48 protein-coding genes and 3 pseudogenes (1 of these 51 running past the window's edge) are annotated in these 57671 nt (G+C 62.2%); 28 read left to right on the forward strand and 23 right to left on the reverse strand.

The annotated features are described in order from the left end of the window. Nucleotides 1-90: 90 nt before the first annotated feature. Nucleotides 91-453, forward strand: a pseudogene (locus tag OC184_RS08010) (IS91 family transposase); the annotation flags it as partial. 62 nt (nucleotides 454-515) lie between these two features. Here OC184_RS08010 and OC184_RS08015 read toward each other — a convergent pair. Continuing rightward, a complete protein-coding gene (locus OC184_RS08015) occupies nucleotides 516-980 on the reverse strand; it encodes a YybH family protein (protein WP_265506679.1) in 465 nt (154 codons plus the stop codon). Between the two features lie 164 nt (nucleotides 981-1144). On the opposite strand from OC184_RS08015, the gene OC184_RS08020 reads away from it, so the two are divergent. From OC184_RS08020 to OC184_RS08030, 3 genes are all read left to right on the forward strand, one after another. Continuing rightward, the gene (locus OC184_RS08020; RefSeq protein WP_265506680.1) at nucleotides 1145-2098 is read left to right on the forward strand and encodes a GlxA family transcriptional regulator; all 954 of its coding nucleotides are present in this window, start codon (nucleotides 1145-1147) and stop codon (nucleotides 2096-2098) included. 210 nt (nucleotides 2099-2308) lie between these two features. Then, on the forward strand, nucleotides 2309-3841 hold the full coding sequence (gene istA, locus OC184_RS08025; RefSeq protein ID WP_265506681.1) for an IS21 family transposase: 1533 nt from the start codon (nucleotides 2309-2311) through the stop codon (nucleotides 3839-3841). Nucleotides 3842-3858: 17 nt separating this feature from the next. After that, entirely contained in the window at nucleotides 3859-4200 is a 342-nt protein-coding gene (locus OC184_RS08030; RefSeq protein ID WP_265506682.1) for an ATP-binding protein, read from the forward strand. Here OC184_RS08030 and OC184_RS08035 read toward each other — a convergent pair. Beyond that, on the reverse strand, nucleotides 4172-6292 hold the full coding sequence (locus OC184_RS08035; RefSeq protein WP_265506683.1) for a recombinase family protein: 2121 nt from the start codon (nucleotides 6290-6292) through the stop codon (nucleotides 4172-4174). The genes OC184_RS08030 and OC184_RS08035 overlap by 29 nt on opposite strands. Next, nucleotides 6285-6464, reverse strand: a complete 180-nt coding sequence (locus tag OC184_RS08040) for a hypothetical protein (RefSeq protein WP_265506684.1) — start codon at nucleotides 6462-6464, stop codon at nucleotides 6285-6287. Before OC184_RS08040 ends, OC184_RS08035 begins: the two co-directional genes overlap by 8 nt. Before the next feature lie 314 nt (nucleotides 6465-6778). Here OC184_RS08040 and OC184_RS08045 point away from each other — a divergent pair. Continuing rightward, nucleotides 6779-7207: pseudogene (locus OC184_RS08045) on the forward strand (ATP-binding protein); the annotation flags it as partial. A 740-nt stretch (nucleotides 7208-7947) separates the two neighbouring features. On the opposite strand, the gene OC184_RS08050 reads toward OC184_RS08045, so the two are convergent. The 3 genes from OC184_RS08050 to OC184_RS08060 form a co-directional block, all read right to left on the reverse strand. Continuing rightward, nucleotides 7948-10434, reverse strand: a complete 2487-nt coding sequence (locus tag OC184_RS08050) for a cation:proton antiporter (RefSeq protein ID WP_265506685.1) — start codon at nucleotides 10432-10434, stop codon at nucleotides 7948-7950. Between the two features lie 235 nt (nucleotides 10435-10669). Beyond that, a complete protein-coding gene (locus OC184_RS08055; protein WP_265506686.1) occupies nucleotides 10670-11392 on the reverse strand; it encodes a helix-turn-helix domain-containing protein in 723 nt (240 codons plus the stop codon). Between the two features lie 320 nt (nucleotides 11393-11712). Beyond that, complete coding sequence (locus OC184_RS08060; protein ID WP_378927203.1) at nucleotides 11713-12285, reverse strand: hypothetical protein; 573 nt, start codon at nucleotides 12283-12285, stop codon at nucleotides 11713-11715. Nucleotides 12286-12545: 260 nt separating this feature from the next. Between OC184_RS08060 and OC184_RS08065 the strand changes: the two genes are divergently transcribed. After that, nucleotides 12546-12779 carry a hypothetical protein gene (locus OC184_RS08065; protein ID WP_265506688.1) on the forward strand — a complete coding sequence of 78 codons (234 nt, stop codon included), beginning with the start codon at nucleotides 12546-12548 and terminating at the stop codon, nucleotides 12777-12779. A 282-nt stretch (nucleotides 12780-13061) separates the two neighbouring features. Here OC184_RS08065 and OC184_RS08070 read toward each other — a convergent pair whose 3' ends face one another. Beyond that, a complete protein-coding gene (locus OC184_RS08070; protein WP_265506689.1) occupies nucleotides 13062-13625 on the reverse strand; it encodes a carboxymuconolactone decarboxylase family protein in 564 nt (187 codons plus the stop codon). Continuing rightward, nucleotides 13622-14953 carry an aspartate aminotransferase family protein gene (locus OC184_RS08075; protein ID WP_265506690.1) on the reverse strand — a complete coding sequence of 444 codons (1332 nt, stop codon included), beginning with the start codon at nucleotides 14951-14953 and terminating at the stop codon, nucleotides 13622-13624. The genes OC184_RS08070 and OC184_RS08075 overlap by 4 nt, the downstream gene beginning before the upstream one ends. Before the next feature lie 188 nt (nucleotides 14954-15141). On the opposite strand from OC184_RS08075, the gene OC184_RS08080 reads away from it, so the two are divergent. Then, nucleotides 15142-16023: a MurR/RpiR family transcriptional regulator gene (locus OC184_RS08080; RefSeq protein ID WP_265506691.1), complete on the forward strand. Its 882-nt coding sequence runs from the start codon at nucleotides 15142-15144 to the stop codon at nucleotides 16021-16023. A 99-nt stretch (nucleotides 16024-16122) separates the two neighbouring features. Here the strand turns inward: OC184_RS08080 and OC184_RS08085 are convergent, their stop codons facing one another. Continuing rightward, a complete protein-coding gene (locus tag OC184_RS08085; RefSeq protein WP_265506692.1) occupies nucleotides 16123-16557 on the reverse strand; it encodes a VOC family protein in 435 nt (144 codons plus the stop codon). A gap of 683 nt (nucleotides 16558-17240) precedes the next feature. Here OC184_RS08085 and OC184_RS08090 point away from each other — a divergent pair. Together OC184_RS08090 and OC184_RS08095 are read left to right on the forward strand one after the other, a co-directional pair. Further along, a complete protein-coding gene (locus tag OC184_RS08090; RefSeq protein ID WP_265506693.1) occupies nucleotides 17241-17993 on the forward strand; it encodes an ImuA family protein in 753 nt (250 codons plus the stop codon). A 105-nt stretch (nucleotides 17994-18098) separates the two neighbouring features. Then, entirely contained in the window at nucleotides 18099-21362 is a 3264-nt protein-coding gene (locus OC184_RS08095) for an error-prone DNA polymerase (protein ID WP_265506694.1), read from the forward strand. 161 nt (nucleotides 21363-21523) lie between these two features. Here the strand turns inward: OC184_RS08095 and repC are convergent, their stop codons facing one another. From repC to OC184_RS08115, 4 genes are all read right to left on the reverse strand, one after another. Further along, on the reverse strand, nucleotides 21524-22687 hold the full coding sequence (repC, locus tag OC184_RS08100) for a plasmid replication protein RepC (RefSeq protein WP_322630191.1): 1164 nt from the start codon (nucleotides 22685-22687) through the stop codon (nucleotides 21524-21526). Nucleotides 22688-22863: 176 nt separating this feature from the next. Then, nucleotides 22864-23826, reverse strand: a complete 963-nt coding sequence (gene repB / locus OC184_RS08105) for a plasmid partitioning protein RepB (RefSeq protein WP_265506695.1) — start codon at nucleotides 23824-23826, stop codon at nucleotides 22864-22866. Beyond that, the gene (repA, locus tag OC184_RS08110; protein WP_265506696.1) at nucleotides 23823-25010 is read right to left on the reverse strand and encodes a plasmid partitioning protein RepA; all 1188 of its coding nucleotides are present in this window, start codon (nucleotides 25008-25010) and stop codon (nucleotides 23823-23825) included. The genes repB and repA overlap by 4 nt, the downstream gene beginning before the upstream one ends. 272 nt (nucleotides 25011-25282) lie before the next feature. Next, a complete protein-coding gene (locus OC184_RS08115; protein WP_452448067.1) occupies nucleotides 25283-26380 on the reverse strand; it encodes a tyrosine-type recombinase/integrase in 1098 nt (365 codons plus the stop codon). 128 nt (nucleotides 26381-26508) lie between these two features. Between OC184_RS08115 and OC184_RS08120 the strand changes: the two genes are divergently transcribed. Beyond that, the gene (locus tag OC184_RS08120) at nucleotides 26509-26769 is read left to right on the forward strand and encodes a DUF1403 family protein (protein ID WP_265506697.1); all 261 of its coding nucleotides are present in this window, start codon (nucleotides 26509-26511) and stop codon (nucleotides 26767-26769) included. Here the strand turns inward: OC184_RS08120 and OC184_RS08125 are convergent. After that, a pseudogene (locus OC184_RS08125) lies at nucleotides 26750-26941 on the reverse strand (IS6-like element ISPmar1 family transposase); the annotation flags it as partial. The gene OC184_RS08120 and the pseudogene OC184_RS08125 sit on opposite strands and share 20 nt — an antisense overlap. 215 nt (nucleotides 26942-27156) lie before the next feature. Here OC184_RS08125 and OC184_RS08130 point away from each other — a divergent pair. The 9 genes from OC184_RS08130 to OC184_RS08170 all read left to right on the forward strand — a co-directional run bounded on the left by OC184_RS08130 (nucleotide 27157) and on the right by OC184_RS08170 (nucleotide 36914). Continuing rightward, on the forward strand, nucleotides 27157-28182 hold the full coding sequence (locus tag OC184_RS08130) for a LacI family DNA-binding transcriptional regulator (protein WP_322630192.1): 1026 nt from the start codon (nucleotides 27157-27159) through the stop codon (nucleotides 28180-28182). A 234-nt stretch (nucleotides 28183-28416) separates the two neighbouring features. Then, nucleotides 28417-29733, forward strand: coding sequence for an ABC transporter substrate-binding protein (locus OC184_RS08135; RefSeq protein ID WP_265506699.1), 1317 nt, complete (start codon nucleotides 28417-28419; stop codon nucleotides 29731-29733). A gap of 7 nt (nucleotides 29734-29740) precedes the next feature. After that, a complete protein-coding gene (locus OC184_RS08140; RefSeq protein ID WP_265506700.1) occupies nucleotides 29741-30718 on the forward strand; it encodes a carbohydrate ABC transporter permease in 978 nt (325 codons plus the stop codon). Beyond that, the gene (locus tag OC184_RS08145) at nucleotides 30715-31554 is read left to right on the forward strand and encodes a carbohydrate ABC transporter permease (protein ID WP_265506701.1); all 840 of its coding nucleotides are present in this window, start codon (nucleotides 30715-30717) and stop codon (nucleotides 31552-31554) included. The genes OC184_RS08140 and OC184_RS08145 overlap by 4 nt, the downstream gene beginning before the upstream one ends. Continuing rightward, nucleotides 31551-32417: a sugar phosphate isomerase/epimerase family protein gene (locus tag OC184_RS08150; protein WP_265506702.1), complete on the forward strand. Its 867-nt coding sequence runs from the start codon at nucleotides 31551-31553 to the stop codon at nucleotides 32415-32417. Before OC184_RS08145 ends, OC184_RS08150 begins: the two co-directional genes overlap by 4 nt. After that, entirely contained in the window at nucleotides 32414-33262 is an 849-nt protein-coding gene (locus tag OC184_RS08155) for a PfkB family carbohydrate kinase (RefSeq protein ID WP_265506703.1), read from the forward strand. The genes OC184_RS08150 and OC184_RS08155 overlap by 4 nt, the downstream gene beginning before the upstream one ends. A gap of 1 nt (nucleotide 33263) precedes the next feature. After that, the gene (locus tag OC184_RS08160; protein ID WP_265506704.1) at nucleotides 33264-34673 is read left to right on the forward strand and encodes an NAD(P)/FAD-dependent oxidoreductase; all 1410 of its coding nucleotides are present in this window, start codon (nucleotides 33264-33266) and stop codon (nucleotides 34671-34673) included. A gap of 49 nt (nucleotides 34674-34722) precedes the next feature. Next, entirely contained in the window at nucleotides 34723-35844 is a 1122-nt protein-coding gene (locus OC184_RS08165) for an ABC transporter ATP-binding protein (RefSeq protein WP_265506705.1), read from the forward strand. 56 nt (nucleotides 35845-35900) lie between these two features. After that, nucleotides 35901-36914 (forward strand): SIS domain-containing protein, encoded by a 1014-nt coding sequence (locus OC184_RS08170; protein ID WP_265506706.1) that lies wholly within the window; start codon nucleotides 35901-35903, stop codon nucleotides 36912-36914. A 112-nt stretch (nucleotides 36915-37026) separates the two neighbouring features. Here OC184_RS08170 and OC184_RS08175 read toward each other — a convergent pair whose 3' ends face one another. The 8 genes from OC184_RS08175 to OC184_RS08210 form a co-directional block, all read right to left on the reverse strand. Further along, nucleotides 37027-37887 carry a TIM barrel protein gene (locus tag OC184_RS08175; protein ID WP_265506707.1) on the reverse strand — a complete coding sequence of 287 codons (861 nt, stop codon included), beginning with the start codon at nucleotides 37885-37887 and terminating at the stop codon, nucleotides 37027-37029. Then, nucleotides 37884-38657 (reverse strand): amino acid ABC transporter ATP-binding protein, encoded by a 774-nt coding sequence (locus tag OC184_RS08180; RefSeq protein WP_265506708.1) that lies wholly within the window; start codon nucleotides 38655-38657, stop codon nucleotides 37884-37886. Before OC184_RS08180 ends, OC184_RS08175 begins: the two co-directional genes overlap by 4 nt. Continuing rightward, a complete protein-coding gene (locus OC184_RS08185) occupies nucleotides 38657-39577 on the reverse strand; it encodes an amino acid ABC transporter permease (RefSeq protein ID WP_265506709.1) in 921 nt (306 codons plus the stop codon). The genes OC184_RS08180 and OC184_RS08185 overlap by 1 nt, the downstream gene beginning before the upstream one ends. 57 nt (nucleotides 39578-39634) lie before the next feature. Then, nucleotides 39635-40474 (reverse strand): transporter substrate-binding domain-containing protein, encoded by an 840-nt coding sequence (locus OC184_RS08190; RefSeq protein WP_265506730.1) that lies wholly within the window; start codon nucleotides 40472-40474, stop codon nucleotides 39635-39637. A 128-nt stretch (nucleotides 40475-40602) separates the two neighbouring features. Further along, entirely contained in the window at nucleotides 40603-41694 is a 1092-nt protein-coding gene (locus OC184_RS08195) for a LacI family DNA-binding transcriptional regulator (protein ID WP_265506710.1), read from the reverse strand. A 183-nt stretch (nucleotides 41695-41877) separates the two neighbouring features. Then, entirely contained in the window at nucleotides 41878-42813 is a 936-nt protein-coding gene (locus tag OC184_RS08200; RefSeq protein ID WP_265506711.1) for an ornithine cyclodeaminase family protein, read from the reverse strand. Between the two features lie 15 nt (nucleotides 42814-42828). Continuing rightward, entirely contained in the window at nucleotides 42829-43548 is a 720-nt protein-coding gene (locus OC184_RS08205) for a GntR family transcriptional regulator (protein WP_265506712.1), read from the reverse strand. Between the two features lie 18 nt (nucleotides 43549-43566). After that, nucleotides 43567-44568, reverse strand: a complete 1002-nt coding sequence (locus tag OC184_RS08210) for an SIS domain-containing protein (RefSeq protein ID WP_265506713.1) — start codon at nucleotides 44566-44568, stop codon at nucleotides 43567-43569. Nucleotides 44569-44699: 131 nt separating this feature from the next. On the opposite strand from OC184_RS08210, the gene OC184_RS08215 reads away from it, so the two are divergent. The 5 genes from OC184_RS08215 to OC184_RS08235 all read left to right on the forward strand — a co-directional run bounded on the left by OC184_RS08215 (nucleotide 44700) and on the right by OC184_RS08235 (nucleotide 49883). Then, nucleotides 44700-45578, forward strand: a complete 879-nt coding sequence (locus tag OC184_RS08215; RefSeq protein ID WP_265506714.1) for a PfkB family carbohydrate kinase — start codon at nucleotides 44700-44702, stop codon at nucleotides 45576-45578. Next, nucleotides 45550-46644, forward strand: coding sequence for a TRAP transporter substrate-binding protein DctP (gene dctP / locus OC184_RS08220; RefSeq protein WP_265506715.1), 1095 nt, complete (start codon nucleotides 45550-45552; stop codon nucleotides 46642-46644). Before OC184_RS08215 ends, dctP begins: the two co-directional genes overlap by 29 nt. 62 nt (nucleotides 46645-46706) lie before the next feature. Next, on the forward strand, nucleotides 46707-47180 hold the full coding sequence (locus OC184_RS08225; protein ID WP_265506716.1) for a TRAP transporter small permease: 474 nt from the start codon (nucleotides 46707-46709) through the stop codon (nucleotides 47178-47180). After that, a complete protein-coding gene (locus OC184_RS08230) occupies nucleotides 47177-48451 on the forward strand; it encodes a TRAP transporter large permease (RefSeq protein ID WP_265506717.1) in 1275 nt (424 codons plus the stop codon). Before OC184_RS08225 ends, OC184_RS08230 begins: the two co-directional genes overlap by 4 nt. A gap of 154 nt (nucleotides 48452-48605) precedes the next feature. After that, nucleotides 48606-49883: an NAD(P)/FAD-dependent oxidoreductase gene (locus tag OC184_RS08235; protein ID WP_265506718.1), complete on the forward strand. Its 1278-nt coding sequence runs from the start codon at nucleotides 48606-48608 to the stop codon at nucleotides 49881-49883. Here the strand turns inward: OC184_RS08235 and OC184_RS08240 are convergent. Next, a complete protein-coding gene (locus OC184_RS08240; RefSeq protein WP_265506719.1) occupies nucleotides 49880-50770 on the reverse strand; it encodes a LysR family transcriptional regulator in 891 nt (296 codons plus the stop codon). The genes OC184_RS08235 and OC184_RS08240 overlap by 4 nt on opposite strands. 100 nt (nucleotides 50771-50870) lie before the next feature. Here OC184_RS08240 and hglS point away from each other — a divergent pair, with 100 nt between their 5' ends. From hglS to OC184_RS08260, 4 genes are all read left to right on the forward strand, one after another. Then, entirely contained in the window at nucleotides 50871-52238 is a 1368-nt protein-coding gene (hglS, locus tag OC184_RS08245) for a 2-oxoadipate dioxygenase/decarboxylase HglS (protein WP_265506720.1), read from the forward strand. Between the two features lie 62 nt (nucleotides 52239-52300). Beyond that, a complete protein-coding gene (gene amaB, locus OC184_RS08250) occupies nucleotides 52301-53830 on the forward strand; it encodes an L-piperidine-6-carboxylate dehydrogenase (protein WP_265506721.1) in 1530 nt (509 codons plus the stop codon). A gap of 7 nt (nucleotides 53831-53837) precedes the next feature. Continuing rightward, a complete protein-coding gene (locus OC184_RS08255) occupies nucleotides 53838-55064 on the forward strand; it encodes a pyridoxal phosphate-dependent aminotransferase (protein ID WP_265506722.1) in 1227 nt (408 codons plus the stop codon). Nucleotides 55065-55160: 96 nt separating this feature from the next. Beyond that, nucleotides 55161-57671, forward strand: partial view of an FAD-binding and (Fe-S)-binding domain-containing protein gene (locus OC184_RS08260; protein ID WP_265506723.1) — the 5' portion only. It continues 318 nt past the right edge of the window; 2511 of the gene's 2829 nt are visible here — the first part of the coding sequence; the start codon lies at nucleotides 55161-55163; its stop codon lies beyond the right edge, outside the window.

Below are 57671 nucleotides of genomic sequence, written 5' to 3' on the forward strand. Positions count from 1 at the left end.
GCCAATGCGCCATGGCACGCGCCAGCTCTATGGTAAGCGCGCGCGCCATGGCGCCGGCCATCGTCACCTGGCCTGATTTTACGCCGCCGCGTGGCCGGGTTTTGCACCGCCGTTGACACGTGGCGGCGGGCTAATGCCGGGCATCTCAGCCTCTCCCAGCTCAAGGTGATGTCGGCAATCGAGGCCTGCCGGACCGAGGCGCTCGGCGGTCATGTGGTCGTGTGTGGCAAGTGCAGCCACCATCACGTCGCCTACAACTCCTGCAAGAACCGGCACTGCCCGAAGTGCCAGGGACCGGCGGCGCGCGACTGGATGGCGGCGCGCGCCGAGGACCTGCTGCCCGTGGAATACTTCCACGTCGTCTTCACCCTTCCGGAGGAAATCGCGCGGATTGCCTACTGGAACAAGCGGGCGGTGTATGGGCTGTTGTTCAAGGCATCCGCTGAAACGGTGAGGCTCAGCAGGACCTGCCCGCCGTGGTTCGATGTCCCCTCTTTGCCGGCGTGGCAATATTCCTACCTGGGCGGCTGCGGTATCACCGCGTTGACCAGCGTCCGCTGGACAATCCATTCCCCATCCACCCTCTCCAGGATGGCGAGATGGTAGCCCGCCAGCGGCTTGCCCGACGGGTCAAGGATCGTGTACCGAGCGATGTCCCAGGCCGTGTCGCCAAGCACCTCGATCTCGAGCGTCTCGACCTCCATGTCGCTGAAACCGGCCTCAAAGCTGTTCCGGTAGCGCTGTTCGACGGCGTCGCGGCCCTCGAACACCTGACCGAGCGGGCCGTAATAAACCACCTCTTCGCTGAACAGCCGTGAAACCGCCTCGGCGTCTTGCCGGTTGAAGCGTGCCTCATATTGGCCGAGTCTTTTCTCAATCGCCCTGACCGCTTCGGACTCCGCTCCGGCCGTGCCGGGGAGCATGGCCGACAGCGCAAGTGCGGCGACGGCCATGATTTGAGGTCGCATGTTGAAGAGCATCTTCGATTCCTCCTTTTCCCGAGTTGCGAAGAGTCTGTCGGTTGAGAACCGACCCTGTAAGTGCGAGAGTCGACGGCATCGGTCCATTTCCGTCGCGGAGGACGAGAACGACCTCTGCGCCGCCAATACATGTGAGCCTCGTCGCCGTTCCGGGAAGCTTGGCGATGCCCGTTGCCGGGCTTTACGAAGTGCTGACGGCCTTTCCAGTCGTGGCGAGTTTCCACGAGGGCGTGCCCGCGTCGCCGCCTTTCGAGGTCGAGATTGTCGGAACGGCACCGGGGACGGTGATCGCCGGCAGCGGACTGCCGATCACCATCGAGCGCGCCGTGGCGGAGGTGGAGGATACCGATATCGTCATCGTGTCGACCATGGCGGTAGAAGAGAGCTGGGTGGTGGACCGGCATCCGGAACTTGTGGCTTGGATGCAGCGCATGCACACCAGAGGAGCAGTCCTCTGCTCCGCCTGCACCGGCCTCGGCCTGCTGGCGGAGACTGGTTTGCTCGACGGTCTCCCGGCGACAACCCATTGGGCCTTTGAGCAAACCGTCCGGGCGTCTTTCCCGAAGATTGATCTGCGTCTGGATGAGGTGCTTGTTACGGCAGGCGAGCGAGAGGAGTTCGTCATGTCGGGCGGGGCCGCCTCGTGGCAGGATCTCGTGCTCTACCTTATTGGCCGCTTCGTCAGTCCGATCGCCGCGCAGGCCATCGCAAAGTTTGAGTTGCTGGAACGCCACGCAGAGGGTCAGGCGCCCTACTTACCGTTTCTTCCGGACACTCAGCACGGCGATCGTCTGGTGTCCCAACAACAGGAGTGGTTGAAGGAGAATTTCGCGGTCGCGAGTCCGGTGGCCGAGATGATCCGCAGATCCGGCCTGTCGGACCGCGCATTGGAACGACGGTTCAAGCAAGCCACCGGGCTGACCCCGATCGCCTATGTTCAACAGGTCCGCGTCGACCAGGCGAAGCGAAAGCTCGAACAGAGCGACCTGACGATTGACCAGATTAGTTGGGACGTTGGATACGAAGACTCGGCGGCCTTTCGGCGGCTTTTCAAGCGGATCGCCCGTGTAACGCCCAGCATCTACCGCCGCAAATTCGCACCAACCACGAAACGCTGACAGCCGTAGTGATCAAGTTGGTGTGCGCGCACCACGGTGATCCGACCACACATTCCATGAACATCCGACCGGCCATTCCACGACCATCCGACCACCCGTTCCAGCCGCATCCGACCAGGCTGATCTGAGCGGGTTCCGTCACGCGGGGCGGGTCTGAGGCAGACGCCTGCGCTACCCAGAAGCTGTTTTGACAGCGGAAGAAGGGGTGCGATGAGGAGACTGCCGATGAGGAAGATCGAGGACGTGCTGCGCCTTCATGCGCAGGGAATGTCGACCCGGCGGATCGCACTCGCGACCCGCGTCGGTAAGACAACGGTGATCGAGTATCTGCGCCGCGCCGCGGTGGCTGGCCTGTCCTGGCCGCTGCCCGAGGGCTTAGACGAGGAGGCACTGGAGCGGCGAGTGTTTCCGCCTCCGCCGCCCTCGCAGGACCGGCAATTCGCCGCTGCAGACTGGGCGATGGTTCATCGCGAACTGAAGCGGCCGGGCGTCACGCTGGCGCTGCTTTGGGACGAGTATCGGGGCCAGCACCCCGACGGCTATGGCTACTCGGCCTTTTGCGAGCATTATCGCCGTTGGGCTGGGCGGCTTTCGCCCGTCATGCGCCAACGCCATGTCGCAGGCGAGCGGATGTTCGTCGACTACTCGGGCACCCGGATGACAGTGACCGACCCGGTAACCGGCACGGCCCGTCCGGCGGAGATCTTCATCGCCGTCATGGGCGCCTCGAACATGACCTACGCGGAAGCTACCTGGAGCCAGGCGCTGCCGGATTGGATCGGTGCGCATACCCGTGCCTTCGCCGCGTTTGGTGCGGTGCCGGCGCTGGTGGTCTCCGACAACCTGAAGTCCGGCGTGATCCGGGCCTGCTTCTACGAGCCAGAGATCAACCGCAGCTACGCCGAGATGGCGGCGCATTACGGCACCGCCATCCTTCCGGCACGTCCTTACAAACCGCGCGACAAGGCCAAGGTCGAAGGGGCGGTTCTTCTTGCTCAGCGTTGGATCATCGCGCGACTGCGCAACCGGCAGTTCTTCACCCTCGACGAACTCAACGCTGCCATCCGCGAAGAGCTTGCCCGCCTGAATGCCCGCGTCAGCCGTCACCTTGGCGCCGCACGTCAGGAGCTCTTCGAGACGCTCGACCGCCCCGCGATGCAGCCGCTGCCCCCGGAGCCTTTCGTCCACGCCGACTGGCGCCGCGCCACGGTCGGCGCCGACTATCATGTCCGGTTGGAGGGCCACCATTACTCGGTGCCCCACGACCTGATCCGCCAGCAGCTCTGGGCGCGGCTGACCGCAGGCACAGTCGAGATCTTCCGCGCCGGCAAACGCGTGGCCTGCCACAGGCGCGCCGCCCCGGGCGACACCGGTGCGACGACGCTGAACGACCATCGTCCCGCCAGCCATCGCCGTTATGCCGAGACCACGCCCGAGCAGCTGCGCGACCGGGCCGCCCGCATCGGTCCTGCCACCGGGATCCTGATCGACGTCATCCTCCGCGACAGGCCGCACCCCGAACAGGGCTTTCGCTCCTGCCTCGGCATCCTGCGTCTGGCCCGCAGCTATGGGCCCGAGCGGGTCGAGGCCGCCTGTGACCGTGCGCTCGCCATCAACACCCGCACCATGACCTCGGTGAAGTCGATCCTGCTGAACCGCCTCGACGGCCGTCCCCCGGACCGGCGACCCGAAGCCCCGCCCATCACACACGCCAATATCCGCGGCGCCAAGTTCTTCCACTGACCGAAGGAGACAAACCCTTGCTGACTCACCCCACCCTTGAGGCGCTGAACGCGTTGAAGCTCGACGGCATGGCCGAAGCTTTTGCCGAGCTGATCAGCGAAGATCGCGGTCGCAGCCTCGACCCCGTCGCCTGGATCGGGCTGATGCTGGACCGCGAAGAGGCCCGGCGCGGCACCCGCCGGTTCCAGTCGCGCCTGCGGGCCGCCAACCTGCGCCATGGCGGCGCCTGCATGGAGGATGTGGACTACCGGACCTCCCGCGGCCTCGACCGCGCCTTGTTCCAGAGCCTCGCCAGCCCTGACTGGATCGACCGGCACCGCTCGGTCCTGATCACCGGGCCCTGCAATCCTGCTTCATAATGCCCACCTCACTATGTCCATATAAGAAAAGTGTTTTTTGATACGGATTCTCAGACGGCGGGCGGCCGCCGCGCCTTTTATTCGCTGCTTCAAGCACATCATCCCTGCCAATATCGTCCATGTTGATGATCCAGGGTGCGCCTTTGCAGAATTGTTGCGCCGGCAGTCGTCCTTCCTGGATCAGGCGGCGCACGCTTGATGGACTGATTGCCAAGGCCTTGGCTGCCTCCTCAAGCGTCAGCTCACCGCGCTCCTGGCGTTCGCCCTCACGATAAACATCGATCTGATGGTGATTGCGAAGACTGCACACGCGCGATTGCGTCCATCCGTTGCTCCGTCCGGTCACCTTTCCTGCCCGGTTGAGTGTTGAGGCAATCAGCTTGTCAGGCATGAGACGGGCCAGCGCACGCGCGAGATCGACGATATCCCGCTCGGTACTCCAGCGGTGCTGACCGCTGCGGTTCTTGCGGACAGACAGTGCGGAATGCGCGCCACCTTGCCAGCGGATAACAAGCTCAATGGTCTCTCCGTCCACGCGCGCGATGATCTCCTCGACCAGAGTGCGAATGATCTGTTTCTTGGTGGCAGGTGCTGCACCTGGGCTTGTCCATGCACGCTCAAGATCGGCCCCCAGGCTCAACAGCCTGGCGCGATCGGCGGTGCCCGCCTTTTGCGACAGGGCCGCCGCATCATGCGCCTTGATCTGATCCTCGAGCGCGACCACTGCACCAAGCCGCGCATTCCAGCGCGCTTCCAGTTCTCCTGCCACCAGACGATTATCGGGATCGACCGCATCGTACTGGCGCCGGGCGCGAGAGGCTTCGTAGCGCGCCTGCTCCAGGCTCAGCTCAAGCTGATGGCGTTTTTCCTCATGTGCCTGACCTTGGGCCACCTCTGCCTCGAGTGCCGCCTCTATGCCGAGTGGTTGCAGCCGCGCGATGATCTCGGCGCTGATCGCCCGATCGACCCGCATGCCCCCGAACGAGATGCAGCGCGCACCACCGTGATTGAGCTGACTGCCGCGGCAATGATAGCGGCCGGTGTTGCCGCCCTTGCCCGAATAGGCGACGTGAAGGTTGCGCCCGCAATGGCCGCATCTCAGAAGCCCGGCCAGAAGAGCCTCGCCCCGCCGTATTGCACCGCGCCCCGGACCGAACTTTCCTGTGGCGTTGTCCGCAATCAAGCGCTGGTTCCTCTCGTAGATATCCCAGCTGATATAACCATCATGATGATCGGGGATCAAAACATCCCAGTCGTCCTGTGGCTTGCGCAACCCCTGGATCACACGCTTGCGCCCGTCCTCGATCACCGTGCGCGAGCCGGTGCGGCCAAACACATAGGCTCCGGCATAGATCGGGTTGCTGAGGATGTGCAGAACCGTGTTGTAGACGGGCAGTTTCCACCGGATTTCGCGCCCCGCTGGTCCGTGGACAACCGCCGGGAGCGAGATCTGTTCTTGCCGGAGCCACACATGCACCTGCCGGACGGAGCGCATCTCATCGAATTTGGAAAACACCAATCCGATGGCGTCCTGGACCCGCCGGTCAGGATCCTTGTCAATCCGATCACGGCCGATGCGCACATAGCCGATAGCAACCGTCATGAACAGTTCGCCGCGGCGTGCCTTCTGACGCAGGGCCTCATGGGACCGCTGTCGAAGGACCGACAGCTCCATCTCGCTCATGGTTCCTTTCATCCCGAGCAGCAGGCGGTCATTGGGATGGCGTGGGTCGTAAATCCCATCTTCATCGACAATAAGCGTGGAAACCAAGCCGCAAAACTCCAGCAGCGTGTGCCAATCGCGGCCATTGCGCGCCAGCCGCGAGGCTTCGATCGACATCACCGCACCAACACGACCTTCACAGATCCCGGCGAGAAGCTTCTCGAAACCGGGCCGTGCGACGCCGGAGCCCGAGCGGCCAAGATCATCGTCGATGACCGCTACATCGGCCCAACCAAGCTGGCGCGCGCGCTCCACAAGAGCGTACTGGCGCCGTTTGCTTTCGAGGTTATGCGCGACCTGGTCTGCGGTCGATTGCCGGATATACACGACGGCTTGGCGCGCCAGATGATCAGAGCCCACCTTACTCATCGTGTGTCTCCCGCGCCGCCGACGGGTCCTCCAGGTCCGCCACGTCGCGCGCGGCTTCGCTCAGGAGCGCTCCCGTGAGCCTCAGAAGACGCCGTCGGCGGTCCGGCGGGATCGTTGCGGGATCGGGGGTGGCATCGAACAGATGCAGTTGAAGAGGATGGGTCTCTGTCATTCTCGCCTCCGCTGTCCGGGGATGATTCCCCGCCAGGCAAGCGTAAGGACCGATCCAGGATTGCGCGGGCCTCGAGGAGCGCCGCAACCGAAAGTGCTGGATCGCGAACGACAACCGCATCCCCCGATCTCTCCTCGGTCATCCAGGCCGGGATCTTTGCCAGCGTTCCGTCATGCTGAACAATCGTCAGATGCGCGGCCCCACCACGACACGAGCGCGCGACCACCTGCACCACCTGTCCCGCCTGAGGATGAAACAGATAACAAATCCGAACCTCAGATCCCGGAAAGCGGGCAGTCTCTCGTTGGCTTGCCGGGGTCGGCAAGTCGTGGCTGGCCTGCGCACTCGGCCACGGGGCCAGCCGCGCCGACCGCACCGTTCTTTACCACCGGCTGCCGCGGCTCTTCGCCGACCTTGAGCTGGCGCGCGGCGACGGGCGCTTCGACCGGCTGTTCCGCAAGATCGCCCGCGTGGACCTTCTGATCCTCGACGACTGGGGTCCCGACCGCCTGACCGCCACGCAGCGCCGCGACCTGATGGAGATCGTGGAGGAGCGCTACGGCCGCCGCTCAACCATCGTCACCAGTCAGCTCCCCGTGGAGACCTGGCACGATGTCATCGGTGAGCCCACCTTCGCCGACGCCATCCTCGACAGGCTGGTTCACAATGCCTATCGCATTCCCCTGGATGGTCCGTCACTGCGCAAGACCGGCATCGACAACCGCGCAGGGGCCAGCCAATGAGCATAACGCCGATCCCGGCTTGCCCACCGGTCCCTCCCACGCGCCCGGCGCCGCCAGCCTCTTGGCGGGCGCGGCGCCGGGCGCGTGGGGCCCTCCCGTGGACAACCCTCCGCACCACCGTCACCCTTGACCGGATGCACCCGGATCAACCATGAAGAACTTGCCTCAGACCGCTACCGCCGACCGGTCGGATGCCCATGGAACGGCTGGTCGGATGTTGCTGGAATAAGCGGTCGGATGCCGTGGAATACGCATGGTGCAAGGCCGCTGGCAGAATGAACCTGTCAAAGCCAGTTTCAGATGTCGCATCCTGAAGGGCAGTCAAACTCAGGTCGGGCCAAGCTGCACCCGCAGCGAACGGCAGGAGGATCCGCAAAGCTGACGCTTGGCGGTGCCGTGACGGTTATTGATGAGCGACAAGCACCCTGTCCGCCGTATTGCCTCACTAAGGGAATGTTCCCGAAGGCGGATGCTGTCGCCTCACCTGAAGTGTTGCCGGGGCTCCGCCTGGTTCGGAGCTGCTACCCGGACAACTCGGGGGGTGCGCTTTCGGGCGCGGGGGGCTTCCGGCGGGGTGCGGAGCCCTAGCCAGTGCAGCGCCTCGCCGGAAAGCCCCCTGCTCGCGCTGACGGTATTCATGTCCCCCATGACCAGCGTCCGGGCGCTTTCAGATCAAGGCAGTGCTGACGCAAGGCGAACTGCGGCAGGCGATCCGACAGCATTTCAGGACCCCGATGTCGTTACAGTTCAAGGACCGCTCCTCGCTGCCTGGCCGTTTCCAGCACCGCCTGCCGCAACGGTTCGTTCCGCTTCAGGAGCTTTCGGAAGCCAGGTTCATCCAACAAGAGCATCGTGCAATGCGTTATGGCGGTGATCTGCCCGCGACGCGGCCGGTGCGTCAGCAATCCCAACTCCCCAAAAATCTCGCCGCGCCCTAGAGGATACGCTTGTCCGCCAACGCTGACCTCCACAGCGCCGGATGCGATGAAGTAGACGTTGCGCTCCACATCTCCTCGACGCACCAGAACCTCTCCCGGTTCGGCATAACGGGTCCTGAAGGCGCGCACCAGTTTCTGTCGCTGCCGGTCGTCCATGTCTTGAAATAACGGAAACTGGCGCGTGAACTCGGCTTTCTCCACCGCCAGGTCGAGCCTCGGACGCTGCGCCAGCTGCTTTCGAGCCTTTTCGATGGTCTGAAGCAGCTTCGTGTAGACCTCCCGGCCGATGAGGCCGTCACCGAAGAAAACATGGTATTCGTTCTCTTCAAGCCGAAGAGCTGTGCGCCGGATGAACCTGCGCTCCATCTCCGTGGCATAAGCTGGATACTGAAGTCGAAGCCCGTTCAGCGACTTCCGCGCCTCAGCTTCACGCTGCTTCAGCGCTTCATGCAGGAGGTCGGCAATGTGCTTGCCGTGGATGCGGCGGATCTTGGTGTCAATGTAGCCGTGCAGGTCGCTCAGGATCAGGCGCTGGTTCAGGAGGATCTCGAAACGGGCGGCTGTCAACTGAGTCAGGAGCCCCTGCAGGCCCAGCCTGTTGTGGAGCCGGATTGCCAGCGTGTAGCGGGGTCCGAGGTTCAGGGACCGTCGCCCGGCTTCGCGGTAGCCATTGCGCCCCTCGATCCGCGTGCTTTCGATAAGGCGGTCGACATCCGACAGCATCTGCTCCACGAGGCGGTCGGAAAGAAGCTGCTGCCGGAATGCGTCGAGGATCATGTCCCGCTCGCGTCCACCAAGGGCGACGAGGCCAAGAGTGACACGATCACTTTCCGCCGTGTCGTCCGCCGCCTCTGCGCGCTCAAGGGACCTGCTCAAACGCTCCGCAAACTGCTTAGCTTCGCTTCGGACCACGTCACTGTTCAACTCGTGACGCCGGGTGGTCCTGGACACACCCTCGCGCACGTTCTGAAGGGTCACGGCGATCACTTGGTTTGAAAGAGCCTGATCCAGCGGCGAAAGCCGGTCAAGGCGGAGCCTGCCGATCAGCCACCGGAGGGTTGTGCCCTGCACCAGGAGGGTGACCAGGGCGAAGCCTGTCGCGACGATACCGACTTCGTGCTTGACCGCAGCAGGAACAAGCGCGCTTTCAGCGACCGCCAGGGTCAGCGCAAGGGTTACGGCCCCTCGCAGACCACCCCACAGGATGGCAAGGCGGTAGGGACTCTCGACCGGTGGCGACAGCTTGAAACGGGACAAAAGCGGAAGCATGCCATAAAGCACGAGAGCACGAGCCACGATCGCGGAAACAGTGACAACGAGGATCAGGAACAGATCGTGCAGTTCGGCGTCCGCAATCAGCCGTGGGACCAGCAGAGCAGCAAGCACGAAGATGAACGACGTTGCCCAGTGGGCCAGGCTGTCCCAGACCTCGCGCATATAGGTCCAGTTTCCCGGGCCGATGCGCCCAGGGCCCAACATGTTGATGGTCAGTCCCGCAACCACCGTTGCCACGACGCCCGACACCCCGACCAACTGTTCGCCGATCACGAACGTGAGGTAAGCCAGTCCGACGCTTATCGAAAGCTGTCCGCGGGGAAAAGGATCCAGCCAGGACATGAGGCTCGAGCTTGCCCTGCCCATGATCCAGCCAAAGGCTATGCCTCCGAGAATAGGCACCGGAAATTGAACAAGCGCATCGCTCAGCGTGGGGTTGGGGACACCGGCCATGACGAATGTCAGAAAAAAGCTGTAGAGCGCGATGGCTGCCGCGTCGTTGAGCAGACTTTCTCCCTCGACGATCCGGGACAGCCGCAGCGGTGCAGAGGTGTTGCGGAAGATGGAGACCACAGCCGAGGGATCAGTCGTGGCCACGATGGCTCCCAGCATCAGGCAGGCTACCAACGGCAGGGACGTGAAAGGCGCAAGGGCAAACCCGATGACAAAGGTGGCGACGATCACGGCCACGATGGCCATCAGGATGATCGGGACCCAGTCATCGAGCATGCGCCGGACGTTCAACCTCAAGGCTACTTGAAAAAGCAGCGTCGGCAACAACAGGTACATGAACACGTTTGACCGGATCGGCAGGTTGAGGATTGCCGCGGCAGCAGGCGCGAAGAGTTCTCCGCCAACCCCCGCCGTTACAAGCAGCGCACCAATGCCGATCAGGGTTCCAACGAGGGCAAGAAGCACCGTGTAGGGCAGCCGCAACCGCTCGGCTAGAGGTTCGCACAACGCGATGAGGACCAGCAGAACGGCAATGACAGCAACGAAGAGGATCAGGTTCATGGCTTGATATTGCCTTGTCAGCACAGCAGGCGGAACACGAAAGCCTGCCGGTTAACCTTTATGCTATCTGATCATGATCCTCGTTCCCCGCCAGAGGCATAGCTTCCTGCCAAGGCGCGAGAACCCCAACTGAGCTTCGGCGCGCATGGCGGCTCGCAGAGCGACTGCCAGATCGGAGCAGGGTGCCATTGCTGTACGGTCTCCCCTACCCTCCTACATTAAGAATAAAGATAGATTAGGATTCAGTCCGCTTGACAGACTCGCGTAAGTCTATCGCCCTGCCCATCTCTGCCAGAGCCTGACCAAGCGGCGAGGCACCACACTGGAAACTGGCAAATGCGCCAAGATCCAGCGTTGCCACATACTCGGCCTCCATAGCTGCCGTGTCTGCGCGCGCAGCTCCGTCATCCTCCGGCAATGCAGGACGCCCTGACCAGCGACCGAGAAGCGCCAAGGCACGCCTGGGAGCTGACAGTCGATAGGCGTTGCTGACCTGTCTGACCTGAGGCCCACGGCCCTCACTGCGTATCGGCTCGAACCGGCGCAGCCAGTCCAGAAAACCGTGATCGCGCAGCGCCTTCATCGCGCGCACGACGGCATCTCGCGACCGTTTCAGCTTACCGGTGATCCAGTCGAGCGACGGGTCCAAGCGGCCTGTCTTGAAGCTGACCAGGTTTGCGAAGAGGGTCAGAAGCTCCAATGCAACACCACCCAAGGGACCGTTACGTTTTCCCCGCTCCTTGCCCTCCAGCTCGTAGCGTTGGGCGGCGCGAAGGATCTTCTGGACCTCCTGACGGGACGTGCCGCGCCAGAAAGACGCTTCGCACGATCCTGCGCGGCAAGAGTTACTGCGGATCGGGCGGCGGGTTACTGCGCGCTGGTCGGGGTACGCGCCTGCAATCACGCCGCCGAGGCTATTGAATAGACTGCCGCCTGCCGCGGCTGTTGGGATAGTCATCTGCTGCTCCTCGATTCCAAGAAGCGCGGTGTCCGCAGGCAAGCCTCATCCGTTCGCACAGATGCGCCTTTTGCTCTTGATTTTCGGAGGCGGGAAGATAACTATAGCAGGTGAAACATCGCTAGTTCAGGTCGCCAAACCTGAGTTACCAATCCCAAGCCCCCTCGTGCGGACCCCCGCGCGGGGGTTTTCTTTTGGGCTGGTCCCTTATCTGATGTGGCTCTTCCCTTTCCTTTTTGCGGGTACTTTGTCGGTCACCTGACGCATGCAGGGCGTTGGCGACAGTTCATCGTGTCGGGGTCGCCGGCTTTCTACACGCATCAGTAGCTGACCCACTCGGTAGAATACGTACCGGTGTAGTCCTGCATCCGAAGCAGGATCGCCCGGAAGCTTCCATACTCTGACGTGAAGGTGGTCCCTGTATGCTCAGCAATCGCTGTGCCGACCCAGCCAGGAACATCATTTTGAACCTGCCGGACGAACTGGCCTTCGCTGTTGTAGAAGTTCCGAACGGCGCTGACATACACGTCGCGGCCACCACTGCTGTTCTCGCTACGCTTGCGAAGCTCCCAGACCTCGACGGCATCCCGATACTGCCTCACCTCAGGAGTAAGCCCGTCAGACCCGAGATGAGGGGCAGGCCTTGATCCACCCCCACCCATCGGACAGTTCCAAAGCTGCAACGGCGGCTCGATCGGCCAAGGCGTCACGCGCCGGATGACCTCGATCTGGGCTGCTGTGCATTCGGCCGAAGGAGGAAAACCACCCGCCATGCACAAGAGGATCGCGCAGTCGATGGGGTAGGAACGAGCGGCAACACGCGACGGAGGTACAATTCCCGCCGACACAGCCACCACCAATCCCAACACCGGTGAGCGCAGATAGCGAAGCACAACCATTCTCCCTTAGCCGCCATAGCTATAGTTATGATGTCATCAGTATAATATCGTATAGTGCTTCTTACACTCGTTTGGCAACGGCAGGAGGTGCGATTTGACGATCGCAGGAGATAGCGAGCCTGCGCTCTGCCGAAGGTCTTCCAGGCCAACCTCCGGATCAACGTAAGCGCATACGGATCATCCTCGGCGCCGGACTGATCGGCGTGCAACGCGAGGGTACCAGGCAGCCCGGGACGGGTACGACGCGGTGTGGCATGGCGACGACCGCCCCACTGCCCTTCCCGCCGACCCGTATGACGGTCTGCAAGATCCGTGACTGGCAAATCGCTGCCGCGCGCCAGCAACCCTCCGCGGCCATCGGCCTCCTCCAGATCGTCGGCGACACCTATCGGTCACTCATCGATCAAGTGAACCTGTCCTTCATCACGCGTTTCAACCGGAGGACCCAGCCTAACAGAGCCCAGGATCCCGCGGTCGTATCACCATGATGGCGGAAAGCCGCCTGACGACAGTGCAGCGAGGCATCTGGACCATGGAGCCGAAGCGGACGTTCGCCCAAGATGGAACGTCATCGGGGCAGGGTTGGCGCGGAGGAGCCCATCGCCGCCCCTCGCGAATGCTGCAGCGAATGCAGGCGCAGCAAAAAGGGCTCGACCCTTTTGCAGCCGGTCGAAGAGCCAGGGTGCTGCTATGACATATGCCCGAAGCCTCGGTCGCTAGTCGGTGACCGAGGCGACGGCAGCAAGAGGCAGGAACGCATCCATTTGCGTTCAGTGATCACTGCTACCTGCTTCGTTCTCCTGAATTGGGTTGGTCATCATTTCCTGAGCGATGGCTTCATCCAGTGGGGTATCATAGCTCATGAGAATGAAGCCGAGCAGTGAGTAGAAGCCGACGGTCGCCATCAGGTCGAAGACAGCCGGTCGTCCAATTGCCTGTGCGAGTTCAGCCTCCAGGGACTTGGGCAGGTGATGCAGGTCGAACAGGGCGTCTACGGCGCGGGCAATCAGACCATCCTCGCCTGAAGGCGAGCCACGGAGTGACATGATCCGCGCATCTGGCATACCCAAGCTCCGGGCTCGGCTGACATGGTGCTGCCATTCATAGGTCGAGCCCATGCGGTACGCGGCACGCAGGATGACTACTTCCGACCGGACCGGTCCCAAGGCACTTTCTTTGACAATGTGCTGGCGGAGCGGCGCCCATGCCCGCAGCAGATCCGGATGATGGCCCATGGTCCGGTAGACGTTCAACGCGCCCGCGAAGCCATCGCGCAGGTCGGCAATCTCGGAAGGCCATTCTTCGTCAGTCAGCGGAGAACATGCTGATGTCATTGGACCGCTCTCGTTGCTGCGTCGATCGCGTCGGCCAGACGCTCAACAAGCTGGTCCACTTCCTCCGGGGAAATCACATAGGGCGGAGCAAGCAGCACATGGTCTCCCCGAACGCCGTCGATGGTGCCGCCCATGGGATAGCACAGAAGCCCGCGTTCCATCGCTTCGCGCTTGATGCGCGCATGCAGCCGCAGTTTCGGTTCGAACGGCTCCTTGGAGGCACGGTCTGCCACCATCTCGATGCCTCGGAACAGGCCGCGGCCACGGATGTCGCCGACGAAGGAAGAGTGCGCCAGCGCCGACTCGAGGCTTTCCTGCAACTTATCGCCCATGAGCGCGACGTGCTCCATCACGCCCGGTCGCGACAGGATCTCAACAACCTTGCTGGCCGCTGCCGCCGCAACAGGGTGACCGACATAGGTGTGGCCGTGCTGGAACAGGCCAGAGCCTTCTTCGAAGGCCCGGTACACGGCGTCAGACAGCAGCACCGCGCCGATAGGCTGGTAGCCGCCGCCCAGCCCCTTGGCGATGGTGACCAAGTCGGGTTGCACGCCCTCCGCTGCACAGGCAAAGATCGAGCCGGTCCGGCCCATGCCGCACATGACTTCATCCAGAATGAGCAGTACGCCATGCCGGTCGCACACCTCACGGATGCGGCGGAAATATCCCGGCACAGCCGGCACCGCCCCCATGGTTGCTCCTACGACCGGCTCGGCAACGAAGGCAATGACCTGATCTGCCCCAAGTGCGCGAATTTTGGCATCAAGCTCGTCGGCCAGTCTCTGGCCGTAGGCTGCGGCATCCTCGTCCGGCCGTTGATCGCGGTAGGTATAGCAGGGCGAAACATGATACGTCTCGGGCAGGATCGGCTGGAACTGCGCCCGACGCCAGACATTTCCGCCGGTTGCAAGCGCGCCGATCGTGTTGCCGTGGTAGCTCTGCCGACGCGCAATGATGTGGCGCCGCTGTGGCTGACCGATCTCTACGAAATACTGCCGCGCCATCTTCAGCGCGGCCTCTACCGCTTCCGACCCCCCTGACACCAAGTAAACAAAATCCAGCCCATCAGGTGCTAGACCGACCAGCCTCTCGGCCAGATCCTCGGCAACATCTGTGGTAAAAAACGACGTGTGTGCATAGGCCACGCGATCCATCTGTGCGCGCATGGCGTCCAGCACCTCGCCATTCCCATGCCCCAAGCAGCTGACAGCCGCTCCCCCTGAGCCGTCGAGATAGCTGCGGCCATTAGCATCCTCAATAAAAACGCCTTGTGCCGAGACTACGCGCGGTAGTTCAGCCTTGATCGTGCGATGAAGGATCTTTGTCATTCGGTTGACCTGTAAAAGCCGTGGCAGCAGGGGGAGCCTTCTAGACTGGAACTATGCCATGAACCGGAACATCGTGCAACATTCGTTTCATAAACCACTGTTGCAATACAAATGTATCATTAAGAGCTGACATTGTGCTTCCATGCTGTTCGGAAGATGATGTCCGGCTTCAGGAGGCTTCTATACAAATGTCTCAGCAGAAACTTTTGCGCGAGCGGATTGTCGAGAAATTCAACGACATGCCACGGCAGCTGCAACAGGCTGCGCGCCATGTGTTGGAGCATCCTGATGACGTTGCTCTTCTGTCCATGCGTGAAGTCGCCCGACAGGCCGGGGTCCAACCTGCCACCATGACGCGGCTGGCAAAATTCCTTGGGCTGACGGGCTACGAGGAGATCAAGGCTTCCCACACCGAAGCCATGCGCGTACAGGCTGAGGGCTTTGCTCACCAGCAGCAGCGTGTCACCGAAGACCCTTCTGGCTCGGGTGCTGCAATGCTGCAGGATCTGGCCACGCAGATCGCCCGCCTGGCTGAACCAGCCTCACTGGCTCAAATAGAGGCGGCAGCAGAACGACTTGCAAAAGCATCCCGCATCTTCGTCCTTGGCCTCCGCTCTACCCATTTGGTCGCGTGGCATTTCCGGTATGTGATGTCGCTGCTTGATGAGCGTGTGCATCATCTCGACGGACCCGCAGGCACCATTGGTGATGGATTGATGCGAGCCGGGCCAGGCGACGTACTGCTGGCGGTGTCAATCAACCCCTATGCCCGTCAAACGGCAGAACTGGTGCGCATCGCCCGCAACAAAGGTTTGAAGGTGGTGGCGATCACTGACAGCGAGGTTTCGCCTCTGGCCGGGCTTGCAAACGACCTTGTGGTTTGCCCCGCACAGCAGGGCGCAACCTTCTTTCATACGCTTGTCCCCGCTTTAGCGGTTTCAGAACTTCTCTGCGGTCTTTTGGCCAATCGCGATCCGGCAGCTACCCTTGCCGCGTTGGAGAAAACTGATCGGCACCTCTCGCAGCTCGAGACTTACATCAGGAAACTGCCAAGTAGAGGAAGCATATAGTCGGGATGTGAAGTAGCCAGTATGCAGCTGTAGCGAAGGGCGGCTGGATCCCACATCCCAGCCTCCCTGCGCCAAGATGGTATCGACGCAGAGAGCCCTTCACGCATGGTCAGGTAGGGTGAGGGAGCCGTCCTCGTTCAAAGGCCAGTAGGGATTATGGGCGATCTCCCAGACATGGCCGTCGAGATCGGCATAATAGCCTGAATAGCCCCCCCAGAATACCTCGTGGGGCGCCTTTATCGGGGCAGCCCCCGCATCCAGGCCGCGTTGGTATGCGGTGTCGACCGCCTTTCTGTCAGGCATGTTTAGAGCCAGCGTCATGGCACCGGTACCAAGTTCAGCGGCGGGACGATCTTGATCTTTCGCGAGTTCTTTCAGCCCGAAAAGACCGAGGACAAGACCATTGAGTTGATAGAAGACTATGCTTCCAGCTTCGCTGGGTGCGGGTGTCCAACCAAGCGCGCTGTAGAAGTTCTTCGCACGCTCGAGATTGTTGACGCCGAGGGTGACGAGGGTGATGCGCTGAGGGGTCATTAGATCTCCAGATACATGAGAGCTACATTATGGTAGAATATCATCTCACCCCCGATAAAGCACGATGAGCGACCGCTTCGTCCACACAGCAGCCGCTGCGCGGTAGGTCTCGCGGCACCGAGCGCCAATGCCCAGTTACGGGAAGCCCCAATACAGAACCATTGCCGCGGAGCGGCTTAGTCCTTGGGACGAACTCGCCAGACGGGCGCGTTGAGAATGGTCTCTTCACGTGCGCGTCAGCAAGCGCACGTATGCTTTCAAGTCCGCCTACGGGCTCCTCTATGGCTTGTCGAAGCTTTTGGTCGTGGCTCGGTCGACGTCGACCTCGTTGCGTGCGGCGGGAAAGCTTGGAGGATCAGCTGTACAGAGAGCGCAAAGGCCTCGCCTACACAGGCTCGAATGGCAGGTTCGTCAGTCATCGATGCAGGCCTGTTCATGAAGGCGCTTGCCTGCGGCTGCGGCGCACGTCCAAGGATAGGCAACGATGCAGCGTCCCCAAACACACCTTCTGCTAAGGTGCCAGAAATTACCCACAGCTTATAAGTGCGGGTTTTCCTGATGTTACCCTAAATCCTCCGTCTGGACTGCCGAAAGCCTGCGACTTCGATTGACAGGCAACCTCAGCAGGAACAGAACCAGAACATCTAGTGTTGGTCATTTATCTGCCAGAGGAGCCCGTTGCCATGCCCGCCCGCCGCCCCGATCTTTCCGAACTGCGCGAGCGGGTCGCCCGGCTGGAGGGTGATGGTCAGCGTGTGCAGGGCGTGCTGCCCTTCGGCATCAAGGAACTCGACCGGCGCCTGCCGCAGGGCGGGTTGGCGCTCGGCTGCCTGCACGAGGTGGCGGGGGGCGGCAACGGGGCCGTCGACGGCGCGGCGGCGGCCTGCTTTGTGGCGGGCATCGCCGCGCGGCTGCCGGGGCAGGTGCTGTGGTGCGTGACCGAGGCCGATCTGTTCGCGCCGGGGCTGGAGCAGGCGGGCCTACCACCCGGCAGGGTGATCCATGTCGAGGCCGGAGACGACGGTTCGGTCCTGGTGTCGATGGAGGAAGGGCTGCGGCACGGAGCCCTGGCCGCGGTGGTGGGCGATGTCGCGCATCTCTCCATGACGGCCTCGCGCCGTCTGCATCTGGCGGCCAAGGGCACGGGGACGATGGGGATCGCGCTCCGCCGGTGGCGGCGGCAGGCGGATGCCAACGACTTCGGTCAGCCGACGGCGGCAATGACGCGCTGGCGCGTCTCGGTGGTTCCTTCCGCGCCCTTGCCAGTGCCCGGCATCGGCCGCGCCCGCTGGCTGATCGAGCTGATCCGCGCGCGGGCGGGCGAGTGTCTGGATATCGAACTGGAGGCTTGCGATGGCTCGGGCCGTCTCGGTCTTTCTGCCGATGTGGCCGATCGATCGGCTGCGTGGGCAGGAGGACAGCATGCCGTCGGCTGAGGCGCCACTGATCCTGGCGGGCCGGGTCGGCAACCGCCGCGTGGTGACCGCCGCCTGTCCCTTGGCGACAAGCTCGCCTCGTTGGTTTCTGCGCAGGGCCCTCGGATGAACGGCTACGTCGAGCTGCAGGTGACCTCGCACTTCTCGTTCCTGCGCGGGGCGTCCTCGGCCGAGGAGTTGTTCGCCGCCGCTGCCCTGATGGGGATGAAGGCGCTGGCCGTCACCGATCGTAACTCTCTGGCCGGCATCGTTCGTGCCCATGAGGCGGCCAAGGACACCGGCGTGCGGCTGATCGTCGGCTGCCGGCTGGACCTGCACTGCGGCATGTCGGTGCTGGTCTATCCGACCGACCGGGCTGCCTATTCCCGGCTCTGCCGGCTGCTGTCCATTGGCAAGGGGCGGGCGGGCAAGGGGGCTTGCCACCTGGACTGGGCCGACCTTCAGGTCCATGCCGAAGGGCTGCTGGCGGTGCTGGTCCCGGACATGGCCGACGACACCTGCGCGCTGCACCTGCGCCGGTTGCGCGACACCTTCGGCGACCGCGCCTATCTGGCACTGACCCTGCGCCGGCGCCCGAACGACCAGCTGCGCCTCCACGAGCTCTCGAACCTGGCCATGCGAATGCGGGTGCCGACGGTGGTGACGAACGACGTGCTCTTCCACGAACCTTCGCGCCGGATCCTGCAGGACGTGGTGACGGCGATCCGCGTGGGCACAACCGTCGATGCCCTGGGCTTTCGCCGAGAGCGGCATGCCGACCGCTACCTGAAGCCGCCGGTCGAGATGCAGCGCCTGTTCGCGCGCTATCCAGAGGCCGTCGCGCGGACAGTGGAGATCGCCAGGCGCTGCCGCTTCTCGCTGGACGAGCTCAGCTACCAGTATCCCGAGGAACGCGCCGACCCGGCCCTGACCGCTCAGGAGACGCTGGAGCACCTGACCTGGGACGGCGCGCGGGAGCGCTATCCCGAAGGGCTGCCGGAGAAGGTCGTGGCGTCGCTGAAGCACGAGCTGCGCCTCATCGCCAAGCTGAAGTATGCGCCCTACTTCCTGACCGTCCACAGCATCGTCCGCTTCGCCCGCTCACGCGGCATCCTCTGCCAGGGCCGCGGCTCGGCGGCGAACTCCGCCGTCTGCTTCGTCCTCGGCATCACCTCCATCGACCCGGGTCGCAGCGACCTCCTGTTCGAGCGCTTCGTCAGCGAAGAGCGGCGCGAACCGCCTGATATCGATGTCGATTTCGAGCACGAGCGGCGGGAGGAGGTGATCCAGTGGATCTACGAAACCTATGGCCGCGACCGCGCGGCGCTGACGGCAGTCGTCATCCGCTACCGCACCAAGGGCGCGCTGCGCGACGTCGGCAAGGCGCTCGGCCTGCCCGAGGACCTGATCCGCGCGATCTCCTCCCAGATCTGGGCTTGGTCGGAGGAAGGCGTCAGCGACGACTATCTGCGCGAGTTGAACCTGAACCCGGCCGACCGCCGGCTGCGGCTGACCCTGCAACTGGCCGAGGAGCTGCGCGGCACGCCGCGGCACCTCAGCCAGCACCCGGGCGGGTTCGTTCTCACCCACGACCGGCTGGACGAGCTGGTGCCCATAGAGCCCGCCGCCATGCAGGACCGCCAGATCATCGAATGGGACAAGGACGACATCGAGGCGCTGAAGTTCATGAAGGTTGATGTTCTGGCGCTCGGCATGCTGACCTGCATGGCCAAGGGGCTGGATCTCCTCGCCGAGCACAAGGGCGCGCGTTACGACCTGGCGACCATTCCCCCCGAGGATCCACGCACCTATGCAATGATCCGCAAGGCCGACACGCTCGGCACCTTCCAGATCGAGAGCCGGGCGCAGATGGCCATGCTGCCCCGGATCAAGCCGCGCACCTTCTATGACCTGGTGGTGCAGGTGGCGATTGTGCGGCCGGGGCCCATCCAGGGCGACATGGTCCATCCCTATCTGCGCCGCCGCGAGGGGCTGGAGGCCATCGAATACCCGACGCCCGAGCTGGAGAAGGTGCTGGGCAAGACCCTCGGCGTGCCGCTCTTCCAGGAGCAGGCCATGCGGGTCGCTATCGAATGCGCGGGCTTCACGCCGGGCGAGGCCGACATGCTCAGGAAGTCCATGGCGACCTTCAAGTTCACCGGCGGTGTCTCGGCCTTCCGCGACAAGCTGGTCGAGGGCATGGTGGCGCGCGGCTACGAGCCCGAGTTCGCAGAGCGCACCTTTCGGCAGCTGGAAGGCTTCGGCTCCTACGGCTTTCCCGAGAGCCACGCTGCCAGTTTTGCGCTCGTCGCCTATGCCTCCTCCTGGCTGAAGTGCTGGCACCCGGATGTCTTCTGCGCAGCGCTCCTGAACAGCCAGCCGATGGGCTTCTATGCCCCTGCACAAATCGTCCGCGACGCGCAGCAGCACGGCGTTGAGATCCGTCCGCTCTGCATCAACGCCTCCCACTGGGACTGCACCCTGGAGCCGACGGAGGACGAGAGCCGCTTCGCCGTCCGCCTCGGGCTGCGCATGGTCAAGGGGCTGGCCAACATCCATGCAGCCACCATCGTGCTGCAGCGCGCCGACCAGCCCTTCGGTTCCATCGAGGATCTCTGGCGTCGGGTCCGCGTGCCGATCGCGGCGCTGACCCGCATCGCCGAGGCCGATGGCTTCCGCCCTACCCTGCGGCTTGGCCGGCGCGAGGCGCTCTGGCACCTGAAGGGGCTTGGGGACGAGGAACTGCCGCTCTTCGCGGCTGCGGCAGGCCGCGCGGGTGAGACGCTGGCGCAGGTCAATGAACCCGCCGTGGCCCTGCGGCCGATGACGGCCGGGCGTGAGGTGGTGGAAGACTACGGCCATACCGGACTGTCGCTGCGCCGCCACCCGGTCGCTTTCCTGCGCCAGGACCTCGCCCGACGCGGCGCGGTCACTTGCGCCGAGGCCATGACCTTGCGCAACCGCCGCTGGTGCAAGCTTGCAGGTATCGTCCTGGTCCGCCAGCGTCCGGGCTCGGCCAAAGGCGTCATGTTCATCACGCTCGAGGACGAGACCGGCGTCGCCAACCTGGCCATCTGGCCGAAGGTGTTCGAGGCCAACCGCCGGATCATCCTCGGTGCGGGTATGATCGGTGTGCAAGGACGCATTCAGCGCGAGGGCGATGTGGTTCACCACGTCGTCCACCGCATCGCGGACCTCTCGGCGGAACTGGCCAGCGTCGGCAGCCGGGGCGGCGCCTTCCCCCTGCCCCACGGCCGCGGCGATGAGTTCCGGTCGTCGCCATCCGGGCCCGTTCCGCCAGCTGCGCCTGACGGACCACGGCCGCGAGACATCTACACCCCTGACCTCCACATCGAGAGCGTCAAGGTGAAGGCGAAGAACTTCCGTTGAAGTGACGTGGGTCGCGACGAGGCCCTGGCCAAAGCTCGCCCGACAGGTTGCAGCGGTTCCAATGACGACAGCTGATCGCGTTCTGCGAATGGCGGTGTTAGACGCCTGTTGCATAGAAGCGGGAGTATAGCTTCCTATGGTTCTTGATACCAGGAAGGTGTTCACAGCTGTGAACTTGGGAGTGCTGGGTTTCGCGACAACGCCATCAGCATTGGAGCAGGCGTAAATTGTCCTGCCGCGGCTTTAGCACAAAGCTTGCGAAGATAAGCACCCGGAGAGCGGATGTGCTGGAAGCGCTGCAATATCGCGGCCAAAGTTGTTGCAGCAGCCTCATCACCCATCGTCTGCTTTGCTTCGTGCCAAACCGAGTAGGTGATCCCGAGCATGGGTCGCACGGTGTCAGCAGCTCTTAGCAGGTCGTGCCAGCTACCAATCTGATGTCCGCAATACGTCAGGATCTCAGGACAGACAGAGACGACTTGGCTTAATGGGACCACATCCGACTTGCTTCGGACTTCCTTCATGTCTTTGCCTCTTTCTGGTTCAGATAGTTCTTTATTTGAACTCTGATAGTGCTGCTCATTCTGGGCGTCAGTGCTGCTCAAATTCTCTGCCGCGTGCGGACACATGTATGCACGAAGCTCTTCGATCGCCGTCGCGAAAGCCGCCTTGATGGCTCGAAGCCTGTCCACGTTAGACTTTCTGCGCACTTCACCCGATGAAAGTCTTAGCAAATCGTTGTAACTAGTGAGGCAGGGCAAACTGGCGCTTTCGGAGGCCACCAATTCCAGCAGGCACAGCAAATCCCGGCGCATCAAACTTAAGTCGCCTTTCAGTTGCTTAATTTCCTCCGCCGCTGCACGTGCCGCCTGAGCCGCCTCTCGGATCTCCGCTATCCGACGGGGCAGGGGGGATAGGTCCAGACCGAAACGCTGCTCGCCTCGGCTATTGCGCCGAACATAGCGTTTGCCATTTGGGCTATCTTGCCGATCAACTACACCCGCTTCGACTAGCCGAGCCAGATGTCGGCGCATGGTCGAACAGGGCATACCATGCAGTCGTTCGCAAATTGCGGCGTTTGAAGCATGAACGACAAGCCGTGCGGGATCATCCATTGCTACATCTGGATAGAAGCTGAGCAGAGCGTTAAGGACCGTTAAATCCCTGTCGGTGAGGCCGAACGCCTCTTTTCCCACGCTCAAGTCGCGCAGCGCATCCCATTTGCTGACGCTCTCTGCTGGCATCGGCAGCGCAGGCTGCCGCTCATGTATCGTTCGCGCAGCAGCTAACGGCCGCCGAAACGGCGTCATAGCGTGATAACTCATATGTCATTCACGAAGACAAAGAAATTGTGGGCCGCAAACCATGAGGGGCTTGCAGAAGATGTCCGCTGCGACTACCTTTGAAGTGCTAAGATCAAAGGGTCTCGTGAGGTTTCGTGCTTTGCGGGACCTTTTCTTTGACTAGTTCGTGCCTCCTTATTGCTTAGGGTGCTTTGCCTTCAGCCGCGCTTCTTCCAGCGAGCATGAAGTTCCTCGATCGCAGCGGCAGCCTCGATTTGCAGCCATTCTGCGAATTTGTCGTCGGCGGTCCGGATGTCCAGCCGAACGCCATCCTTCGTCCTGACGGCTTTTCCTGCAGGCTCGCCTCCAAGAGTTATAGCCGCAGAATGCCTGCGTGTAGGACCAGACGTTGTACCTGTTTTCTTCAGGCGGCGGACAACTGCTTCGAACGCTGCAATAGATGGATCGACACTTTCAGGATTTGATTGCTCGCGAGCTCTCGTGGCAACGTTGATCAGCTCGAATTGGCTGACATCTGTATCGGCCATCGCAGCGGTCAGTGCTTCCCATCTCGGCCGGCCCACCCCATGCGCGGGCCCAATGGCATGGGCGAGCTCTGGGCCAACTAGCCTCGCAACCGAAAGCGCCATAGACACGGCCGATTTCGTCACGTTCAGCACATCGGCTACCTGCGCCTGACTTCCGAAGTTACCGTCTAGTAGTTGCTGGGCAAACATGGCTCGTTCGATGAAACTCAGGTCGCGCCGCGCTGTGTTCTCCGAAGCCTGTGCGCGGATAGCTGCGTGATCGTCCATTGACGCGATCATCGCTCGAATCTTTTGGACTTGGTCCGAGCTACGCACCGCCTCCAATCTACGTCGGCCATATACTAGCAGGTAGCGGTTCGAATCCACCGGATGGCGGCGCACGAGGATCGGGACTGTCTGACCTACTGCCTCTATCGAGGTGCGCAGATCGGCCACGTCCTGCGGATCCATGCGGTCGGCACGGCGGTCATCAATGATCTGGTCAGGATCCAAATCCCAGATGCGATGCCCGTCCACGGCATCTCGTGCCGAACGAAGGGCCCGGTTGTTTGTCATCATCGATGGCGGCGAGTCGTTGCCGCTTGGAGCTAAATTGTCCAACATCGACATGCGGCGCTTTTTGCTATCGCTCATTTCCGCCCCCACGTACTTTGGATAAGTTGTGCAATTTCGTCATTTACAGCGTTCAGGCTTTCAATAGCCCGGTCATAGGTGGACCGGGTGAAGGCTGATCGCTCCACTTCGTAAAGAGTTTGCTTAGTTAAGCCAGCGTCAGAAATTGCCGTGGATTTCAGCATCGTAGCATTTAGCACTTTGTCGCCATACATCGTGCGCAGGAATGCCACTATCCGGTTTTGTGGCGCGTCCGTGGGCTCGTAACGGGTCAGAAGGTAGCGCATCCAGTCATGCGACATATCTGCCCCACTCTCAGCGATCACATCCATCAGATCGGCAGTCATCCGCAGGAACTGGCTCATTGACATCACGTCGAGCATCTCCGGATGGATCGTGACCAATACGCCCGTCGCGGCTGACAATGCGGACATCGTCAGAAACCCAAGCTGTGGCGGACAGTCGATGACTACAACATCGTATTGTGCATCGACTTGCGCCAGCGCCTCTTTTACACGAAAGAAAAACAGCCCCGCGTTGCCCTGTGAAAGCGCACGTGGAGTTTCGTGTTCGAATTCCATCAGTTCAAGATTGCCCGGGATCAAATCCAGGTTGGGCAGGTAGGTGGTTCGGATCACCTCCCGGATCGGGACTGGTTCGTCATACCGGATTGCGTCGTAGAGAGTGCCACCTTCATGCAGGTCATACTCGGGCTGGACTCCATAAAGTGCTGTCATCGACGCTTGCGGGTCGAGGTCTATTGCGAGGACGCGATAGCCTTTCAGCGCCAGCCGCTGCGCGAGATGCGCTGAGGTAGTCGTTTTACCCGAACCGCCCTTGAAGTTCATTACCCCAATAATTTGCAGATGGTCGCCGCTGCGCCGGCCGGGCAAATAATCTCCAGGGTGCCTGGCCGTCTTCTCGAGCGTTTCACGCAGTTTCTGAAGATCCTGCACAGAGTAAAGCCGGCGGTTACCGCTGGTGAGTTCGGGTGATGGTCCTTTGCCGTCTAGATGCAGCTTCCGCAGATAGCTGTCGTTGACTCCAAGGAGCGCGGCCGCCTCGCCAGAGGTGAATTTCCTCATTGCCTTACTGGCATCGGGAGGAAATAGATTCTCTCGCTGAGAATGTAGTTGCTTTGCCAGCCACTCTGAGTGCTGACGGATGACGAAGTTGAGATCTTCCTCTGCGGAATTGTCTTTCATCGGCCAGTCCTGATGCGGCGTGTTCACGGAAGATATCGTTAAATCGTCAGCGTCCGTGACTATGTCGGAGAATCGGAGGCGATGGCAAGAGAAATCCCGAAGTTGCCCCTGTGGAGGCGGAGAGGCAGTCCGCTTGAGCAGCATCTTTAACGCAGCGCGTTGTTACCTCTTACACCCTCACTTAAAAGACGTAACCTCGTCCGAACAGCCTGGATACGCCCTGGCTCGCTGCCTGCCGCACGAGGTATTACCGCAGCCATCGCCTTGATTTGTCACAGCCCCGCGGCTTTGGTGAGGTTGACGCGGAACCTGTCGCGGCGGCGCTGGTAGCGGCGGGTCATCTCGGCGGAGGCGTGGCCGAGCTGCGTCTGGACGTAACGCTCCTCGATCTCGGCCGAGGAGGCCAGGCCGGCGCGCAGGGAATGGCCGGAATACAGCCGGAGCCGCTCCGCCTCCGGCAGGTCCGGCCTGAGGCCGGCGTCCCGGACCGTTTGCTTGACGAGGCGGGCGACGTGCTTGTCGCCGAGCCGGCGGGAGGTGGCGGTGCGCCCGTCGCGGGAGACCGCCACGAAGAGCGGCCCGAAGGTGATCCGGGCGTAATGCAGCCACTGCTCCAGGGCCTGGACGGGGCAGGTCCGCTCCGTGGAGCCGCGGGCGATCTCGACCTCGCGCCAGCCGGTCTTGCCGCGCAGGGTGACGAGCAGGCCGCCGGCGAGGATCTCGACCCAGCCCCCGGCGTCGAGCGTGTCATCGCGGCCATGATCAAGGCCCACGATCTCGCTGCGCCGGAGCCCGCCGGCGAAGCCGACCAGCAGGATCGCCCGGTCGCGCAATCCCCGCAGGTCGTGGGGCAGGGTGGCGATCATCGCCAGCAGGTCACCGGGGAGGATCGCCTCCTTTCCCACCGGCGGCCGGGCGTGCTTGCGGCGGATGCCGGCCAGCACGGTGGCGATGTGGCGGTCGCCGCGATCGAGCCGGGCGCCGCGCTGCGCAGTGCCCCAGCAGAGGCCCGAGAGGCGCCGCTCGATGGAGGCCACCGACAGGGCCGGGGCAGGGCCGCCGGGCGCGGCCAGATCGGCGAGGTAGAGCCCGACCAGTTCGGGCGACGGGGGCAGGGGGTCGGCGCCGCGCCGCCGGCACCAGCGGGCGAAACCGGCCCAGTCCCGGGCATAGGCCCTGAGCGTGTTCGGCGCGAGGGCGCCCCGGGCGTAGTCGCGGGCGGTCTCGACCAGCCGGTCCAGGGCGCCGGAGCCGGCCATCCCGGCGGGCAGGGCGGGCGCGCCCTTTGCCGCGTCCCCGGCCGCGCCGCTGCCGTCGATCGTCGCGGGACGGGGGCCGTCGGAGGGCCCGGAAGCGGGTCGTTTGTCCATGAGCCGGGGGCCTCTTGCTGCTGTGTCCGATAATGGAACCTTACCGGACATGACCCGAGATCGCAAGGGGCGGCGGTTCGGATGAGTTTCGCTGGTCTCAAGCGCCGGGATCGGCTAGTCTCCCGGTCATGCGATCCGTCACCGCCACGTCCGCCGACGCCCTCGACCTGTTCCCCGGCCTGCCGGACTGGCTGGCCGCGACCAAGGCCCAGTCCGCTGAAACGGCAGGGTTTCTGGCCGGCGCCGCGCTGGCCGGCCTGCATCCGCTGCAGACCCATGCGGCGGTGCCGCAGGCGCTCTGGCGGGCGCGGCTGGCGCTGATGGCGGCCGAGGCCTCGGCCCGCTTCGAGGCCCGCCGCGAAGGTCCCGCGGCCTTGCGCGACGCTTGATGAAGCCGTGGTCCTGCTCGAGCGGGTTGTTCAAGTACTTGATCCGGACCATCCCGATCGGCACAGAACAGCTAAAGCGCCTCAACATCCGGTTGATGTCCTTGATGCCTTCGGTGTTGGTTGCGCTCTTGTCGATGACGATCTTGCGCGGCAGGCCGTTCACCTCCATCGCAACGCTCTGCCACGCCCGCCACGCCCCGTGACAGTCTTCAGTACGTAGTTCGCCTAAATCTCCAGTTCGCGACCTAGAAGGACGGAACCTCACCCCGAAACCACTCACGGAGGCGTGCTACCGCCAAAGCAGCGAGGTTGAAACTCCGTTCCCTCGTCTGCTACTCGCGAACCTATGGCTGCTGCGCAGCCGTCGTAGATCCGGAAGAGGCTATTTTGACTCCTAGGAAGCCGACTACTGTCAAGGATGTTGCCGCCGCCGCCAATGTGTCGCGTGCAACGGCGGCTCGGGCACTCAATGGATACGGCTATGTCGGCGACGCAGCTGCCGAGCGTGTGCTTGAGGCCGCTGCACGCTTGGGATACCGGGGTAACCGGGTTGCGCAGGCCCTGCGTCAGGGACAGCTTCCTATCATCGGCTTCGTGCCAGGCGACATTCAGAACCCCTTCTTCGCTCGTGTAGCCCATGACATTGATGTTGCAGCTCGGGGCAGCCAGCACAGCTTGTTGATCGCCAGCAGTGAGGAGGACTTGACTCAGGAACGCGCGCTCCTGGATAACCTGCGCGCGCTGAATGTACGGGGCGTGATTGTTGCGCCCGCATCGGTCGACGATAACGCGCATCTTGCTCAACTCGTGCACGAAGGCACGCCAGTTGTACTGATCGACCGCGTCCTGGCGGATATGCCCTGCGACAGCGTCGCCGTCGACAATGAGGGCGGTGCTCGTGAGGCAGTGGAACTCCTGATCACCCATGGCCATCGACGGATCGCGTTGATCCAAGATGACTCGCGTATTGTAACAGCGCGCGATCGTCTGGCAGGGTATATGAATGCACTTCAGGCACATGACCTGCCGATCAATCAGCGTTTGATCGCGGTCTCGAACTCGACAGTCCAGCATGCCATTGACGCCACGATTCGGCTGTTCAGCCAGCCTGATCGACCAACCGCTCTCTTCACGGTCGACAGCTTGATGACAACCGGTGCGCTTCTGGCGCTTCGGTCAATGGGTTTGAACGTTCCGCGGGACGTGTCACTGATCGGGTTTGACGACTTCGATCTGGCGACGTTTACCGATCCGCAGATCACGGTTATCGCACAGCCAGTAGGCAAAATCGGCCCGCTCGCGGTCAGGATGTTGCTAGACCGTATCCACGGTTTCGACGAGGCGCCGCGCCACGTGCGCTTTCCAACTCGATTGATCTTGAGAGGATCGGTGTCGCAAAATATCGCGCGCTGATCGATATTTTTCTTGCCACACATAGATAGCCGTGAATTACTTCGTGTGAGATCGATCTCTCCGAGGGTGCTTAAAGAAAGACGACGGTGAGATACCGTCTTTTGTGAGATCGGTATCATAATCGGGCGGCGACTGCATGAAGGAGCCTCTACTAAACGATTGAGATCAACTGCCGTCATCCATGAACCGGCCAAAGCCGGGAAGAAGAAAAAGCCAACAGTAGGAGAATGCGAAATGATGAAACGGTCTTTTCAGTCCCTGACGGCGATCCTTGCCGCCACCTCGGCTTTGGGTTGGGGCGTAGCTTCAGCAGCTTCCACCGAAGTGGCTGATCCGACGGCAGCAGTTGAGCATCAAGGACATCTTGTCGTGCTCACCAAATTTGGAATGCAGCGCCTTGCGCCCTATTTCGAAGCTTTGGCGCAGCAGTACGAGGAAATGCATCCCGGCGTTACGGTCGAACTCATTCAGGAGGATGACGACAGCATCAAGGGCAAGACCAAGACACTGGTCGCGTCCAATTCGGTGCCTGACATTTACTTCTCATGGACGGGAACATGGGGCGGCAACTTTATCCGCGGGAAGCGCGCCGTTGATCTGACGCCGGTGGTCGGACCTGGCAGCGAATGGGGCAAGACCTTCGCACCCGCTGCCGTTGATGCCTTCGTCTATGACGGGAAGAACTACGGAATTCCGCTTTATCTTGATGCGAAGTTCATGGGCTACAGCAAGACAATCTTCGCGGATTTGGGATTGGAAGAACCGGAAGATCTCGATGCCATGCTGAATGCCTGCGACACGATCAAAGACGCGGGTATTACGCCCATCTCCTTCGGCAACAAAGAAGCTTGGCCGGGCATCCACTACATCGGACAGCTTCTGGCTTATAACGTCCCGCGGGAGGTGCTTGAACAGGATTTCGACCCTGCCACTGCCGAGTACAGCCATCCCGGCTATGTCGCAGCGCTTGAGCAGTTTGGGCAGATCCTGAATCGCTGCACCATCGGGGCAGGGGTAAACGGAGTTTCCTATCAGAACGCCATCCAGGATCTCAGCGATGGCCGGTCGGCAATGTACTATCAAGAGATCATCGAATTCGATAACGCTGCCTCGGCGTCGACAAAGCTGTCACCTCAAGATTTCGGGTTTTTTGCTCTGCCTGCTCCAGCGGACGCGGCCGGCGATCCGGACGCGCTGGAAGGTGCCCCTGAAGGCTACATGATCAGCAGCGCGTCCTCGAACGTGCCGCTGGCCTTGGACTTCATGAAATTCGTGACTTCTCAGGACAATGCCAAGGTGCTGTCGTCTCCGCCCTACGGCCAGCCGAGCGCGGTCGTCGGGGGCAGCGATGCCGCGCAGATGAGCCCCGCTGTGGTGGAAGGGCTGCAAAGCATTGCTGATGCCTCCTACCTGATGCAGTGGCTGGATACGGTGAACCATCCGCGGGTCGCGGCCGCCTGGCTGTCAAACCTGCAGGCATTCATCGGCGGCAACATGTCAGCTGAGGATGTTGTAACGGAGGTCCGAGAGGCCGCGGCTGCCGCGAGCTGACACGACCATGGCCGCAACGTCACAGATCATGCAGAACGGTAGCGTTGCAGGCGCTGCCGTCCATCCCCTCTCGCCGCGCCGGCGCCGGTGGCTTGAGCCGCACAGGCTGCTTGGCCACGTTCTGGCGCTGCGCTGGATCGCGCTCGCACTGATCATTGTCGGCTGGTTCGTCTATTACCCGATCATCGACAATTTTTTCGTCAGCACCACCAACCAGGACATCTTCACCGGGGAAGTGATGCATGTCGGACTGGAAAATTACCGGAGACTGGCCGACGATCGGGTTGTCCTGACGGCCCTGTGGAACAACACGGCCTACGCCCTGCTGTCCATCCTGTTCCAGGTCTTCGGGGCGTTCTGTCTGGCGGCCATCGTCGAGGCCTTGCGCTCGGCACGGTGGCGCAATTTCTGGCGCGCGGTCTACTTCGTTCCTTCCGCCATTTCGACCACGGTTACAGGCCTGCTGTTCTACTTCATCTACCAGCCGAATATCGGCATCCTTGATGGGCTTCTGACTGGACTTGGGCTCGAGCAATGGTCACGGGTCTGGCTGGGTGACCCGAGCACCGCCATCTACGCCATTATCGCGATGAGTCAGTGGCAGGGGTTCGGCTACTCGACACTGCTGTTCACAATCGCGATCCAGAAGATCCCGCAGGAGCTTTATGATGCTGCCCGCATGGATGGTGCCGGACCGCTGCGGCAACTGTGGAACATCACCTTTCCCCTAACGCGCGAGATGACGGGCATGATGATCATCGTCACCATTACTGGCGCCTTCCAGGTCTTCAACGAAGTTATGGTGATGACGGGAGGGGGACCGAACAACTCGAGCCAGGTTCTGGGGACATGGCTGTATCAGCAAGGCTTCATCCAGAACGACATGGGCTACGCCGCAGCGATCGCTTCCGTGGTCTTTGCAGTAACCATGCTGGCGGCATCGGCGCAACTCTGGTTGACGCGCCGTCGGAGGGTCCTGGTATGAACATGATCTCCCCCCGCAGCTTCTGGGGCGGTATGAGCCAGGCGTTCCTATGGGCCCTGCTGCTAGCGGTCGGCGTGGTGGTCATCTATCCGCTGCTGTGGATGGCCTTGGGCGGGTTCAAGTCCAACAGCCAGATATTTGAGCAACCCTTCGCCCTGCCCGAACAGTGGTCCTTCGCCAACTACCTCTCCGCTTGGCGGGGTGTCCAAGGCTACATGTTCTCCAGCCTGCTCATCACAGTTGTATCGACTGTAACGACCGTGTTTATCAGCGCGTGGGCCGCTTTCGGTTTGACCCGCACGCCCATGCCTGCCAAGCCGCTGGTGACGGCTATCGTGCTGGGCGGGATGATGTTGAGCCCGACTGTTGCGCTTGTGCCGCTAGTGCGCATGCTGCAGTCGCTGGATCTCTACGATACCCATTGGGCGCTGATCATCCTCTACACGGCGTTCCGGGTGCCGTTCACGACTTTCCTGATCCGCGCCTACATGCTGGACCTGCCGCGCGACTTGGACGAGGCGGCCATGATGGACGGTGCCAATCCGGGGCAGATCTTCCGCCGGATCATCCTGCCGCTGTGTCGGCCGATCATTATGTCCTGCATCGTCCTGCACATCCTCTTTGCGTGGAACGAATATCTCTTCGCCATGATCTTCACCAACAATCCGGCGGTGCAGACGCTCCCCGTCGGCCTGACCTCGATGATGTCAAAGCAGGGGACAGATTTTGCGCAGGTCTTTGCGGCCATGACGATCTCGGCTCTGCCCATCGTCATCATCTTTTTCCTGACGCAGCGGTATTTCATCCGCGGCCTGACCGAAGGAATCGGAAAATGAACGCACCGTTGCCTCGTTTGTCGGCCGATCAGTTGATCGGCGCAAACTTCAGCTTTCAGCATTACCCCTTGTCCGAAGCGGCCAAGGTCATGCAAGAGTTCGGAATGGCACGGATCGAGTTGTGGGGCATTGCACCGCATCTGGACCTGTTTCATGCTGATGCAGCACGGATTGCCCATGTCGCGGCAGTCTTGGCTGATCATAACCTGCACTTGCACTGCCTGACGCCTGAGCAGGTGATCTACCCGATCAATATCGCCTCAGGCGACGACGCCTATCGGCAGGCCAGCATTGAACGCTTCTGCCGCGCCGCCGAGATTTGCGCGGAACTCGGCGGTAACTATCTCTTCCTGACCCCGGGCCGCGGGTTCGAGGACGAACCAGCAGAGCGCGCATGGGAACGTTCCGCACAGGCCTTGCGCCATGTCGCAGAGCATGCCGCCGGGCTTGGCCTGCACTGTCTTCTTGAGCCGCTGCAGCGGCGTGAAAGCAACATTGCCCACAGCGCCAGAGACCTGCGGCGCCTGCTGGACATGGTCGCGGCGGACAACATGGACGTGGTGTTGGATACAGTCGCCATGGCCTGTGCGGGCGACACGGTGGCCGACTATGTGTCGCTCTTTGGAAACAAGCTGGCCCATGTGCATGTGGCAGACGGAACACCATCAGGGCATCTGGTTCTGGGTGACGGCAACCTCCCGGTTGCCTCCTGGCTGAGTGAACTGGCGCAGGCAGGCTACCGCGGCACGTTGACCTTTGAGCCCTTTGGTGACGGCAGCTATGCCTTGGACCCGGTGGCTGCCTGGACACGAAACATGAACGCGATCTCGCCTCATCTCGAACCCGCGGAGGCGCTGACGTGACGCCTAATCTGATCTCTGTCGGCGATAACTGCCTGGATGTCTATCTGTCCAAGAACCACATGGCCGTCGGCGGCAACGCTCTGAACGTCGCGGTGCAATGGCGCCGGCAAGGGCTCACGGCCCGCTACTTCGGCCTTGTCGGACCGGATGCCGAAGGAGACATCATCCTTGCCGCCCTTGCCGGGGCAGGCCTTGATCCTGCCGATGTCGAGCGGCGCGACGGTAGCACTGCTGTAACGCTGCTGCTGGATCAGGGCGGCGACCGCCGCTTTCTGCTGGAGGACCTGGGTGTCGGGCTAGGTTATCTGCCGGAACAAGGGCGGACAGCTCAGATGCTGGCTGCAGATTGGGTGCACTTGGGCACCAACACGCCCGGCGCATTGATCAAGTTGCTGATCCACTCTGGCCTGCCGTTCAGCGTCGACGTCTCTACCCGGCATGACGCGCTGCCTCTCGACGGGGTGCCGCTGGTGTTTGCATCGGGTCCAGAACAGGACGACGTGCCGGTGGAGCCAATCCTCGAGCTATTTCGGAAACGCGGCGCGAACCGCACAATCATGACCTGCGGCAGCCGGGGTGCTTATCTGGATAACGGCGTGGTCGTTCGGCATGTCCCTGCGCAGGCGGTAGAGCCCGTGGACACCTGTGGTGCGGGCGATAGCTTTATCGCCTCCTTCCTGGCCGCTTCGTTGGCAGGCCAGTCTGACGAAGATGCCCTTGTAGCTGCGACAAATGCCGCCGCCACGACCTGCATGCATGAGGCGGGCTTTCCTCAGGCGCTGAGCCCTATCCCCGAATGGCTTCTTCGTAAGTATGCCGACGTCATCGCGTCGGCGGAGGTTTAGAATGACTGTCTTCAAGCTTTGGCAGCCGACAATTGCGCCTGACCAGGATCACTCGTTCTGGCTGCAGGACATCGCGGCGCAACCGGCCACACCGCCCTTCTCAGGTGCTAAAAGCTGTAACGTCGCCATTGTGGGCGGAGGCTTTACTGGGCTGTGGACCGCGCTTCGGCTGAAAGAGCAGGATCCGGAACTAAAGATCACGATCCTCGAAGCCGACCAATGCGGTGCTGGCGCTTCAGGACGCAATGGTGGGCAAGTCCATACTTGGTTCGCCGAGATGGATCTGTTGACCCACCTGGTAGGCGAAGATGAAGCCTTGGACCTGTGCCGCGCGACGGCCGAAGCGGTTGAGGAGCTCGCCGAGCTTCAAGCATCGGGCAGGATCGACATGGACCTGCGGCTGGATGGCTGGATGTGGACGGCTAGCTCAACGGCGCAGGAAGATGCTTGGAAAGCTGCGCTGGAGCTTTGCGAGAAGAAAGCCGAAAGAAGGTTTCTTCCCCTGTCTGCATCGGAGATCCAAGCTCGTACAGGCTCTGGTGCCTCATATGTAGGCGTGGTTGAGCCGCGGGCCGGCACTGTACATCCTGGAAAGCTTGCTACAGGGCTTCGGGCTTTGGCGCTGTCGCGTGGAGTAGTTATCCACGAGAAGTCGCCTGTGCTCAAAATCATCGCCGGCGAGCGCTGTACCCTGCATTGCGCATTAGGCCAGTTGCACGCAGACAAGGTCGTTCTGGCGACAAACGCATGGGCCTCAGCGATCCCCGAACTGCGTCGCTACATGTACGTCGTGGAGAGCCAAATCGTTGTGACCGAACCAATTGGTTCGACCCTTGAGGAGATCGGCTGGACCGGTGGAGAGGCCATCTGCGATGCTCAGTCGCATGTTCTCTATTACCAGCGGACTCCTGGTGGGCGGGTCGTTTTCGGGCGAGGCAGTGGTCATGTTGCCTATGGTGGCCGCTTCGGAGCCACCTTCAACCGTCGCCCTGACGGGCCCCAAGACAACATCCGCGAGTTGCGCCGCGTCTATCCCGAACTTGCCCACGCACGTATTGAGTATGACTGGACCGGACCTATCGATTGCATGGCGGAGCATCTGCCGGTTTTCGGAACCCTCAGCGGAAGCTCGAATATCTTCTACGGCGTAGGCTTCAACGGCACGGGGATCGCGCAGACGCCTGTTGGAGGGCGGATCCTGGCCAGCCTGATCCTGGGCAAGAACGACCGCTGGAGCCGCAGCGGTCTGGTCGGGCTGCAGAGCCGCACCAAGCTGCCGCCTGAGCCTATCCGCTACTTGGGCGCACGGGCGGTAAGGCAAGCAATCCGTATCCGCAATGACTTGGAGATTCAGAACCGCAAGGCCGGGCCGCTCGTCCGCTGGCTGTCGCAGATGACGCCGGGACGCTGAGATCAAGCGAGCAAGAAGCTTCGCAGGCAGGACAGGAAGGAACAATGGCATGGCCGAGCTGAGACTAAGAGACGTACGCAAGAATTACGGCACGATGGAGGTGCTGCACGGGATAGACCTTGACATCCCGTCGGGCGAATTCGTGGTGTTCGTCGGTCCTTCGGGCTGCGGCAAATCTACCTTGCTCCGGACAATCGCCGGGCTCGAAGACATCAGCTCGGGCGAGTTCCACATCGACGGCATCCTGATGAACCACGTCGCGCCCTCGCAGCGCGGCATTGCGATGGTGTTCCAGTCCTATGCGCTTTACCCGCACATGACCGTGTTCGACAACATGGCCTTCGGACTGAAAATTGCCGGAATCAAGAAGGATCAGATTGCTGTGCGGATCCGTCAGGCAGCCGATATTCTGCAATTGACCCCTTATCTGGACCGCTACCCCAAGGCACTGTCAGGCGGGCAACGCCAGCGTGTGGCAATCGGGCGAGCCATCGTGCGCGATCCAAAGGTGTTCTTGTTCGATGAGCCGCTGTCCAATCTGGATGCTGCACTGCGCGTGGCAACTCGCGTCGAGATCTCGAAGCTGAAGCAGGCCATGCCAAACGCTACGATGATCTATGTTACCCATGATCAGGTCGAGGCCATGACGCTGGCCGACCGCATCGTGGTACTGCGCGACGGGCGGATCGAGCAAATTGGCTCTCCTGTCGAGCTTTACAGACGCCCCGCCAACCTGTTCGTGGCGCAATTCATCGGCTCGCCTTCCATGAACGTGCTGCCGGGAACCCTCATCGACACAGGATCCCGATCAAGGCTCGTCTTAGATGCCGGCTTCGAGGTCACGACAGAGATTGCAACTGATGCCACCTTGCGTGGCCAGATCGTCCATTTCGGCATTCGCCCTGAAGACCTGCGTCTGACCGAGACGGCGCCGCTGTTTCGTGCGACGATTTCGCTGGTCGAGCAGTTGGGTGAAGTTCAGCTCACCTATCTGGAGCGGCCTGGTCTCACCGAGCCGCTGATCGCGAAGCTGCCAGGCCATTTGGATCTGCGACAGGGTTGCGAGATCGGACTGACCGCCGACGCCCCAAATTTTCATCTTTTCGACCAGCACGAGAACGCGATTCGTCCAGTACAGGCTGGGCAGAAGATCGCTGTACCGGCCGAATGATCGGGCCACCGCCCTCTGCTTTCCACCTTTCTACTCGTGAACTTAAGGAACCAAAAATGTTCAACTTTGACGAAGCCCGCTTTCTGCGCATCCAGCAAGGTGCTGTCGATCTGGCCAGCCGTATCGATCAGGAAATTGGCACCGCCATCGCGAATGGAGCTCGCAATCTCTACTTCCTGGGCACAGGCGGTGTCGCCTATCTCATGGAGCCTGCCGTTCAGCTTCTGCATCGGCGCAGCAGCTTCCCGGTGTTCAAGGACTATCCGGCCGAGTTGGTTCTGACAGGGTCATGTAATTTGACCGACAAGTCCATTGTGGTCATGCCTTCACTCTCCGGGACGACCCGGGAAAGTGTCGCCATGCTGAACAAGGTCAAAGAGATCGGCCCCAAGATCATCACGCTGACCGGGCATGCTGATACTCCTCTTGGTCTGGGCGGAAATCCGGCGCTGGTGAACTTCGCTGAAGACGACACCTCCTCCGAGTCCTTTTACATTCAGTCGCTTCTGGTTGCCCTCTCCGTAATGAAGGCCAAGGGCGAATTGCCAAACTACGACGCATTGGTGGGGGAACTGGCAACCCTCCCCGCCGCTCTGGTTAAAGCCAAGGCATCCTTCGAGCCTCGTGCTGAAGAGTTCGCGCAGATCATTGCCGGATCCGATTACCACATGTTTACCGCGGCCGGAAATATGTGGCCCCAGGCGCTGTATTACGCGACATGCATTCTTGAGGAGATGCAGTGGATTCGTACCCGTCCCGTCCACGCGTCAGACTTTTTCCACGGACCGCTAGAGCTGATCGATACAGGAGTGAGCCTGGTCCTGTTCCGCGGTGAGGATGCCTATGATCCACTGGCCGCGCGCGTTGAGGATTTCGCCAAGCGTTACACTGACAAGCTGACGATCATCAACACCGCCGACTACACTCCGCGTGAGCTGTCGCCCGAGTTACGCGCGCTTCTATCGCCAGCCTTCATGGCCACACTGATGGAGCGACTGAGTGCCCATCTCGAGGTGATGCGTGACCACCCGCTGGTCACCCGGCGCTACTACAAGCGCGTCGCTTACTGATAACTAAGGCGATTGGACACTCTATCCGCGCCGCACTTAACGGCGGCGCGAATATGATTGGCAAGGAAGGCCGGCAGCGCCCCGATTCTCCGGGCGCTGCTGAGTAGCAAGCTCAGGCCAGCGCCTGCTGCAGCGCCGCCACGCATTTGCGTAAAGGCGGGGCTGGAGAGAGGTTATAGACCCAGTTCGTCAATTCGATGCTCATCGAGCCCTGGTAGTTTTGGATGCGCAAGAAGGACACCAACGTATTCAAATCCACTATCCCTTCGCCCCAAGCCATATGGCTGCCTTGAGCATCGGAGTCGGTCATGTGAATATGCGCAAGCCGGTCACGCAAATGATGGAAGTAGTCCTGCGCAGTTTCTCCGGTCATGACCGCGCCCGCCACGTCATATACCCCGTGCAGCGAGGGACTGGCGATTTGGTCGAAGAAGGCGCCCATCTGCTGAGCATTGCAGATGATATTCGACCATGCAGGCGGCAAGACCTCCATCCACAGGTCGACACCCAACGTCCCGGCCCGGTCGCACAGCAGCCCCATTGCATCGGTGCAACGGGCCATTGCGAGTTCGGCCGGTTCGTCACGGTCGCCGCCTCCCGCCGTCACTAGAAGAGCAGGCGCATTCAGCTCCACTGCGAATTCCATGCAATTCATGAAATACTGGATCGAGCGGTTGCGCATCCGGCTGTCCGTGGACGAGATGTTGATGGGGTACTGACATTGCTCCGGGGTGAAAGCTATCAACTCCATTCCCATGCCGCGAATGCGCCGGCCAAGCTCCCGAGCTTCTGCCAAGGTTCGGTCCTCAGTAAAGAAATGCGGCGCCGCGCCCCACAGTTCGATCCTGCTCACGCCGCTTTCGCAAGCGTCCGCCAAAAATCGCTCTAGTGAATACCGGACATAGTGGAAGTTCATCGCGGCGATGTTTTGCGGACCTAGCGGCATCTGTTCCCTGGTTGAGTTCTGCTTCATACTGTGTTCAGAACCCGCGATAGGAACGCCTTTGTGCGTTCATGATGGGGATGCGTGAGGAGGTCGGCAGGAGCTCCTTCTTCGATGATCACGCCGCCGTCCATGAACACGAGATGGTCGGCTACGTCGCGGGCAAAGCCCATCTCATGAGTCACCACGACCATCGTCATACCGTCGTCCGCCAGCTGTCGCATGACTGCGAGCACCTCGCCGACAAGTTCCGGGTCAAGTGCCGAGGTCGGCTCATCGAATAGCATCAGGTCGGGTTTCATCGCCAGGGACCGCGCAATTGCCGCACGCTGTTGCTGCCCCCCTGACAGCTGCGGAGGATAATAATTGGCGCGCTCAGCCATCCCGACGCGCTCAAGCAGGTCCATCGCTTCGACTTCCGCCGCCTTGCGTTTTATGCGCCGCACCAGGATCGGAGCCTCAGTCACATTTTCCAGTACCGTCTTGTGTGGGAAGAGGTTGAATGCTTGAAAGACCATGCCCATTCTCTGCCTTTGACGGGCTAACTCATTGAACGACATTTGATAAAGCCGGTTGCCCTTCCAGCGGACACCTACAGGAACGCCGTTCAGAAACACCACGCCTTTGGTTGGAGTCTCAAGGTGGTTTAGACACCGGAGAAGTGTGCTTTTGCCTGAGCCTGACGGCCCGACGATGCAAGTGACATCGCCGCGTTTGACGGCAAGGTCGATGCCGCGCAGAACGTCGTGGGCACCGAAACTCTTGCGAAGCTGTTCGACCTTCAATAGCGGTTCAGTCATCAATATGCCCTCTGCCCGCTTCCGAAAAAGCGGGGGCGGAACCAAGAGCGGGTCTTAGCGAGCGACTTTTGGTGCTCGGCTTTCAAGCGGTGTTCCAGCGCATGCTCCAGCAGGGTCAGGACGGTGGTCAGCACCAGGTACCAGATCGTTGCCACTATCAGCAGTGGCACCGTCTGATAGGTCCGAGCGTAAACCATCTGCGCAGAGTAAAGCAGGTCAGGCAACGCCAGCACCGAGACCAGCGAAGTGAATTTTAGCATTGAGATCGTGTCATTGCCGATAGGCGGTATAACAATGCGCAGCGCCTGCGGCAGGATGACCCGGCGCAGGGTCTGCCCTCGCGTCAGCCCCAGAGTGGCCGCAGCTTCGGTCTGACCAGAACTGACCGCCTGAATGCCAGCGCGAATCATCTCGGCGGCGTAGGCGCTTTCAGTGAATGCAAGTCCCATGATCGCGGCACTAAACGGTGTGATTAACAGATTCGTGTCCCAAGAGGCCAACTTGGGCCCGAACGGAATCCCAATCGAAATCTGTGGCAGTAGTAGCGCGAGGTTATACCAAAAGATCATCTGAACTAGCGGCGGGATGCCACGGAAGAACCAGATCCAGCCCCAGCTTGTCGTCTGAAACACGCGGCTGGACGACAGCCGCATGATCGCCAAAATTATACCGATGGCCAAGCCGAGCACCATTGCCAGAACCGTCAACATCAGCGTCATGCCCAGGCCGGACAGGATCTGTGCGCTAAACAAGTATTTCGCGACCACCCCCCATTGCATGTTGTCGTTCGTCACAAGCACCTGAACGAAGCCCATGGCGAGCAGCGTTAGGATGGCGCCGCCGATCCAGTGCCAGATCTTCGGGACCGGCAACGGTCTGACCTCATGGATCGATGGTTGCAGGAGAGGGGGCTGCTTCATTGGTTTTCCTTAACATCTCGGTTCTGCACCGCCCGGGAGTGCCAGGCCGGCAGCGCGTCAGAAGTCCGGATTGTCTTCAGTGATCAGTGCGGCCTCGGTCAGCATTCCAGAGTCAGCGATGCCCCAGTCAGCCATGATTTGTTGATAGGTGCCGTCGTCGATCATTGACTGGATGGCATCAACCAGAACCTGACCGAGGGGATCGTCTTTGCGCACGCCGATGCAACTGTTCACCGGTGCAAGCACCAGATCCGAAACCTGAAGGTCACCAGTCTGCTGCGCCATGTGGGCCAGTTTCAGCGACCCTGCGACAGTAGCCTGTGCGCGCTTCGACCGCACGGCCAGTTCGGCTTGGGCCTGCGTGGCATGGGACTGGATGTTGATCTTGTTGTCCTCGCACTGGTTTTCGTTCAGTTCTTCGATAAGCTGCATATCCCAGGATCCGTTCTGGATGGCGACGGTCAGGCCGCAGGCCTGCTCGGGCGTCTCGATGTCAAGATCGCTGCTTTCAGGATAAGCGAAAGCAGTGCCTATCTTGCGCTGCGCAACAAAATCCATCGTCATCAGCCGCTCAGGCGTGGTGCCGAAGGAGGCTAAGCCTGCGTCAAAGCGTTTGGACATGATACCCGGAATTACAGCATCAAAGCTCGTGCCTTCGAACGTGAAGGGAACTCCTAGCCGATCTTCCATCGCCTTTGCGAGGTCCACGCTCCAACCCTTCAACTGGCCATCCGCGTCCAGAAATTCATCCGGCGCCCAATCGTTGAAGACTGCGACCTTGATGCCTTCGCTTTGATACTCTTGAGGCAAGGCATCGTGCAGCGAGGGAATGACTTCGGCCGTCGCGGGCTGGACGAACGCCGCAGCAAGCGCGCAGGCCAGTACTGTCCTAAGCATCTTCAAGAACCTCCCTATCTGAATAGCTATGATCAACGCTCGTTGTGAAGGTGCGAACGTTCTCACACACAAGACACATGCGTCTCTTTTTCGTCAAGGGTGGTTTTTCAAGTAAGGCTACTTGGTGGTCAGGTTGAAAGCGCCAAGACAGAACCGCGCTGGATCTGGCGCGGAGACAGCCTCTCGCGACGCGCGGGGGCATCAAGCCCCTCGATCCGCTCCAGCAGCATTCCGGCCGCCGTTTCGCCCATTTTACGGCGCGGCTGCGCAACGGCGTCGATGCCCGGAGGCACGAATGCCATCCAATCCAGATCGTCGAAGGCGACTAGCGAGATGTCCTCCGGGATACGCAAGCGCGCAGTGATCAACGCAGCCATCGTGCCTTGGGTCATCTGCCCGTCGCTGGTGAAGAGCACAGTGGGACGATCGTCGACGGAAAGCAAGCGGTGCACGGCCCGCTCGGTGTCGTCGGTCGAGTAGCTGTTGACGCGTGCGATCAGCGAACTGTCTATCGGAAGCCCCGCCTCGTCATGTGCGCGCACATAGCCAAGAAACCGCTGCCAGCTAGGATACATCAAGTTGAGATTTGGAAATGCGGTGCTGCGCGCCATTTGCACAAAGGCATCGAGGCTGGTCCAGGGCCCGGTATGAAACTCGCCTACCATGCCAATGCGACGGTGGCCGTTCTCGATGAGCCGTGCGATGCAGGTTCGTGCCGCACCCACGCTGTCCACCCCGACGCTATCGACCTGCAGACCGTCGACCATCCGGTCGATCAAGACCAGGGGCATTATTTCTGCAAGGCTGCGCAGGTGATCGGCTCCTTCAATGTCGCAGGGGGACACGATCAGGCCGTCCACCTGCTTTTCGGTCAGCAGACGGATGGCGCAGACCTCCTGCTGGATGGATTCGTCGCTGTTCGTGATCAGAAGGCCGAAGTCTTCGCGCTCTAGCACATCCGACACGCCTCGAAGTATCTTGGCATAGAAAGGGCTTTGGATGTCACCGGCAACGAAGCCAATGGTGCGGGTGCGCCCGGTGATCAGACTGCGCGCCAGTTGGTTTGGCCGGTATCCCAGATCCTTCGCGGCCTGAAGCACCAAGTCGCGCTTTTCGCCGCTGCTATAACCGTAGTCGCCAAGCACCCGCCCGGCCGTGGCTGTGCTGACGCCGGCACGGCGGGCCACATCCGCAATTGTTGCCTTCCGCGGCTTGATCATGCGTGGCCGGTGCCAGGCCAAGCCACCGTCGCTTTGACGACAGGCCCACTGAAGGGGTGAGGAGGGTACAACGATTTCTCCTATTGGCCCGGAACTCGTGTGAATGCTTTCCTTTAACCTGAAGCCCATGCGGACTGCAAACGAGATAGGATCAAGAAATCAGCGGCCATATGCGGCCCGCCGTCAGATGCGTGCCATCAGTGCTTCAGCGGTAAACAGATCAAGGTGGCCGCCGCCGACATTCTTGCAAATCGTTATTTCATCCTCCGAGCGGCGCCCGGGATGGTGGCCTATGACAAGGTCGCGATAGTCGGCTTGCACGGCATCCCACCCGAAAAGTCCGGCGGCGACCGGTTGCGCAAGGTCGCCTGCGCCTTCGATGCCCTCGCGCGTGTCAGCGAAGATTGTGCCGCGGGTCATCGTCTGGTCGTCTGCTTCGCGCATCTCGGGGAGGTAGGCGCCGACCAAGTCGAGATGCGCACCCGGCTTCATCAACTTCCCCTTGATCAGCGGAAGGCGCGACATGGTCACGCACGAGATGATGTCGGCCTGTGCCACTGCGGAGTCCAGATCCGGAATAGCCGCAACTGTCACGTCAGGCAGTGAAATACTGCGGGCTAGCGCTTGTGCCCGCTCCGTCGTGCGGTTCCAGATCAGCACCTGCCGGATTGAGGGGCGGGCCGCACAGTGGGCGGCCAGCACATGCGGCGCCAGCCCCCCCGCGCCGACAACCAGCAGCACGGCCGCATCACGCCTGGCTAGGAGGTCAGAGCCGAGCCCAGAGTCCGCCGCTGTTTTTCGAAAAGTCATGGCTTCGCCATCCGCGACCAACAGCGGTGCGCCCGTATGAGGATCAAAGACTGCCACCAGCCCTTGCACCGATGCCTGTGGTGGATCGAGGCGCAGATTGTCTGGAAAGACTCCGACAAGTTTTGCCGCGATCAACCGGTCCTTCTGCCAGCCTAGCAGACTGACAAAACGATTTCCGTCCCCTTCAGGCTCTTCCGCAATTAGATGATCGCTCGTCGGGTTTGGCCCGAGGTGGGCGACCCTTAGGGCATTGATCAGGTACGGGTAGTCCAGCAGGTCGTGAACCTGCTCAGCAGTGACAAGGCGCATTGCCTCTCCTTGGCGCTAGCAGCGCAGCGAATAGGTGATCAGATGGGTAGGGGTGACGAGACGTGAGAATGCGATCGGCTGGCTGCTGGCATCAAGAACCGTCTTTTCAATATGATATACAGGCTGCGACGGCCCGATCTCCAACCTGTTCCGCTCTTCGGCTGAGGCGAAACCAACATTGATCAGGCGCTCGGCTGTTGCGGGCATAGGGCCGCCGTCGTTGCGCAAGGCTTGGAAAAACGATTCGCCGGCGCCTATTGGCGCAAGAAGCGCAGCGTGCCGTTCCTGGTTCAGGAACAGGGTTTCCAGGGTAAAGGGCCGGCCGTCAACTGATATCAACCGCAGGAAGCGCGCGAGGCGCCCCGTGCGGGTGATGCCAAGCGCAGTCTCGGCGATGCTGTCGGAAAGGTCGCGGTCGGCCGAGAGTACGTCGTGATCGACACGGTATCCATCCTTCTCGAAGGTTTCGGAAAAGCCCGACAGCGACACCAGGGTCTGGCGGAGCTTGGTCCGGGCGACGACTGTGCCGCGGCCTTGCTGCCGGATCAGGATGCCGTCCTCGGACAGCTCCTTGACAGCCCGCCGCAGCGTGATGCGGCTGACGCCCATCTCGGCACAAAGATCGTGCTCCGGGGGAAGAAAGTCCCCTTCAGCCAAATCGCCAGCCGAGATCCTTTCCGCCAACCGCTGCTTCACTTGAGCATAAAGCGGAACGAGCCTGTCATACGTTTCCATTCCCGCCCCTGTTTCGCTTCAGTAATCAGACAGCTTTTTCATGTAGCGACGCCCTTCGAGCATTTCGTGGTCGCGCAGGTCGGCGATTTTATAGGCGAAACGCCACAGGGTGTCGAAAAAGATCAGAGGCACCAGATTGCCACGAAATTCAGAAGCAATCCCCTGCAGATCCAAGTTTTTGGCATCCAAGACCATGATGTTCTCGGCCGCCCCGAAACGCTGCAGGAAGCCTTCGGCACGTTCCTCCAGCGGGCGAGTGGAGTCGAACCCCTTGAACAAGACAAACGCAGCCTCCTTGTCGAGCACCTCGAAGGGGCCATGGAAGAATTCATTGGCATGAATCGCTTGAGAATTGATCCACTGCATTTCCATCAGGACGCAGATCGAGAAAGAGTAGGCCGCACCATAGCTGGCCCCGCTCGCCATCGTGTATATTGTGTTCTTCCCGGCAAACCGAGGGGCGAAGTCCGCGAAAAGCGGGGCAAAGCGTTCGTGTGCACGGTCGATGGCCGGTTGCAGTGCCTCCAGCGAGGACAGCAACAGGTCCATCTGGTCGTTGCCATCGAAATGTCGTGCCAGCCCCAGGACAAGCTGATAGATGCGGGCATAGTTGCTGTTCTTAGCATCGATTGGAGTGCCGGTGGTATAGGGCGCCTCGAACTCGATCACGTAATCGCCCGCCTTGGCCAAGGGCGAAGCGCCTTCGGTCGTCAGGACAACGGTCATGGCGCCGGCCTTTTTTGCGAACTGCGTTGCGGCCACTGTTTCACGCGTCGTTCCGGTCATCGAACACAGCACGACGAGCGAGTTCGGCCCCAGCCTCCTCGGCCCACGGCTGATGAATTCGGCTGCGTTGTAGACGTCGGATGCAAGCGAAGCGGATGCTTGGTCGAGCATGAACTTGGCCGGATGCATGATCGACAGCGACCCGCCACAAGCAACAAAAAAAACATGATCAATTGTTTGATGTTCGATTGCGCCGAGCGCCCGCGCAACACCTTGGTCGAGGGGGATTGTCATGATGGTTCACCTTTCAATGGATAGGATGTCATATAACGTATTGTAGAGGCGAGCGTGCAGTCAATCCTAGAAACGGCTTCTTGACAGCTTGATCCACAGCATGAGAAGGTTCTCACAACTGTCGGAGAGAGATGCAGATGAAGCCAAGTGTTGTGGCCTTTGGGGATAATGTCGTCGATTGCTATATGGATCAGGAAATGATGTATCCTGGCGGTAACTCTCTGAATTTGGCTACATTCGTTCAGCGTTTCGGTGGACGAGGATCCTACATCGGGGCTGTCGGAGACGATCCTGCCGGCCTCCATATTCGCGACGCGTTGATGGGCGAAGGAGTGGACGTGACTGGCCTCAGGGTTCTGCCTGCCGGTTCGACCGCTTTCTGTCTCATCGGCAACCGTGACGGTGACCGTGAGTTTCTTGGCGCTGATCTGGGGGTCTCAATTATTGAGCCCCAGCTGCGAGACTTAGACCAGATCGCTCGCGCCGATGCGGTCCACACTGGACGATCGAGCCATGTGGATGCTTTCCTTCCGGCCTTTGCTGTGCGTGCACGACTGTCGTTCGACTTCGCCGTGATCCGCAACCGCGACCGCATCGCGCGTATTGCAGCACTATGTTATCTTGCCAGTTTCTCAGCAGGTGATCTGGGCGACGATGAAGCGAAGGACCTGCTGGAATTCGCCTTGGCGTCGGGTGCCCGTCATGTCCTGGTGACGCGCGGAAAAGAAGGTGCGTGGCTGGGGCTGGGCGATCAACGTCATCATCAGCCCGCTGTGCCGACGCAGGCGATCGACACGCTTGGAGCGGGCGACACGTTCATTGCCCGCACACTGTTTGGCCTTTTGATGGGCGAGGCGCCTCGCGATGTGTTGTCGGTTGCGGCTTTCGCCGCCGCCGAAACCTGCCGGCATCACGGCGGTTTTGGCCATCCAGCAGCACTGGCCGTGGATTGCTCCAAAGCCCGGCCGCTGGATGAGATTTATGGTCCGGGAGAAACGGCTACGGCCTGAAACGTTGGCACGACATTGCCAATCGAAACTTGCGATAGAACAAAGTAAAAACAGGGAGAAGACGATGAAGAAAACAAGCATTGCGCAGGGGATGCGCCACAGCCTTGCCGCAACGGCTGCGATTTCGGCAATCTTGGCGGCCGGCACGGGCGTCGCTCAAGACATCACCTTTCGCATCGCCTCGGTCAATCCGCCAACGGCGCTGTCGGTCCAGCTGGCAGAACAGGTCGCAGAACGCATCACCGAACGCACCGACGGACGCATCGCCTTTCAGATGTTTCCCTCGGCGCAGCTCGGCACGACAGCGGATTCGCTGGAGCAGGCCAGCCAAGGCTTGCCCGTGATCACCTTCACCTCGGCCAGCTTCATGAGCCAGTTCGGAGCTCCCCAGCTCGCGGCGGTCGACGGTCCCTTCGTGGTGGATAACGCTGAGGAAGGGGAGACGCTGGCGTTTTCCGACCTGATGTCCGGATACTACGATCAGCTTGCCGAGACTTCCGGAGTGCGTGTGCTGGCGCTGAACTGGTTCGACGGCCCGCGACACATGATCGGATCAGAGGCTTATTCCGAACCCACCGACCTTGAAGGCGTCAAGATGCGTGTGCCATCGGTGGAAACATGGTTGAACACCTTCGAGCCGCTTGGTGTCGTCGCCACCACCGTCGAAGCGGCCGAGACCTATTCGGCGCTTGCACAGGGCGTGGTTACGGCCGCTGAAGCTCCACTGACCGGCTTGCGCGCCAGCCGCTGGTATGAGAACGCAAAGCAGATCACTCTGACCGGCCACTTCAACCTGTTCCTGGGCTGGGTAACCAGCGAATCTGCGCTGGCCGGGTTGCCGGATGCTGACCGCGCGATCATGATGGAAGAGTTCCGCAAAGGTGGCCAAGACTTGGCCGCACAATCGGTCGAGCTGGACCAAGAGGTCATTGCGGAATTCGAGGCTGCCGGCGTCACCTTCCATGAGGCCGACCGGGATGCCTATCGTGAAGCAACAGCCAGTTTTTGGGACCACTGGCCTGATGGACTTTATGAGCAGATCCGTTCCGCCGCGACGGCTGAATGACCCCAACGCGGGCCGGGAATCCTGCTTAACTCGACCCGCATCCCTTACATTTTGGGTGATCCATGAACGCCTTCAACCGCCTCGTCACGCTCGTCGGAACGATCCTGCCGACCATTTTGCTCGGGGTCGTGCTGGTTGCGGTCAGTGCTGACGTCTTCGCGCGCCTACTGCTGAGCACGTCGATCCATGTGTCACACGATATCGCCATGATCGCGCTGGCCGGAGTCGTCTGGTTTGGCATTGTCGGCAGCGCGCAAGAAGGGCAGCTGTTCGGGCTGCGCTATTTCGTTGACCGCGTTCCTAAACGCGGTCGCCCGTGGATGGCCGCCCTTGGCCACTTACTGGTCGCTGCCATCGCCTTCGAAGTCATGCGCGCCGCGTTCAGACAGGCAAGCACAGGTGGTTTTACCCGATTCCTGGCACTCGGCTGGCCGAAATGGATTGTTTCTGCCGGATTGGCCGGCGCGATGGCCGCCCTTATCGCAATCCAGCTGGTCCAGCTTTGGGCAGTGCTTCGGAGCAGATCCAGAAAATGATACTTTGCGCGCTGACCTTCCTTCTGCTTCTCTGCCTTGGTGTGCCGATCGCCTTCACGATCCTTGGCGCCTCGGTGGCCTACTTTACACTCAATCCCATGTTGGCCAGCATTGTCGCGCAGCGGATGTCATCGTCTTTGGAAAGTTTCCCGCTGTTGGCAGTGCCTTTCTTCATCATTGCAGGAGGCGCGATGGCGCGCGGAGGGATCGCGCGCCGACTTTACCACTTGGCCGATGGGCTGGTCGGGCATTGGTGGGGCGGCCTCGCGCAGGTGGCAGTAATGAACTCGCTGTTCCTGGGTGCCATGTCGGGATCGTCCAATGCCGATGCCGCCATAGACGCCCGTACGATTGCTCCGATCATGCGCGAAAGGGGCTACTCAAACGGTTTCGCCTCAGTCGTCAGCGCGGCGAGCGGGGTGATCGCGCCGATCATGCCGCCCTCGATCGGCCTAATCGTTTACGGGCTATTGACCGACACCTCGATCGGCCGCCTGTTCACCGGCGGCGTCATCCCGGCGCTGCTGATCGCGGTCGCGTTACTGGCAACGGTTCGCTTTGCCGCGAAACGCCGCAACTATCGTCCCGAACGGGAGCACCGGCTTCCCTTGAAGGAGACGGCAGCCCGGGCCTGGTCAGCCGCATGGGCGCTTGCCATGCCGGTACTGCTGCTGGTCGGCCTGCGCGGCGGCTGGTTCACCCCCACCGAACTGGGTGCGATGGCGGCGGTTTATGCACTGGTTGTAGGCTTGGTCGTCTATCGCGGCTTTGGCTTGGGCGAAATCTATCCGCTGTTGCGAGAATCAGCGCTGACGACCGCTAACGTGCTGTTCATCATCGCTGCGGCATCGGTCTTCTCGCTTATTCTTGCTTTAGAGCAAGTGCCACAGCAGATGGTCACTGCCCTGCTGTCGATCTCTGACAACAAGTATGTGGTGCTGCTGGTCATCAACCTGCTGTTGCTGGTTCTTGGAACCATGCTTGAGGGTTTGGCTTTGTTGATCATTCTGGTGCCGATCTTGCTAGAGGTCACCCGCAGCCTTGGTATTGACCCGGTACATTTCGGAATCGTCCTCGTCTTCAACACGACGATCGGCTCGATCACTCCTCCGGTTGGTACGGTGCTATTCACAGTTTGCTCGATCACACGCTGCTCGATCGAGGAATTTGCGTCGGAATCCGTGCCTTTCCTCGTGGCATTGATAGGAGTGCTGATGTTGCTGACCTTCGTTCCCAGTCTCGTTACGTTCCTGCCAGATCTCCTGTTCTAGGGTTAAGGCAGCGCCAAAAAGAGTATTGGGGAATTTATAGCGGACCAAGCATTCTTGTCTGGAATGAGGTCAGAGAACGACAGCGTTATCTCGACGCCGCCGTCTTGAGCAAGAAGTGCTGCCAGAACCTGGCAGATAATGAAAGGTTGTTCAGATGCAGGGAGACCCGCGGAGCCATGGGCTGTGGGAGAAGACCGCTCGTGCCGCGCCTGTCACGGTGCCCTTGGTGGGCGAAACGCGGGCAGAGGTAGTGATTATCGGCGGTGGCTACACCGGACTTTCGACTGCCCTGCATCTTGCGGAACGCGGAACCGATGTCGTGCTTCTTGAGGCCGTCGAGATCGGCTTCGGCGGCGCGGGGCGCAACGTGGGCCTGGTGAACGCCGGCATGTGGGTGATGCCCGATGCGCTTGTCTCCACCCTGGGGGCCGAGCGTGGGGAACAGCTGATCGACTTCCTGGGCGAGGGTCCGGCCCACGTCTGGGACATCATCGAACGCTATGGCATCGACTGCGAGGCGACCCGGGCGGGAACGCTGCATGTCGCCGCCGACAAGGCCGGCCTTGCCGAACTGCATCAGCGCCACGAGCAGTGGTCACGGCGCGGCGCGCCGGTGCAGCTGCTGGACCCAGAAGCGACGGCCGCAAGGCTGGGCACGTCGCACTATCACGGGGCGCTTCTGGACGCGCGGGCTGGCACGATCCAGCCGCTGGCCTATGCGCGCGGCCTTGCGGATGCGGCGATGGGGCGGGGCGCCCGGATCTTCACCGGGTCGCCAGCGACCGAGCTGCGGTCGCATGACAAGGGCTGGCGCGTCGCCACGCCCCAGGGTGCGGTGACGGCAGGCAAGGTGGTCTTCGCGACTGACGCCTATACCCGGCACCTGATGCCGGAGATCCTGACACAGCAGGTCTTCCTTCCCTATTTCAACCTGGCGACGGCGCCGTTGCCCGACAACGTGGCACGGACGATCCTGCCGGGCCGGGAAGGGGCCTGGGACACGCGCGAGGTGCTGACCTCGTTCCGTCTCGATCAGCGTAACCGGCTTGTCTTCGGCTCCGTCGGCGCACTAAGGCACGGTGGCCAAGCGATCCACCCGGCCTGGGCACGGCGCGCGTTGAGGCGCACCTTCCCGCAGATCGGGCGGGTCGAGTTCGAAGCTGAATGGTACGGCACGATCGGCATGACCAGCGACAACCTGCCCCGCTTTCACCAGCTGGCCGAGGGGGTCGTCACCTTCTGCGGGTACAATGGCCGGGGCATCGCGCCCGGCACCGCCTTCGGCCGCTGCCTGGCCGGTTGGTTGACGGGTGGCAACACGGAACTGCCCCTGCAGCCCACGCCCCCGCAGCCCGCGTCCATGCGCGCCCTGCGCAGCGCCTATTACGAGGCGGGCGCACAGGCCTTTCACCTGATCGATGCGCGCGGCTAGTCCGGCAGGCGACCGACCTGCGTGATGATCCACTGGCGGAACGCCGCGGCGACCGGGTCCGACGCGCGTTCATCGGGCGTGACCACATGATAGGCGGCCTCGGTCGTCAGCGCGCTTCCCCCAAGCGGGCAGAGGTCGCCCGCCTGCAGTTCCCGCTCGATCAGGTAGGTCGGCAGCAGCGCCGCGCCCATCCCGGCCAGCGCAGCCTCGATCAGCAGCGAGAACTGGTCGAAGCTGTGGCCCTGAAAGCCGCGCGCGGCAGGCTTGCCCTGGGCCTCCAGCCATTCGGGCCACAGCATCGGCCGCGACACCAGATGCAGCAGCGGCAGGTCTTCCGGCGGGGTGCCGGCGTCGATGACGGCGGGGGCAGCCACCGCCAGCACAGTCTCGGCGCACAGATAGGTGCAGCTCGCGCCCGGCCAGACCGGCTTGCCGTAATGGACCGCGACATCGACCCCGGCCTCGATCAGGTCGAACGCACCCTGCCGGGCCGTCACGCTGACCTGCAGGCCGGGATGGGCCTGCAGGAACCCCGGCAGGCGCGGCATCAGCCAGCGGCTGCCGAAGGTGGGAAGCGTCGCCACCGACAGATGCCCCGTCACGTCGCGGCCGCTGGCGGCTCGCAGCGTCAGATGCTGCAGCCCGGCCAGGAGGGCCTCGATCTCGGGGCGGAGGCGCTGCCCGGCGCTGGACAGCACGATCCGCTGGCGCACCCTTTCGAAGAGGGCGATCCCCAGCTGGGTCTCAAGGTCCTTCACCTGGCGGCTGACGGCACTTTGCGTCAGGTTCAGCTCGACTGCGGCGCGGGTGAAGCTGCCGTGGCGTGCAGCGGCCTCGAACGCCTGCAGCGCGGCAAGGTCGGGCAGCTGGCTGCGGCTAAGCTTCATTCCGGTCTCTCATCAAGTCAGTCGGATCCAGCGTGTTTCATCGCAAAGTTGATACTGTATGGAAGTGAATGAAGCGCCTGGCAATATCGAGGACATCGGCATGACGACCACTGGACATATCTCGCCCGACCAGATCCGCGAGGCATTCTCGGCGGCGATGTCGGCGATGTACCGTGACGAGGTGCCCGCCTATGGCACGCTGATGGAGCTTGTCGCCCAGGTGAATGCCGAGGTGCTGGAGGGCGATCCGGGTCTGCGGGACGCCCTGTCGCAGTCCGACCAGCTGAACCGGATCTCGCAAGAGCGTCACGGCGCGATCCGCGTGGGCACCGCAGGGGAACTGTCTACCATCCGGCGCCTGTTCGCGGTGATGGGCATGCAGCCGGTCGGCTACTATGACCTGACCGAGGCCGGCGTGCCGGTCCATTCGACGGCCTTCCGCCCGGTGGACGAAGAGGCGCTGTCCCGCAACCCGTTCCGGGTCTTCACCTCGCTGCTGCGCCTGGACTTGATCGACGACAAGACGCTGCGCGCCGAGGCCGGGGCGGTCCTCGCGCGCCGGCAGATCTTTACCCCCGGCTGCCTGGCACTGATCGAGCGCGCCGAGAAGTACGGCGGCCTCGACCAGGCGGACGCCGACCGCTTCGTGGCCGAGGCGCTGGAGACCTTCCGCTGGCACTCGGACGCGCTGGTCGATGCGGGTCTTTACCAGCGGCTGCATGACGCGCACCGGCTGATCGCTGACGTGGTTTCGTTCAAGGGGCCGCACATCAACCACCTGACCCCGCGCACGCTGGACATCGACGCGGTGCAGGCGCGGATGCCTGCCCACGGCATCACCCCCAAGGCGGTGATCGAGGGGCCGCCCAACCGCCGCTGTCCGATCCTGCTGCGCCAGACCTCGTTCAAGGCGCTGCAGGAGCGCGTGATCTTCCCCGGAAAGACAGCGACCGAAGGGTCCCACACCGCGCGCTTCGGCGAGATCGAGGCACGAGGCATCGCGCTGACGCCGAAGGGCCGCGCCCTATATGACCAGCTGCTGACCGAGACCCGCCGGCGCATCCAGCCTGCCGCCGACGGATCGAACGCCCGAGAATACGAGCATGTGCTGGCCGAGGTCTTCACGGCATTCCCCGACGACTGGACCGAGATCCGAGGGCAGGACCTGGGCTATTTCCGGTGGTCGCCGACCGGCAAGGGCGAGGTGTCGGGCGACGATCCCGAGGCGCTGCTGGCAGAGGGCGTGCTGCGCTGCGACCCGATCGTCTACGAAGACTTCCTGCCGGTCTCGGCCGCGGGGATCTTTCAGTCCAACCTTGGCGACGAAGCCGTCCAGGACTTTGCCGCCAGCCCCAACCAGCAGCGGTTCGAGGCCGATCTTGGCCAGACGGTGCTGGATGAATTCGCCCACTATGCCCGGATCGAGGCCAAATCCCTGGCCGCCTGCCTGGACAGAATCCCGGCCTGATCGCCGCCGAACGGCATGCCTGCCGCCCCGCGGCAAGACACGGAACAAGAAGGAATGACCCGATGAAAGACGCGTCCGAAATGGATCTGAAGAACACCGCCCGCGCCGTTCTGGAGAAGCTCGGCGCCGACGCCTCCGTCCTGGACGCCGGCAGCATGGCCAGCTTCTCGCCCGTGACGGGCGAGCAGATCGCAGCCCTTCCCGAACATTCCGCCGCCGACGTGACGGCGGCCATCGACCGCGCCGCAGCCGCCTTCCGCAGCTGGCGCAACGTGCCGGCCCCCCGCCGGGGCGAGCTGGTCCGCCTTCTGGGCGAGGAGCTGCGGGCGGCCAAGGACGATCTCGGCCGCCTCGTCTCGATCGAGGCCGGCAAGAGCCCGTCCGAAGGCGCCGGCGAGGTGCAGGAGATGATCGACATCTGCGATTTCGCCGTGGGCCTCTCGCGCCAGCTCTACGGCCTGACCATCGCGACCGAACGTCCCGGCCACCGGATGATGGAAACCTGGCACCCGCTTGGGGTGGTGGGCGTCATCTCGGCCTTCAACTTCCCCGTGGCGGTCTGGTCCTGGAACACCGCGCTTGCGCTGGTCTGCGGCAATCCGGTCGTCTGGAAGCCGTCCGAGAAGACCCCGCTGACCGCGCTGGCCTGCCAGGCGGTCCTCGACCGTGCGCTGGCCCGCTTCGGCGACGCGCCCGAGGCGCTGAGCCAGGTCGTCATCGGCGGCCGCGACACCGGCGAGGCGCTGGTCGACGATCCGCGCGTGGCGCTGGTCTCGGCCACCGGCTCGACCCGGATGGGCCGGCAGGTCGGACCGCGCGTGGCGGCACGCTTCGGCCGCTCGATCCTGGAGTTGGGCGGGAACAACGCGGGCATCGTCTGCCCCTCGGCCGACATGGACATGGCGCTGCGGGCCATCGCCTTCGGGGCGATGGGCACCGCCGGCCAGCGTTGCACGACGATGCGGCGCCTCTTCGTGCATGACAGCGTCTATGATCGACTGGTGCCGGGTCTGATCAAGGCCTATGGCTCGGTCTCGGTCGGCAACCCGCTGACGACGCAGGCGCTGGTGGGGCCGCTGGTCGACGGGCAGGCCTTTGAGACGCTGCAGGCGGCGTTGGAGGCCGCGAAAGCCGCGGGCGGTACCGTTCATGGCGGCACCCGCGTGACTGACGCGGCGCCTGAGACGGCTTTCTACGTGAAGCCCGCCCTGGTCGAGATGCCTGCACAGACCGGCCCGGTGCTCGAGGAGACATTCGCGCCTATCCTCTACGTCATGCGCTACAGCGACCTTGAGGACGTGATCGAAGAGCACAATGCCGTCGGCGCAGGCCTGTCTTCGTCGATCTTCACGACCGACCTGCGTGAAAGCGAGGCCTTCCTGTCGGCGGCGGGATCGGACTGTGGCATCGCCAACGTCAACATTGGGACTTCGGGCGCCGAAATCGGTGGGGCCTTTGGTGGCGAGAAAGAGACTGGCGGCGGTCGCGAAAGTGGCTCCGACGCTTGGAAGGCATACATGCGGCGTGCCACCAACACGATCAACTACTCGCGCGAGCTTCCGCTGGCGCAGGGCGTCGTGTTCGACATCTGAGGGCCGGATGGACATCAGCAGCAGCATGTTCCGCCCCGCCGGGCGGATCGAGGATCTCGGCGTGTCCGAGATCCTCACCATCACCGCCCGCGCGGCGGCGCTGAAGCGCGAAGGGCGGCCGGTCATCATCCTGGGCGCGGGCGAGCCGGATTTCGACACGCCCGACCACATCAAGGAGGCCGCCGTCGCGGCGATCCGCCAGGGCCAGACGAAGTACACCGTCCTCGACGGCAGCCCCGAGATGAAGCGCGCCATCCGCGACAAGTTCCGGCGCGAGAACGGCCTGGACTTCGCCGCGAACGAGGTGACGGCAGGGGCAGGTGCCAAGCAGATCCTCTATAATGCGATGATGGCCAGCCTGAACGAGGACGACGAGGTGATCGTCCCCACACCCTGCTGGACCACCTATTTCGACATCGTGCGCATCGCGGGCGGAGTGCCGGTGGCGGTGCCCTGCGACGACAGCACCGGCTTCCGCCTGACGGCCGAGGCACTGGAGGCCGCGATCACGCCGCGGACGCGCTGGCTGATGCTGAACTCGCCCTCGAACCCCACGGGCAGCGCCTATGGCGAAGAGGATTACCGCCCGCTGATCGAGGTGCTGCACCGCCATCCGCATGTCTGGCTGATGGTCGACGACATGTACGAACATATCACCTATGACGGGTTCCGCTTCGTGACGCCGGCGGCGCTGGACGAACGGCTGCGGGACCGTTGCCTGACGATCAACGGTGTCTCCAAGGCCTATGCGATGACCGGCTGGCGGCTTGGCTATGCGGGCGGACCAGCGGACCTGATCTCGGCCATGGCCGTGGTGCAGAGCCAGTCGACATCCTGCCCGTCCTCGGTGACGCAGGCGGCGGCCATCGCGGCGCTGGACGGGCCGCAGGACTTCCTGGCGGACCGGGCGGCAAGTTTTGCGGCGCGGCGCGACCTGGTCGTCGATGCGCTGAATGCCATCGACGGGATTACCTGCCGCAAGCCCGAGGGCGCCTTTTATACCTTCGCAAGCTGCGAAGGGCTGATCGGCAGCACGACTACTGAGGGCGTCCGCCTCGACAGCGATCGCGACTTCTGTGCCTGGTTGCTTGACGCGGCCAATGTGGCCGTGGTCCCCGGAGCATGTTTTGGCCTGCCAGGATGTTTCCGCATCAGCTATGCGACATCGGAAGCCGAACTGGGCGAGGCGCTTGGCAGGATCAGCGATGTATGCCGAGCGCTCCGGAGAAACTGAGCGACCCTTATCAGTTGACAAGATCGGGTGGCGCGGCGGGCAAACCCTGCCGCGCCACATCCGACCAAAGTAGCGACGCACTAAGAACGGATCGCCATGCTGGACATTGAAGTCGACCAAGTTGCGGCCTTGGCCCTCGCACTGAAGGAGGCGGGCTTCGGCGGCGTCATTGACGACGACAGCGCGCTTCGCGCTGCCATGTCCACAGACAACTCGGTTTATCAGATCACGCCCGACCTCATCGTCGCGCCGCGCACAGCCGATGACCTTGTCGTGCTGCTGCGCGTGTTGGAAAAGCCGCCTTTCAAGAGCGTCGCAGTCACCGCCAGGGGCGGCGGCACCGGAACCAATGGGCAGGCCCTCAACAGGGGCGTCGTCGTTGACATGCGGCGCTTCATGAACCGGCTCCTTGCGCTTGACGAACGGGAAGGCTGGGCCGAGGTTGAGCCGGGCATAGTTCTCGACGACCTGAATGCTCAGATCCGTCACTCGGGCTGGTTCTTCGCGCCGGAAACCTCGACCTCGACGCGCTGCACGATCGGTGGAATGGTCAGCACTGACGCCTCGGGCAAAGGGTCGAGGATCTATGGCAAGACCTCCGACAACATCCTGGGGCTTGAGATCGCGCAGCCGCACGGGCTGCTGGACAGCATGGAGCCGACGCCAGATTGGGCGCGGCCGATGCTGGCAGACGCAGAAGCCGCGGCTCGCCAAGGGCGGCAGGCCTTCATCGACAACACGCCCCGGCTGAACCGGCGCTTCACCGGCTATGACCTGGAGCGCGCCTGCCCTGACGCTGGCGGCTTCGAGTGGTGGCGACTGTTCCTGGGTGCAGAGGGGACCTTGGGGGTCGTCAGTCGCATCCGCGTCAAGTTGTGCCGGATCGAGCGGGAAAAGCGCCTCGTCGTTGCTGCCTTCTCCTCGTTCCGTGAAGCGCTGGCCGCAGCGACCCCGCTTCTGGCGGCAGAGCCGACGGCCGTTGAGGTTATGGACGAGACGGTCCAGGCCCTGGCAGATGGGGCAGGGATCCTCCACCGCCTTCCACGGTCGCTCAGGGCGGCAGAGGGGCAGCGCATTGCCTATGTCTTCATCGAGGTGAACGGCGATGAAGCGTCCGCCTTGGACGCCCGCGTCGCCCGTTGCCGGCAGATCCTTGCCGCTCTTCCGGGGATGGTGGCCGATTACCTGTCTTCCGACTTGTCCGAGATCCGCGAGCTATGGGCTGTCCGCTCGGCCGGCGTCGGGCTGTTGGGGAAGGTCGAGGGAGCTGCGCGGCCCGTGGCCTTCGTGGAGGACACGGTTGTTCCCCCCGAGAGCCTGCCCGCCTTTCTCGACGATTTCCTGGCGGTGCTGTCTCGGAACGGGCTCGGCTTCGGCATCTATGGTCATGTCGATGTCGGCTGCCTGCACATCCGGCCCGCACTGAACCTGGACGATGCCGGTGACCGCAGCCGCCTGGTCGCGGTTTCGGACGCTGTGTTCGAGCTGACGCGCAAGCACGGCGGCATCTTTTGGGGCGAGCACGGCAAGGGGGTGCGAGGCGCCTATCTGCGCGACTGGATTGGTGCCGAAGCCTATCGAGCCCTTCAGGGTGTCAAAGCAGCCTTCGACCCGAATGGGCGCTTCAATCCTGGTAAGCTGGTCTCGAATGACCGCCCGATCATGGGAATTGCGTCGACCCCGTTCCGCGCCTTCAATGCGCCCGAGGGGGACCCGCTATCGAACGCCTTCCGCTGCAACGGCAATGCGCAGTGCCTCAGCTACGCAGCCACGACACCGATGTGCCCGAGCTTCAAAGTAACGGCCGACGTCCGGCAAAGCCCGAAGGGAAGGGCGGATGCGCTGCGAGCGTGGCATCAGGCACGGGTCTCGGGGGCGGACCTGGCACAGCGCGAGGATGACCTGTTGGCAGCATTGGACACCTGCCTGGGGTGCAAGGCCTGTTCATCCAGCTGCCCGGTGCAGGTCGACATCCCCTCCATGCGCTCTGCCTTCTACACAGATTACTTCTCCCGCAATGCACGGTCCTTGAGGGACCGACTGATCCTCTGGGCCGAGCGCTACAGCCCGGTAACGCAACGGCTTGTGCCGGTTCTTGCTCCGCTCTGGCCCGCAGCGTCCCGCATCGGCGGCTTGCTGACCGGCACCGTTGATCTACCGCGCCACCTCGCGCGCGTGCCGCGCGAACTTTGGCTGGACGAGGGGGATCTGGCGCAGCCGCTTCCGCCCCGAACCGTTATTCTTGTGCAGGACTGGTTCACTGCGCTTTTCGACGGCGAGGTGCAGCGTGATGTCGTCGCGGGTCTGACGGCGCTTGGCTACCGTCCACGGTTGTTGCGCATGCGTCCAGCCGGAAAGGCAGCACACGCGGCGGGCGATCTTGCGGGCTTCAAGCAGTTGGGCGGGCGGGTGTCTGACCTGTTGCACAAGGCCCAGGCCACAGAGGCTCCGTTAGTCGCGTTCGAGCCTGCCTTTGGCATGATGCTCCGCCAGGAATACGTCAAGGCCGGGATCTCCTTGCCGAAGGTGCAGATGGTCCAGGAGTTTCTGGCGGACGAACTCGCCCATCGTCGCTTTCCTCAAGCTGCGTCCGCCGCGCCGGTCACG

The sequence above is a fragment of the Paracoccus rhizosphaerae genome, from assembly GCF_026162645.1.
In the GTDB taxonomy this organism is placed as follows: domain Bacteria; phylum Pseudomonadota; class Alphaproteobacteria; order Rhodobacterales; family Rhodobacteraceae; genus Paracoccus; species Paracoccus rhizosphaerae.

Coding starts and splice junctions, on each gene's coding strand:
- OC184_RS08015 (WP_265506679.1), bottom strand. CDS start 980: ATGCTCTTCAACATGCGACCTCAAATCATGGCCGTCGCCGCACTTGCG.
- OC184_RS08020 (WP_265506680.1), top strand. CDS start 1,145: ATGCCCGTTGCCGGGCTTTACGAAGTGCTGACGGCCTTTCCAGTCGTG.
- istA (WP_265506681.1), top strand. CDS start 2,309: ATGAGGAGACTGCCGATGAGGAAGATCGAGGACGTGCTGCGCCTTCAT.
- OC184_RS08035 (WP_265506683.1), bottom strand. CDS start 6,292: ATGAGTAAGGTGGGCTCTGATCATCTGGCGCGCCAAGCCGTCGTGTAT.
- OC184_RS08040 (WP_265506684.1), bottom strand. CDS start 6,464: ATGACAGAGACCCATCCTCTTCAACTGCATCTGTTCGATGCCACCCCC.
- OC184_RS08050 (WP_265506685.1), bottom strand. CDS start 10,434: ATGAACCTGATCCTCTTCGTTGCTGTCATTGCCGTTCTGCTGGTCCTC.
- OC184_RS08055 (WP_265506686.1), bottom strand. CDS start 11,392: ATGACTATCCCAACAGCCGCGGCAGGCGGCAGTCTATTCAATAGCCTC.
- OC184_RS08065 (WP_265506688.1), top strand. CDS start 12,546: ATGGCGACGACCGCCCCACTGCCCTTCCCGCCGACCCGTATGACGGTC.
- OC184_RS08070 (WP_265506689.1), bottom strand. CDS start 13,625: ATGACATCAGCATGTTCTCCGCTGACTGACGAAGAATGGCCTTCCGAG.
- OC184_RS08075 (WP_265506690.1), bottom strand. CDS start 14,953: ATGACAAAGATCCTTCATCGCACGATCAAGGCTGAACTACCGCGCGTA.
- OC184_RS08080 (WP_265506691.1), top strand. CDS start 15,142: ATGTCTCAGCAGAAACTTTTGCGCGAGCGGATTGTCGAGAAATTCAAC.
- OC184_RS08085 (WP_265506692.1), bottom strand. CDS start 16,557: ATGACCCCTCAGCGCATCACCCTCGTCACCCTCGGCGTCAACAATCTC.
- OC184_RS08090 (WP_265506693.1), top strand. CDS start 17,241: ATGCCCGCCCGCCGCCCCGATCTTTCCGAACTGCGCGAGCGGGTCGCC.
- OC184_RS08095 (WP_265506694.1), top strand. CDS start 18,099: ATGAACGGCTACGTCGAGCTGCAGGTGACCTCGCACTTCTCGTTCCTG.
- repC (WP_322630191.1), bottom strand. CDS start 22,687: ATGAGTTATCACGCTATGACGCCGTTTCGGCGGCCGTTAGCTGCTGCG.
- repB (WP_265506695.1), bottom strand. CDS start 23,826: ATGAGCGATAGCAAAAAGCGCCGCATGTCGATGTTGGACAATTTAGCT.
- repA (WP_265506696.1), bottom strand. CDS start 25,010: ATGAAAGACAATTCCGCAGAGGAAGATCTCAACTTCGTCATCCGTCAG.
- OC184_RS08115 (WP_452448067.1), bottom strand. CDS start 26,380: ATGGACAAACGACCCGCTTCCGGGCCCTCCGACGGCCCCCGTCCCGCG.
- OC184_RS08120 (WP_265506697.1), top strand. CDS start 26,509: ATGCGATCCGTCACCGCCACGTCCGCCGACGCCCTCGACCTGTTCCCC.
- OC184_RS08135 (WP_265506699.1), top strand. CDS start 28,417: ATGATGAAACGGTCTTTTCAGTCCCTGACGGCGATCCTTGCCGCCACC.
- OC184_RS08140 (WP_265506700.1), top strand. CDS start 29,741: ATGGCCGCAACGTCACAGATCATGCAGAACGGTAGCGTTGCAGGCGCT.
- OC184_RS08145 (WP_265506701.1), top strand. CDS start 30,715: ATGAACATGATCTCCCCCCGCAGCTTCTGGGGCGGTATGAGCCAGGCG.
- OC184_RS08150 (WP_265506702.1), top strand. CDS start 31,551: ATGAACGCACCGTTGCCTCGTTTGTCGGCCGATCAGTTGATCGGCGCA.
- OC184_RS08160 (WP_265506704.1), top strand. CDS start 33,264: ATGACTGTCTTCAAGCTTTGGCAGCCGACAATTGCGCCTGACCAGGAT.
- OC184_RS08165 (WP_265506705.1), top strand. CDS start 34,723: ATGGCCGAGCTGAGACTAAGAGACGTACGCAAGAATTACGGCACGATG.
- OC184_RS08170 (WP_265506706.1), top strand. CDS start 35,901: ATGTTCAACTTTGACGAAGCCCGCTTTCTGCGCATCCAGCAAGGTGCT.
- OC184_RS08175 (WP_265506707.1), bottom strand. CDS start 37,887: ATGAAGCAGAACTCAACCAGGGAACAGATGCCGCTAGGTCCGCAAAAC.
- OC184_RS08180 (WP_265506708.1), bottom strand. CDS start 38,657: ATGACTGAACCGCTATTGAAGGTCGAACAGCTTCGCAAGAGTTTCGGT.
- OC184_RS08185 (WP_265506709.1), bottom strand. CDS start 39,577: ATGAAGCAGCCCCCTCTCCTGCAACCATCGATCCATGAGGTCAGACCG.
- OC184_RS08190 (WP_265506730.1), bottom strand. CDS start 40,474: ATGCTTAGGACAGTACTGGCCTGCGCGCTTGCTGCGGCGTTCGTCCAG.
- OC184_RS08195 (WP_265506710.1), bottom strand. CDS start 41,694: ATGATCAAGCCGCGGAAGGCAACAATTGCGGATGTGGCCCGCCGTGCC.
- OC184_RS08200 (WP_265506711.1), bottom strand. CDS start 42,813: ATGCGCCTTGTCACTGCTGAGCAGGTTCACGACCTGCTGGACTACCCG.
- OC184_RS08205 (WP_265506712.1), bottom strand. CDS start 43,548: ATGGAAACGTATGACAGGCTCGTTCCGCTTTATGCTCAAGTGAAGCAG.
- OC184_RS08210 (WP_265506713.1), bottom strand. CDS start 44,568: ATGACAATCCCCCTCGACCAAGGTGTTGCGCGGGCGCTCGGCGCAATC.
- OC184_RS08215 (WP_265506714.1), top strand. CDS start 44,700: ATGCAGATGAAGCCAAGTGTTGTGGCCTTTGGGGATAATGTCGTCGAT.
- dctP (WP_265506715.1), top strand. CDS start 45,550: ATGGTCCGGGAGAAACGGCTACGGCCTGAAACGTTGGCACGACATTGC.
- OC184_RS08225 (WP_265506716.1), top strand. CDS start 46,707: ATGAACGCCTTCAACCGCCTCGTCACGCTCGTCGGAACGATCCTGCCG.
- OC184_RS08230 (WP_265506717.1), top strand. CDS start 47,177: ATGATACTTTGCGCGCTGACCTTCCTTCTGCTTCTCTGCCTTGGTGTG.
- OC184_RS08235 (WP_265506718.1), top strand. CDS start 48,606: ATGCAGGGAGACCCGCGGAGCCATGGGCTGTGGGAGAAGACCGCTCGT.
- OC184_RS08240 (WP_265506719.1), bottom strand. CDS start 50,770: ATGAAGCTTAGCCGCAGCCAGCTGCCCGACCTTGCCGCGCTGCAGGCG.
- hglS (WP_265506720.1), top strand. CDS start 50,871: ATGACGACCACTGGACATATCTCGCCCGACCAGATCCGCGAGGCATTC.
- amaB (WP_265506721.1), top strand. CDS start 52,301: ATGAAAGACGCGTCCGAAATGGATCTGAAGAACACCGCCCGCGCCGTT.
- OC184_RS08255 (WP_265506722.1), top strand. CDS start 53,838: ATGGACATCAGCAGCAGCATGTTCCGCCCCGCCGGGCGGATCGAGGAT.